The organism is Nesterenkonia sp., assembly GCF_029265375.1.
Taxonomy (GTDB): Bacteria; Actinomycetota; Actinomycetes; order Actinomycetales; family Micrococcaceae; genus Nesterenkonia.
On the sequence record NZ_JAJUJJ010000021.1, the window covers coordinates 1 to 49,633 of the forward strand.

The following is a 49,633-nucleotide window of genomic DNA, read 5'->3' on the forward strand; positions in this document are numbered from 1 at the left end:
ACCTCCTGCTCGGCGGTGATGCCGCGCGGGGGGTCGTAGAAGTGGTTGGCCGGCTCAGCAACGGCCCAGAACATCAGGATGGTGCCGATGCCGGCGGCGAAGAGCATGCCGAACCAGGAGATGTCGCTGTGCTCGGGCTTCTCGTCGTCATCTCCCAGGCGCATGCGCCCGAAGCGGCCCACGGCCATCCAGAGCAGGAAGAGCAGGAAGATGGTGACACCGGAGGTGTAGAACCAGCCGAGGTTCTCGTAGAGCCATCCGGAGCCGGCGCCCCAGAAGTCTCCCATCTGCTGCGGGATCAGCAGGGTGATGATGACGAATGCGGCGATCAGGCCCACCGATACGAAGAAGATGACCGGGCTCGTTCGCAGCTTGAACAGGTCGTGGACCTTCTCGAGCATGAGATTCCTCTCGCGTTCGACACAGGCCTTAGGCGGCCCTGGACGGTGCCCTACCGTATGCCTATGATCAGCCGAAACGCAACAGAAGCCGCCCAATCCCCAGGGACTGGACGGCTTCTGTTCAGCTTGTGATCAGCTACCGGTTACTTGCCGGTGAGCTTCTCCCGGAGTGCGGCGAGAGCCTCGTCGGAGGCCAGGGTGCCGCCGTCCTCCTCCGCCGGCTGGGCGGAGGAGTAGTTGGAGGGAGCGGCCTCGGCGGAGCGGCGGGAACCGCCGCCGGACACCGATGCCTCGGCAGCAGCCTCGGCGTCGGCCTCGATAGCCTTGCGCACCTGCTCCTTGTGGGCCTCCCAGCGCTCCTGAGCGGCGGCGTACTGGGCCTCCCAGGCAGCGCGCTGCTCCTCGTAGCCCTCCATCCACTCGTTGGTCTCGGGATCGAAGCCCTCGGGGTACTTGTAGTTGCCCTCTTCGTCGTACTCGGCATCCATGCCGTACAGGGCCGGGTCGAAGTCCTCGGCGTCGGGGTCCACGCCCTCGTTGGCCTGCTTCAGCGAGAGGCTGATGCGGCGGCGCTCCAGGTCGATGTCGATGACCTTGACGAAGACCTCGTCGCCCACGGAGACGACCTGCTCGGCCAGGTCCACGTGGCGCACGGCCAGCTCGGAGATGTGCACCAGACCCTCGATGCCGTCCTCGACGCGGACGAACGCGCCGAAGGGAACCAGCTTGGTGACCTTGCCGGGTACGATCTGGCCCAGAGCGTGGGTGCGGGCGAAGGTCTGCCACGGGTCTTCCTGGGTGGCCTTCAGGGACAGCGAGACCCGCTCGCGGTCCATGTCCACCTCCAGCACCTCGACGGTGACCTCCTGGCCGACCTCGACGACCTCGTTCGGGTGGTCGATGTGCTTCCAGGACAGCTCGGAGACGTGCACCAGACCGTCGACTCCGCCGAGGTCCACGAAGGCGCCGAAGTTGACGATGGAGGAGACCACTCCGGTGCGGACCTGGCCGCGCTCGAGCTTGTTGAGGAAGGTGGAGCGCACCTCGGACTGGGTCTGCTCCAGCCAGGCGCGGCGGGAGAGCACCACATTGTTGCGGTTCTTGTCGAGCTCAATGATCTTGGCCTCGAGCTCCTGGCCGATGTAGGGGGCCAGGTCGCGGACGCGGCGCATCTCCACCAGGGAGGCCGGCAGGAAGCCGCGCAGCCCGATGTCCAGGATGAGGCCGCCCTTGACGACCTCGATGACAGTGCCGGTGACCACACCGTCCTCATCCTTGATGCGCTCGATGTCGCCCCAGGCGCGCTCGTACTGGGCGCGCTTCTTGGAGAGGATCAGGCGACCTTCCTTATCCTCCTTCTGGAGGACCAGGGCTTCGACCTGATCGCCGACGGCGACGACCTCGTCCGGGTCAACATCATGCTTGATGGACAGCTCGCGGGACGGGATGACGCCTTCGGTCTTGTACCCGATGTCCAGGAGGACCTCGTCGCGGTCGACCTTGACGATGGTGCCTTCGACCATGTCGCCGTCGTTGAAGTACTTCATCGTCTCATCGACGGCAGCGAGGAACTCTTCTTCGGTTCCGATGTCGTTGATGGCGACCTGGGGGGCACCGGGTGCAGTTGCAGTGGTGGTCATGTAGTAGGGGCTCCGATTATGGATAGTTATTCGTAGGGTCAGTGCACGGTCTTGCGCTGCGGCCAAGTCCGGCACTGAGCGGCGGACAAATGTACAGCGCTTGAGCGCACGCGAACTGGTCGCGTACCTTCGAGCGGGATCTGTAGCAGACGTCAGTATCAGCTGCCGCCGGCCCGAATGCCGGACCGGGAAAGCTGCACCAGCTCTGTGCGCAGAACGCGCCAGGTCAGTCTATACTCCCGGACCAACGCGATTCAACCGTGTGCCCGGCCGCAGAGCGGTAACCTGCACCGGCCGGCCTGCGGACTCAGAAGTGAGTGGCGCAGAACGGCGGGGTGGGCAGGTCGAATGTGGCGCTGAGGGCCGACCAGTCGGCGTCCTCGCTGGCGGTGATGCGTCCGGCGTCGCGCAGTGTCAGCACGGAGGCATCGCCCAGGTAGAGCGAGCTGAGGGTTTCGATGTCCATCTGGAAGTGCTGGGGCGTGCTTGCCTCAGCGGCTGCCGGCTGCGAGGCGCTGGTCACCTGCGCCACAGCTCCGGAGACCGAGACCGTGAAGGTGCCGGCGGCGATGCCCAGCGGGTCGGTCAGCTGCAGGCTGAACTCGCCGTCGGCCGACCATTGACGGGACTCAAGCGCGGTGACCGGGTTGAGGATGCGCACCCAGAGCATGTCCTGCAGGCTTGTGATGCGGCAGGCCCGCGGGTTCACCAGAGCCTGCAGGGCCGGGTCCTGGACCGGATAGGAGTGCTGGAAGACGACCCTGTCCACCATGTCCATTTGGCCCAGGTGGCGCAGCAGCTCGATGCGCGACTCCGTGTCCACAGTGATCATGTCCCGCACCGTCATCGTGTGGGGCTGCTGGTCCCATCCCTCGAAGCTGAAGACGGCGTAGCCGCCCAGACTGCCGTCGTCCTTGACATGCACGATCGCCCGCAGTCTGCGGTTCCAGCTGCTGATGTTCTCCGGGTCCCACCGCGCGGTGCCGAGCTTCCAGTAGGTCGGCTGCCGCTCCACCGAACCCCGGGTGGAGGCGTGGAACGCGGCGAAGGTCTGCTTCTGGACGTCTTCGCTCCTGCTGGGGTCCACCGGAATCACCCGGCCGGCGGGCGGGGTGCGGAAGCGGATGCCGTCGGGTGTGGCGGTGGTGTTCAGCTCTACCTTCTGCTCCCGGGTGGCCGGCCCGAAGCCGAAGCGCCCGTAGATGGATCCCTCGGAGACGGTCAGGGCTGCCAGAGGGATATCGTCCGCCACTGCCTGGGCCAACCGGGAGGTCATCATATGGGTGAGGATGCCGCGGCGCCGGAACGCCGGGTTGACGGTGACTCCGGTGATCAGCCGCGCCGGCAGCGGCTCCGCTCCCCCGGCGTTGAGCGTCTTGTCATAGTCGACGAAGGTGCCCACCGGGTAGTCCGGGCCGAAGCCCAGCTGGTGGTAGAACTCGCCCCAGGGCTCCAGTCCGGTGAAGCCGGGGTCGGGGAAGACCCCGAGGAGCTGCTGCTCGTCGGGGGCCAGCGCCTGCAGGAGGCGCTCGAGGTGCTCATCGGAGAACCAGCGGTCGTAGAAGCCCTGCTCCACCGCGCGGGTGTAAGCCGCGCTGGCGGCGTCGGGGGTGCCGTCGGCGTCGAAGCTGCCGCTGACCATCCTGCTGACCAGACCTTCGGCCAACGGTGCTGCGGCAGGAGGCTGCGGGGAGAAGTCGGTGCTCACTCCCTACACCCTATCCCGCACAGCGGCGCCGCGGGAGGTGCGGCTGGGCAGCCAGAGTCAGTGGGCGGCGTCGTGCCAGCTGGTGCCTACGCCCACGTGGACGTCCAGCGGGACGTCGAGGTCCGCCGCGGCGCCCATCTTCTCCACCACCAGGTCCCGGACCTGGTCCTGCTCGCCCGGGGCGACCTCCAGCACCAGCTCGTCGTGCACCTGCAGCAGCATGCGGGAGGACAGCTGGGACTGCGCCAGAGCGGCATCCACATCGATCATGGCGCGCTTGATGATGTCGGCCGCCGATCCCTGGATCGGTGCGTTCAGCGCGGCCCGCTCGGCCATCTGCCGCAGCTGGCGGTTGTCACTGGTCAGATCCGGAAGATACCGCCGTCGCCCGTAGATGGTGGAGGTGTAGCCGTCCTTCTTGGCCTGGGTGACCACATCGCGGAGGTAGTCGCGGACGGCGCCGAAGCGTTCGAAGTACTCGTTCATCAGCTCACGGGCCTCATCCACCCCGATGCCCAGCTGCTTGGAGAGTCCGAAGCTGCTGAGCCCATAGACCAGGCCGTAGCTCATGGCTTTGACCTTGGAGCGCTGCTCGGCGGTCACCTCATCGGTGCCGACGCCGAAGACGCGGGCACCGACGAAGCTGTGCAGGTCCTCGCCGTCGCGGAAGGCCTGAATGAGCGCCTGGTCACCGGAGAGGTGAGCCATGATCCGCATTTCGATCTGTGAGTAGTCTGCGGTCAGCAGGGTCTCGTAGCCCTCGCCGACCACGAAGGCGTCGCGGATCTTGCGGCCGGACTCGGTGCGCACCGGGATGTTTTGCAGGTTCGGGTGCAGGGAGCTCAGCCGGCCGGTGGCGGCTACCGTCTGGGCGTAGGTGGTGTGTATGCGGCCGTCGTCGCCGATGGATTCGATCAGTCCGGTGACGGTTTGGCGCAGCTTGGACGCGTCCCGGTGCTGCATCAGGTGCAGGAGGAATTCGTTCTGCGTCTTGGCCAGCAGGTCCTGCAGCGTCTCCACGTCGGTGGAGTAGCCGGTCTTGTTCTTCCGGACTCCGGCGGTGGGCAGGCCGAGCTCTTCGAACAGCACTGTCTGCAGCTGCTTCGGGGACCCCAGGTTGACCTCGTGACCGACCACCGCGTAGGCGGCTTCGGCGGAGTCGGAGATCATCTTCTCGAACTCGGCGTCCAGGGCCTGGAGTCGCTCGCGGCTGACGGCGATGCCGGTCAGCTCCATCTGCAGCAGGATCTCCGCCAGCGGCAGCTCCATCTCGTAGAGCAGCTGCTCGGCCTTGCGGTCCACCAGCTCGGCGTGCAGCGCTGAGGAGAGACTGTGCAGCAGCATCCCCTGCACCGCGGCGCCGGCAAGGTCCTCCTCGGTGACTCCTGGGATCACGTCCTGTCCGATGAACAGGTCCAGCTGCCCGCCCTCGGCTTCTGCGCCGTCGCGGAATTTCTCTCCGCCGATGTAGTCGCCGGGATCCACCGAGCCGCCCAGGTGCTGGGTGACCAGATCGGCGAATGCGAAGTTTCTGCGGTCCGGCTGCACCAGATAGCCGGAGATGACCGTGTCCTCCACCACTCCGCGCAGCGGCAGGCCCCGCCAGGCGAGGCGCTTGCCGGCGTCCTTATAGTCGTGCAGCAGCTTCGGGGCGCCGGTATCGGCCAGCCACTCCGCCAGGGCGGTCTCCAGCTCCGGCTCAGCCTCTGTGAGCGAGACCACCAGCGCGGTGACCGATTCCTCGGCGGAGGCGTTGGCCGGGACCAGCACCACTGCCAGGGCTTCGGCGGCACGAGCGGCTTCGTCGCGCTTGGCCTTGGTGGACAGGGACTCTCCGGAGCGGTCCAGGCACAGTGTCAGCGCCAGCGGCGAGGTCTCAGCGGCGTCGTCGTCGTTGGTATCCAGCGCCGCCTTGGGGTCATGGGCCTGGAGGAACTCATGCAGATCCGCGGCGGTGGTGGCGATTCTCAGCTGCGGCAGCGCCTCGGTGGGTTCGGCAGCCAGATCGGCCTCGGGGAAGCGGGCAGCGAAGGTTTCGAAGAGCCGGTCGCGGATCTGGTTGAACTGCAGCGCGTCGAACAGCGGCTCGACGGCGTCGCGGTTCGGCGGGGTGAGCACGCATTCTTCCAGGTCCACCGGAAGGTCGAGGTCGCAGACCAGTTTGTTGAGCTCAAGGTTGCGCTGCACATCGCTCAGGGCAGCGCGCAGGTTCTCCCCGGCCTTGCCCTTGATCTCATCAGCGTGTTCGATCACCGCACGGGTGGAGCCGTACTGGCCGATCCACTTCGCCGCGGTCTTCGGGCCGACCTTCGGCACTCCGGGAAGGTTGTCGGCGCTCTCTCCCACCAGGGCGGCGAGGTCGGGGTACTTCTCCGGGGGGACCAGATATTTGGCCTCCACTCCGGCGGGGTCCAGCCGCACGGATTTGGTGACTCCGGAGGTGGGATAGTCCAGGTGAGTGTTCTCGGTGACCAGCTGCAGGGCATCGCGGTCGCCGGAGACGATGAGGGTCTTCCAGCCGGCGGCCTCGGCCCGGGTTACATAGGTGGCGACGATGTCGTCGGCCTCATAGCCCTCCACCGTGACGGCGGGGATGTTCAGCGCGGCGGCCACCTCTTTGATCAGGTCGATCTGCCCGGCGAACTCCGGCGGGCTCTTCTCGCGCCCGCCCTTGTACTCGGTGTAGCTGGTGTGCCGGAAGGTGGGGGTGTCCAGGTCGAAGGCCAGCGCAATGTGTGTGGGCTGCTCCTCCCGAATGAGCTTGAGCAGCATATTGGTGAATCCGTGCACGGCATTGGTGTACTGCCCGGAGGTGGTCTGGAAGCTTTCGGTCGGCAGCGCGTAGAACGCCCGGAACGCCATCGAATGACCATCGACCACCAGCAGCTTATTGCCCTCGTTGCTCACCCCTTCAGCCTACCGTCTTCCATCCCTCCGACGCCGATAAGCTGGAGTCCATGAGTGAAGAGACCACCGCTGAGACCACTGTGCCCACCCCCGCCGCGCCTCCCCTGGGTGAGCCGAGCCCGTTTCCCGACGACGCCGAGCGCCGGGCCCGCCTGATCGCCGCCGGGGTGCCGGAGGACGTGTGGGAGCATATGGGCCCGCACGGGGTGGCCCCGATGGGGCTGCGGCTGGGCATGAAGTACCACGAGATGACCGTGGACAAGGTGGTGGCCACGATGCCGGTGGGTGGCAATGAGCAGAATGTGGGGCTCTTCCACGGCGGTGGTCACCTGGTGCTGGCCGAGACCCTGGGGTCGCTGGCCACAATCCTGCATGTGCGGAGGAACCTGGGATGGGACCGCAATGTGGTGGGCATCGAGCTGGGGGCAACTCATCACCGCTCAGCCACCAGCGGTCTGGTGTGGGCCACCTGCACCCCGATCAACCTGGGCCGCACTCTGGGGGTCCATGAGATTGTGATGCGCGATGACGAGGGCCGCCGGCTCTCCACCGCGCGGATGACGAACATGATCCTCCCCCCGCGCGACTAGGTGGGCCCTTCCCCACCCTGCCGGCCCGGCTCCCTCCCAGCCTGGCCGGTCCCTCCCTGCGTGGTCGGCCCCTCCCTGCGTTACGTGTCGGATGGGCCCAAATTCCCGGCTGAAATGGGCTCATTTGGGCCCTTCCAACACGTAAGTTCCTGGAGAAGACGGACCTGCGCGGGTCAGCGGCTCAGGAAGTGGTGCAGGGCAGCTTCGATCGCCTCGGCGTGCCGCTCGGCGGTGTAGCGCCGGCGCACTATCTGCTGGCCCCGCTCCCCCAGCCGGGCCAGCAGCTCGCGGTCCTGCAGCAGGGTGTGGAGCACCTCACGCAGCGACTCGGCCGATCCGCCATGGAAGTAGCGTCCGCTGACGCCCTCGACGACGGCTTCGATCTCCGGGCTGGAGTCCCGGTGTCCGGACTCGGCCACCACCGGCACCGCGAAGCCCAGCGCCTGGATCACGTTGAGTCCGGCACCGCCCACGGACAGGGCGACGTCGGCCTGGGAGTAGAGTTCGGCGAGCCGCCTGAACTCGTAGACAGCACCTAGGAACTCCGCCTCCACACCGGCTTCGGCGAAGAGCCGCTGCAGCCGGGGCCGCTCGACGCCGTCGCCGACGATCAGCACGCGCGGGGCCGGCTGGTCTTCCGGCCAGTCGCGCAGCGCTTCGGCCAGGATGTCCAGCCGGTGCCGGGTGGTCAGCCTGGAGCAGTAGATCAGCGTGGGGCGGCCGGCCGCGGCGCTTGCCACCTGGGCGCGAGCACGGGCGGCATCGGGAAGGTCGGCTTCTGAGTAGAGACTGTTGTAGACCACCTGGATCTTGCTCTCGGGCACGCCGTAGCTGATGCCGAGTTCCTTGGCGCGGTCTCCGTAGACCATCAGGCCGTCGACCAGGCGGTAGAAGCACAGCCGCAGCTGCCGCTTGGCCCCGCCCTCGGGTCGCTTCCAGCCGTGGCCCCACAGCAGCACGCGCCGGCGTCGCAGGCGGCCGGCGACGGCGGCGGCCCAGGTGGAGACGGTGTAGATCCTGCCTTCAAGCACATAGGCGTCGAAGCCTCCTCGCCAGACGGCGGAGACCTGGCCCTTCTCCCACCACAGCAGTCCGGCGGTGAGGGTCTGCAGTGCGGTGACCTGCTGCAGGGTCCGTGCGGAGGCGGACTGGATGCGGTCGGCCTGCTGCGCCTCGCTGTTGCTGAACCGCCCCACCATCTCCAGGGCCAGGCTGCGGGACTGGCGCAGTCTGCGCACCAGCGGCTCCCGGTAATGGGAGACGGTGGGTTGGATCTGGAATCGGATGCGGGGCCGGCCGGTCATAGCACCACCCTAGAGCGGCAGCAATGGTGTCCCTGGTCAGGAGCGCATCCAGGTCTGCGGAGGGCGGCAGCACCGGAACAAACCGGCGCCGCGGCGGTGGAGGGGGTGACGGGAATCGAACCCGCATAACCAGCTTGGAAGGCTGGGGCTTTAGCCATTAAGCTACACCCCCGCTGCGCGCGAAGCACCTAGGAACTCTACCAACACCAGACCGTTTGCTCCAACTCGGCGCACCGCTGCCCACGGCAGGTACGCTCGTGGGGTGGAGTCTGAGATCGCATCTGCGGCTGAGGAGGCCCGACGCACCGCCGCCGAGCACCGTCTGCGGCTGAGCATCATTGTTCCGGTGTTCAACAACGGAGAGCACCTGCGCACGCGCTCGTTCCCCTCGCTGGCCCGTGCCGAGCACTTCCATCAGATGCACGTGCTGCTCATCGACGACGGCTCCCGCTACGCGGCCACCCGTGAGGCTGTGGCGGAGCTGGCCGCAGGACACCCCAATGTGACCGCATACTTCCGTCCCGAGGGAGGCAGCGGATCGGCGTCGGTGGCGCGGAACACCGGGCTGGCGCTGAGCTTCACCGACTATGTGGGGTTCCTGGATCCCGACGACGAGCTGCTGCCTGGACACTGGAGGCTGACCGAGGCGCTGGATCAGCACCAGGACGCCCAACTGGCCATCGGCAATCAGCAGCGGGTCTTCACTGAGGAGACCGTGGACGTGGACAATCTGCGCCACTACACCCACCGGTGGGTGCGCCCGGGTGTGGCCGAGGCCGGGCCGGAGTCGCTGAGCGCAGCGAAGTTCCGATCCACCAACCTCAGCGCCTGGGTCGGGCGCACCTCCTGGCTGCGCTCCACCGGCATCCAGCAGGTCCCCGGTGCCGCGGGCCAGGATTCGCTGTTCTTCCTGCAGGTCTTCGCCGAAGCCTCCCGGTTCGCCGCGGTGGAGGAGCTGACCTACCGGTATCACGCCGAGGTGCCGGGCTCGATGGTCAACGCCATCGGCGTCGACTACTTCCGCAAGGCCCTGATCCGGGAGCGGGCTCAGCGAAGCTGGTTGGAGCAGTCCGGTCTGCTGGAGGACTTCTGCCGCCTGCGGTTCGAGCACTTCTTCGTCACCTGGTACTTGGACAAGTTTGAGCAGACCCCGTGGCCGGAGCGGGAGGAGGCGGCCGGGCTGCTGCGGGAGATCGCCGCGCTCTACGTCGGAGATCCGCAGCAGCACCGGTGGCGCTTTCCGCAGGCGATGCAGTTCTTCGGCCGCTGGTCGATCCCCTCGGTGGAGGGTCTGCGTCCCTGGGCCGGACAGGTGGCCCGCGCAGCGGGGACCGCAGCCGAACGGGGGGCGCAGGCCGCCCAGCGGATCAGGCGGGCCGCCCGTACTCGTCGCGGCCGGCGCCGGTGAGGCTGCCCAGCATCCCCAGGCCCTCGCACAGGTAATAGTCGTCGGTATAGGTGATCGGCCGCCCGCGCAGCCGCTTGCCAGCCCGGCGCAGTGATCCGTAGCCGCAGCGGGCCAGCCCTTCCGCCGCGGTCCGGACCGCAGCCGGCACAGCCGCGGTGCGCCGACGCAGCTTCATGGCGCGGACGCGCCCTCCCCGCACGGCACGCCGGCGCAGCCACTCTTTGCTGGCGCGCTCGGCAGGCACCTGCTCGGTGACCACCGCCTCGGCGCACCAGAAGAACCGCGCGCCGTCGCGCAGCATCCGCTCAAACAGGTCGGAGTCAGATCCGCCGGCGAAGTTGAAGGTCTCATCGAATCGCCAGCCGCGGCGGGTGAACCATTCGGCCCGGACCAGCGTGTTGTTGGTGGCCAACCGCCGCTGATGCGGCCCGGTCGGAAAGTCGGTGCGCCGCACATAGCCGTACTCAGCGACCCATGCGGGCTCCCCATGAAGAAACTGGGGCAGCACCGGGCCGGAGACCGCGTCGGCACCCGACGATTCGGCGGCGGCCAGCAGAGCGGTGAACCACCCTGGTGTGACCTGCTCGTCGTCGTCGACAAAGATCACCGCCTCAGCCGACTCCGGCACCGCCTCCAGCGAGGCATTGCGGGCCGAAGCGATACCCGGCCGCGGCTCGTGGAGGAACCGTGCCCGCGGATACACCCGCCTGACCACCTCAGCGGCGCTGGGCCGCTCGGCGTTGTCCACCACAATGACCTGGGGCTGCTCCAGGTCTGTGCCTTCGGGCATATCCACCCGCCGCAGCGAGTCCAGTAGCGCGCCCAGCTGCTCCGGTCGGCGGTAGGTGCAGATCAGCACCCACACGTTCTCAGGGCGCATCGTTGCCTCCGCCGGTGAAGGATCCAGGTCCGGCGCCGATCTCCCGGTCGGCCTGCAGCTGCTCAGCGGCCTCGCTCTCCTCCAGATAGGCCATGAACCCGTCCAAGTTCTGGTGCTGCAGGGAGCGCTGCAGCAGCTGCATCTTCTCTTCGTCCGGCAGGATCACCTGCGCCCCGCCGGAAGTCTCGTGGTTCTGGCCCACCGGCATGGTGAACATGTGGATGTCGCTGCTGCGCAGATTGCGCATCTCCATGGCGTAGCCCACCACCGTGTCGGCATCCAAGCTGCCGTCCATACTCATGAACGGGAGGATGGATTCCAGCACGTCCAGGATCCGCTCCGGGTTGGTCAGCGTATCTCCGGAGAGGAAGCGCTCCACAATGGCGCGCAGCACCAGCTGCTGGTTCTCCACCCGCACATGGTCGCCCATGGCGAAGGACTTGCGTTCGCGCACAAATCGCAGCGCATCCGAGCCCTGCAGCCGGATGGTGCCCTCCGGGTAGAAGGCGGGGTTGCGCTGCCCGGCGGAGAAGGACCGGGGATTGTCCACATAGACTCCGCCCAGCGCAGTGGTCAGATCGGAGAAGCCCTCAAAATCGATGGTCACCACATGGTCGATGTGCGTGTAGAGCATCTCCTCCACAGTGTCCACCGCGAGCTCCAGGCCTCCGGCGGAGAAGGCGGAGTTGATCCGGCCCTCGCCGTGGCCGGGCACCTCCACCCACAGGTCGCGCATGATGGACATGACATAGACCCCGGAACGGTCCTCGGGAATGTGGACCAGCATAATCACATCGGAGCGCTCTCCACCCTCGCCGGTGATGGCGCGGTACTCCTGCTCCGTGTCGCCCCGGCTGTCGGAGCCGAGCAGCAGAATATTGGTGGTCCCCTCCGGGGTGCGGTAGGCGGTGTCGTCGTCGAGGTCCTCCAGGCCTTCGATCACGTTCCGGTTGTCCTCGAATGTGCCCTGCAGCCGGCTGAGGTAACCCAGGGAGATCACCACGGCGACGGCGGCCGCCACCGCCACGGCGGCCACAACTATGGCCGCGATCCGGCGACGACGACGGCGCGGCGACGGCGCAGCCGGAGCAGCTTCCGGCACCACTCCCCCGCGCGCCCGCCGGGGGCGGTGCGGATCCATCTGACCCACCGGCGCTCCTTTCAGCTTGTTCCGAGCTCGTAGCGGTCGAGCACCAGAGTGAGGATATCGGCCTCACCCTGCACGCCGATCAGCTCCTCCACGGCGGCGCGCGCCGCCTCCCGCTCGGCTTCCTTCTTGGAGCTGCCGGACCCGGCGCCGTAGACCGCGCCGCCGATGGTCAGCGTCGCGGCGAAGGACTTGTTGTGGTCGGGTCCGGAGTCGGAGATCACGTAGCTGATCTCGCCCAGCCCGCGAGCGGCGGCGATCTCCTGCATTGTGGTCTTCCAGTCCTTGCCGGCGGTCATGGCCTCTTTGTCCGACAGCAGCGGGGTGACCAGGCGCAGCACCAGCTTCCGGGCGGTCTCCGTATTGGTGGAGAGGTAGGCGGCTCCGAAGAGCGCCTCCATGGTGTCCGCCAGGATGGAATCCTTCTCCGCGCCGCGGGTGCGCAGCTCGCCTGCGCCCAACCGGATATGCGGCCCCAGGTTCAGGCTGCGCGCAATCCGCGCCAGCGCGCGGGTGGAGACCAGTGCGGCGCGCAGTTTGGCAAGGTCACCTTCGGGCAGATCCGGGTAGGTGCGGTAGAGGTAGTCGGTCACCGCGAAGCCCAGCACCGAATCCCCAAGGAACTCCAGGCGCTCGTTGGTCTCGGTGCCGTCATTCTCATAGGCGTAGGAGCGGTGGGTCAGGGCAAGACGAAGAGTCTCGGGGGCGATGTGCACCCCGAGACTCTTCAGCAGGTCTTCGGTCTGAGCCAATCCTTACCGGACCGTCAGATCATCAGGCGTCGGCGACTTTGCGGCCCTTGTACTCGTAGAACAGCGGCGTGTCAGCGGAGTCGGTCACCAGCTTGGCCTGGTGCGGACGGCTGTAGACGACACGGCCGTTCTCCACCGTCTTCACCAGGGTCGGCACGGAGGCCTTCCACTGCGAGCGGCGGTGACGGGTGTTGGCGCGGGACTTCTTCCGCTTCGGAACAGCCACGGTGTCTCTCTTCTCTCTCGTTGTCGGACAGTGTCTTCGGTCAGTCTAGGGTCAAGTCTCTCACGAGGGGTCCGGCTCGCCGCCGGGCTCCTCGTTCTCGTTCAGCTCTGCTGCCAGGCCCGCCAGGGCGGCCCAGCGGGGGTCCACCTGCTCGTGGGCGTGCTCCGGATCGTCCTCCAGGCGGAATCCGCACTGAGAGCACAGACCGGGACAGTCCTCACGGCAGACCGGCTGGAACGGAAGGGCCGAGACCATCAGGTCTCGAAGCACCGGCTCGACGTCGACCATGAGGTTCTCGTCCACGGCGAGCGAGTCGCCGTCGTCGTTCTCCCCACCGGTCTCGTCGACCCAGGTGAACAGCTGCATCACGTCTACAGTCAGCGGGTAGCTGATCGCATCCAAGCAGCGGGCGCACTCACCGGTGACCTCCGCGGAGGCCGAGCCGGTCAGCAGCACTCCCTCATGCACAGACTCCAGGCGCACCTGAACATTCAGATCGCTGGCTTCCGGTATTCCGACCAGTACTGTGGCGAAGTCCGCCGGGGTCGGGACTGTGCGGGAGAGTGTCTCCTGAGCGCCGGGTTTTCCCTTGAGCTCCTTGACGTCCACCTGCAGCAGAGTCTTCTGCTGTGGATGTATCACAGCAGACTATCCTACCACGGTGCAGCCGGATCAGCGCATCGCCGTCGGGCCGGCTGCCTCACAGGGTGGTGACGAACTCCTTGAGCCAGCTGCGCAGATCGGGGCCCAGGTCCTCGCGGTCCACCGCCAGGGTCACCACGGCCTTGATGTAGCTGAGCTTATCGCCGGTGTCGTAGCGCCGTCCGCGGAAGATGACTGCGTGCACGCCGCCGCCGTCCTCCGCCGGCCGGGTGGCCATAGCCTGCAGGGCATCGGTGAGCTGGATCTCCCCGCCCTTGCCCGGTGGGGTGCGCTCCAGCTCGTCGAAGATCGCCGGGTGCAGCACGTAGCGGCCGATGATCGCCAGGTTCGACGGCGCCTCCTCCACCGGTGGTTTCTCCACCAGCCGGTGCACCGGCACCACATCCGCGCCGGGCTCCTTGTCCTTCCCTCCGGCGTCGACCACGCCGTATGCCGAAACCTGATCCTCCGGCACTTCCATCACCGCGATCACAGAGCCGCCCAGCTCCTCCTGGGTGGCCAGCATCGTGGTCAGCAGCTCATCGCGAGCGTCAATGAGATCGTCGCCCAGCAGCACGGCGAAGGGCTCGTTGCCGACGTGCTGGCGCCCGCAGAGCACCGCATGTCCCAGGCCCAGCGCCAGGCCCTGGCGCACATAGTGCAGATCACCCAGATTGGTGGCACGCTGCACCGCGGCCAGCTTCTTGGTGTCCCCCTTGTCCTGGAGGGTCGCCTCCAGCACCGGGGCCCGGTCAAAGTGGTCCTCCATGGACCGCTTGTTCTGACCGGTGATCATCAGGATGTCTTCCAGGCCGGCCGCGGAGGCCTCGGCGACCACATACTGGATGGCAGGTTCGTCCACCACCGGCAGCATTTCTTTGGGCATGGCCTTGGTGGCCGGCAGGAACCGCGTGCCCAGCCCGGCAGCAGGGATCACAGCCTTACGAATGGAACTCTTCGCGCTCATAGCGTCACCCTATCGTGTGTGGTCCCGGGCACCGGCATCAGCAAGTCTGCTGTGCACCGCCCTGGGCACGAACTCGGAGACGTCCCCACCCAGGGCGTGAACCTCCTTGACCAGTGTGGAGGACAGGTGGGAGTAGCGTCCGTCGGAGGTCAGGAACACCGTCTCCACTCCCGCCAGGTGCCGGTTCATAGTGGCCATGGAGGTCTCATAGGGCAGATCGTGGGGCCCACGGACGCCCTTGACCACGGCAGAGGCCCCGACCTCCTTGCAGAAGTCTGTCAGCAGCCGCCCGCTGTCCAGGGGCTTCACCGTGACTCCGCGCAGATAGGAGAAGGTCTCCTGGGCCATATCCATGCGCTGCTCCAGGGTGAACAGCGGGGACTTGTGCATATTGGCGGAGACGGCGACGACGATTTCGTCGAACAGGTTCGCCGCGCGGGCGATGATCTCCACGTGGCCGTTGTGCAGCGGGTCAAAGGATCCCGGACAGACTGCTGACTGCATACCTCACACCCTACCTGGCCTGCGGGACGACCGGGTGCGGCGCCGCCCGCCGGAACTTACGTGTCAGATGGGCCCAAACTCAGGCCATTTCGGGGTGAGTTCGGCACTTTCTGACACGTAACTCGGCTGGGCGGCGGGGACTGGCCCACAGTGCCGGGCTGGGGCGACGGGGACCGGCACTCAACGCAGGGCTGGGGCGACGGGTCCGGCGCTCAGCGCCGTGCTGGGCTGCGTCGGCGGGCGGCGCTCTTCCGGCGCTGGTCGACGGATTCGAGGACTTCCAGGAACCGCTGGAACAGCAGCTCGCGGTCGAACTCGGTCCGGGCCAGCTCCAAGGCGGCCTCCGAGGCCTGCTGGACCGAGCCGTCTGAGGCCTCCAAGATGCCTATCAGCTGCTCAGCAGCCTCAGCGGGCAGCCGGGAGAGCCGCCATCCGGCACCGTGGTCGCACAGCACCTCCGGCAGCCAGCCGCCGTGGTTGAACAGCACCGGACGGCCGGCCGCCAGGGCGTCGAAGACCTTGTTGAGCGAGTTGATCTCCAGCGCCGGGCTGTCCACCAGCGTGGAGACGGCGAAATCTGCCGCCGGCAGCATGCGCTCGATCTCGGTGCGCGGAATCTTTCCGGGCAGCACCTGCAGGGGGTCCAGCCCGTAGCTCTGGGCGATCTCCCGGCAGTTCTCGGTATCGGCGCCCTCCCCGTAGGCCACCACCCGGACCGGCTTGCTGCGCCGATGCAGCTCACCGGCCAGGCGAATCAGCCATGGCACGTCATAGGTGACTCCGAAGCTGCCGGCGTAGAACAGCACCGTCTCGTCCGGGCCCCACCCGAGCTGCTGCCGGATCTCCTGGCGCCGCTGCCGGCCGGGTGCAAAATTCTCCACATCCGAGGCATTGGGCACCACAGTGGTCTTGGCCGCCGGCCATACCCGCTTGATGCCCGCCTCCATGCCTGGGGACAGAGCGATGACATGCTCAGCGCTGCGGTAGGCCAGCTTCTCCAGGAACTCGGCAGCGCGGATAGCCTTCCGGTTCTTCAGAAAGCCCAGGGCCACCGGAGCTTCGGGCCACAGATCGCGGACCTCGAAGACGAAGGGCACGCGTCGGGCCCGGGAGGCCACGATGCCGGGCACCGCGGTGGTCAGCGGGGTGGAGGAGGCGAAGACGACGTCGGCCTTCTCCGCGGCGGCGAAATAGCAGGCGCGCGCCATGAAGGAGATGAAGGAGCGCAGCCGCTGCTGGAAGACCATGGCGTTCTCATACGGCACCGCCAGCCGCTGCACGCGCACTCCTTCGAGCACCTCGTCCTTCTTCTCCCGGCCGCCGCAGATGACGGTGACCTCGTGGCCGGCACGTGCCAGCCTCCGGGCGAACTGCCACGGCCGCTGCCAGCCGGGCTCCCAGGGGAAGTTGAAGTGCTGATGGATGTAGACGATGCGCACGAGCGTCAGTCTACGACGGCACAGGTGCCGAAAGTCTGTGGCGTTCCGGAGCGCCAGCTGATCGGTGTCACACCGGTTCGGCCAACCAGATGCGCGTAGAGCCGTAGGTCTTGCTGTGGAAGAGGCGCAGGCCCATCGGCCATACCGGCTCCGGGGCTCTGGCGTCACGTTCGACGACAACGGTGGCGGCTTCGTGCAGCTGAGGAGCTGCCGCGGCGAGCACGGAGCTCAGCTCGGCCTCGCTGAACCGGTAGGGAGGGTCCAGAAAGAGCAGCTCGATCGGCTCGCCGCTGCGGGCGGAGAGGTGTTTGAGCGCATCGGCCTTGTGAACGGTGACCGCTTCGCCGAAGGCGGCGGCGTTCTTCCGCAGGGTGCGCACCGCAGGCTCGGCCCGGTCGACTGCTTCCAGGCTGCGCGCCCCGCGGCTGAGCGCCTCCAGCCCCAGCGCTCCGGAGCCGGCGAAGAGATCCACCACGACGGCGTCGTCGATGGCGTTGTATCCCTCCAGCCGGGAAAACAGGGACTCTTTGACCCGGTCGCTGGTGGGCCTGGTTCCATCGGTGGGCACAGCGGCCAGCCGACGTCCCTTATGGGTGCCTGCGATGATGCGTGCCATAGCTGCCTCTCTGCTGCGGGGCGGGCCTGATTCCGGGCCGGCTCGCGCTAGCTCTGATGGACGTAGTCCTCTGCTCCGGTGTGCTCCAGCCTCCATGCCTCCACCGCGCGCCACAGTGCTGGGGCGCTCTGCCACTGGGGGTCGGAATCGGTGAGCCGGCGGATGTGGGCCGCAGCGACTTCGATGATCTCGGCGTCGTCGACGATCCGCAGCAGCCGCAGTGTGGAGGCTGTTCCGGACTGGGCGGCGCCGAGCACATCGCCTTCCCGCCGTCGCTGCAGGTCCAGCAGCGCCAGCTGCATGCCGTCGGTGTGTTCGGCCACCTCGGTGAGCCGCTGCGCCGAAGGGTGCTCTGTGGGCAGCCGGGTGACCAGCAGGCACTGGTTGGATTCGGTCCTTCCCCGGCCGATGCGTCCGCGCAGCTGGTGCAAGGTGGAGACCCCGAAGGCGTCGGCGTCGAGGATGACCATCAGACTGGCTGCCGGCACATCGACGCCGACTTCGATGACGGTGGTGGCGATCAGCACCTGCAGGTCTCCGGATTCGAAGGCGCCCATCACCTCGGCGGCCTCCGCGGCGGGCATCTGACCGTGCAGGGTGCCGGTGCGCAGCTTGGACAGCGCCGGGTGCTCGGCGAAGTGCCGGGCCAGGGCCTCCACTGATGCGTCATTGGTCAGGTGCTCCACCGCCTGCTCACGGCGGAAGTCCACCCACACCACTTTGCCCTCGGGACGGGCGGTGGTGAAGCTGACGGCCGCGGCATCGTCAGTGAAGCCGAAACGGTCCCGCAGCTGGCGCTGGATCTGCTCCTGGCTACGGTCCTGGGAGCTGATGCGCGGGCAGACCACAAAGACCTGCCGGCCGGCGGAGGCTTCCTCAGCCACGCGCTCCCACACGCGTTCGGACCACCGCGGACCCAGCACTGTGGGCACCACATGGGTTTCGATCCGGCTGCGTCCGGCCGGCAGTCCGTGCAGGACGGTGAGCTCCAGATCCCCGAAGGCCGTCATCGCCACGGAGCGCGGGATGGGGGTGGCCGACATCACCAGCATGTGTGGGGTGGGGGTGTACCGCTCGCGCAGCGCATTGCGCTGGCTGACGCCGAAGCGGTGCTGCTCATCGATGACGACCAGTCCCAGCTGGGCGAACTGCACCTTCTCCCCCAGCACCGCGTGGGTCCCGATGACGATGCCTGCCTCGCAGGAGGCGATGTCCAGCAGCGCCTGGCGCCGCTCGGCGGCGCTGAGCGACCCGGTCAGCAGCGTCAGCTTGACCGGCCCCGGACTGCCGGATTCGGCCAGCAGTCCGGTCCGAGTCTGGTCTGCCAGCGGCCCCAGGGCCTTGCGCAGGGACCGCAGGTGCTGGGCGGCCAGCACCTCGGTGGGAGCCACCAGCACGGCCTGCGCCCCGGCGTCGACCACCTGCAGCATCGCGCGCAGGGCGACCAAGGTCTTGCCGGAGCCCACCTCACCCTGCAGCAGCCGGTTCATCGGATGCTGCCCGGCGAGGTCTGCGGCGATCAGCTCACCGCAGCTGCGCTGACCCTCGGTCAGTTCGAAGGGCAGCTGCGCGTCGAAGGCTTCCAGCAGCCCGCCGGTGCGCGCCGGCGCGGGTACGCCCTGCAGCTCACCGGCCAGTCTGCGGCGGCGCTCCATCAGGCCGTGCAGCAGCAGCGCCTCGGAGAACCGGAAGCGGCGCAGGCCGAGCTCGGGCTGCTCCATAGTGGCCGGACGGTGGACCATCTCATAGGCTTCGCCCAGGCTGGGCAGGCTCTCCTGCTCCGCAACGGCCTCCGGCACCGGGTCCAGCCAGGTGCTGAAGTCCACCTGGTCCAGCACCAGGCGCACACATCGGTGGATGAACATGCTGGTGGTCTTGGCGGTGGCAGGGTAGAGCGGCAGCACCTCTCCGACCTCGGGATCGGTGCTGGCGGGCTCGTCCTGCCCGTGGGGACCGGTCAGCACGTCGAAGCTGGGGTTGGTCAGTGTCGGCTCCCCGCGGAAGATGCGCACTTTGCCCTGGAAGACCGCGACCGCACCTTCGCGCAGCTGGCGCTGGAACTGGCGTCCGCCGAAGAATCCGAGGTTCAGTTCCTCACCGGAGATGTCGCGGACGGTGACATCCAGCACCTCGGTGCGCCGGTTGTGCAGGCGGCGCAGCGACGTCGAGTCCACCCGGGCGATGAACGTGGCGTACTCGCCCTCCCGCAGCCCGCTGAATCCGGTGAGAGCGTTGTGCGGACTGTAGGTGCGCGGGAAGTGATCCAGCAGCTGCTGAACCGTGGTGAACCCCAGGCCCTGCTCGAGGCGTCGGGCAGACCCAGGCTCCAGCACCCGGGTCAAGCTGGTCTCAGGGCGCACCGGCTCCACTGCTGCTGCCTCCTTTCGGCCTCGGACGTTCTCTGCGTGCTCAGTCCCCACCGGTCAGCGGCGTCACCGTGCTGGACTCCAGCTCCCCGGCGCTGCGCACTGCCTGCAGCGCTGCCTCTGCCTGAGCAGTATGCACGTGGATCCGCCACCGATAGGTCTGCTCGGCGTGCCCGGCACCGGCTGCACCGCCGGCTGGCGCGCTGGCCTCTTCGGCCGCCTCCCCCACCGGGCCGATCGGGGTGATGATCACCGACTCGCCCAGCTCATCGATCCGGTGCCGCAGCGAGGCCGCGCCCAACGGGTCCAGCAGCGCAGTGCACATCAGCTCGACCGCATCGGGGTCACCGGCAGGAGGCGCGGGCGAGTGCGGGCGGTCGCCGTCGGAGCAGCCGGGAAGTCCGTCCAGCACGTGGGGGTCCGGGGTCTCCCCGCGGACTGTGGCGCGCAGCGCGTCGAGGATCAGCAGCAGTCCGGCCGCGCCGGAGTCGACCACCTTCGCCTCCCGCAGCACCGGCAGCTGCTGCTCGGTGCGGGTCACCGCATCCCGGGCGACGGCGACCAGTTCCGGCAGGCTCTGCTCCAAGGCGGCGCGGGACTCCAGCTCTGCCGCCGAGGCGGCGAGGGCGCTGGCCTGGTCACGCACTGCGTTGAGCACTGAGAGCATCGTGCCCTCCACTGGCTGGGAGAGCGCTGACCAGGCGCGCAGGCTGGCCCGCTGCAGTCCCCGGCTGAGGGTCTCCACGGTCAGCCGCTGGGTGCCGTGGAGAGGCTCGGCGAACCCGGAGATGAGCACCGCCAGCAGGGTGCCGGAGTTCCCGGAGGCCTCTGCCATCGCCTCGGCGCCGGCACGGGCGAGCATCTCCCCCAGGTCATCGGTGTCGACGTCGTCAGCTGCCCGGCGGCAGGTCCGCACGGTGGCGAGCATATTGGCCCCAGTGTCCGAGTCCGGCACTGGGAACACGTTGAGCTGATTCAGCTGCCCCCGGTGCTCTTCGAGCGCGCTCTGCCCCAGAGCGAACCAGCGTCGCACCGCTGCCGCCCCTTTGACTTTGCCCTTCACTGACGTCAACCCCTCACGCCGTCGTCGATGCTGCGACTTTCGGCCTCCTATTGTTGCAGCAGGCTCGGATCACTCGCTGAGGTAGTCGCTCAGCGTGCCGTCCCGCAGCGCCTGGGAGATCTCCTCCATGGCGGCGGTGTCCTGGTAGAAGATCCACTGGCCGTCGCTGCTGTAGCCGCTTCCGGCATTGGGCAGGGTGGCGAACTGGATGGAGTCCACGGCTCCGCGGGCCTCCCAGGCCAGTCCGGCTGCCGTGCTGGCGTCCAGATCGGGATCGGTGATCAGATGCTCCGCGAAGGTGGCAACCATGTCATTGACGCGCAGCGGATTGGCCAGGGTGGAGGGTGAGGCTGCCTCGCTGATGACACCGCGGATGAATGCCTGCTGGTTCCGGATCCGCTGCAGATCCCCGTCCGGGAAGCTGCGGCGGTGCCTCACGAAGCTCAGGGCCTGCTCGGCGTCCATGCGCTGGGCGCCCGGGTGGAAGGTGTAGCCCTCATTGGTGGTGAAGGACTGCGGGTAGCTGGACTCTACGGTCACTCCGCCCATCGCCTCCACCAGCCCGATGAAGCCCAGCATGTCGACTGCCGCCACATGGTCGATGCGCACATCCAGCAGCTGCTCCACAGTGGCCACGGTCAGCCAGGGCCCCTCGCCGCCGCCCAGCGCCAGCCCGGCATTGACCTTGTGCCAGCCGTATCCGTACGGGATCTCCACCCACAGGTCGCGCGGGATGGAGAGCACCTGCATCGAATCACGGTCCTCCGGAATGTGGACCAGCATCAGAGTGTCGCTGCGGCCGCCTCCGGGCACCCGGGGAAGGTTCTCATTCTCCCCGGAGCCGCCGCCGGTGTCCGATCCCAGCAGCAGGATATTCGTGGCGTCAGTGTCCTCGGGGCGGTCCTCCTCCGGAGGCTTCACCGGGTCCCCGCCGGGGCCGGCGGCGTTGTCGCCCTCGGGGAAGTGGGTGACATTGGAGTTGTAGGCCCGCTGAAGCGAGAACAGGTAGGCACCGGCGAGCACCAGCGCGACGACGAGCAGCAGCACGGCCCCGCCGATGATCCACCGGGTACGACGACGGCGGGCGCGGCGGTTGTCCTCTTCGGGGTCGTAGATGCCGGAGGGGTATGGCCCTCTGTGCCCGGGCGCGGCAGCGGTCATGGTCGTGCTCCTCGATGCAGCAGTGCGTGGCACGCCGATGGCGTGCGAGTGATGATTCCTCCAGAATAAGTCACGTGAGACCAAAACCTGCTCTCGACCGGAGCTTTCGACAGCGAGCCGCCGTCGTGGTCGCCGCGGCCGCCGCGTTCGGGGCGGCCGGATGTGCCGCCACGGCCACAGTGGAGCCGGCTCCGCAGGCCCATGACCCGGTGTGCGCGGACGTGATGCTGACCCTTCCGGAGGAGATCGGCGAGCATTCCCAGCGGCCCACCTCCTCCCAGGGAACGGCCGCGTGGGGGGACCCCGCTGCAGTGGTGCTGCGCTGCGGGGTCGAGCCGATCGGTCCCAGCGAGCATCCGTGCGTCTCGCCGGCCGGGGTGGACTGGGTGTGGATCGAGAACGAGGACCATCTGCAGCTGATCAGCTACGGCCGGGAGCCGACCGTGGAGGTGCTGCTGGACGGCGAGCGGCTGACCGAGGACACCACCATGAATGCTCAGTTCGCGCTGTCCGAGGCGGTGGGCCGGATTGAGCAGACCCGTCGGTGCACCGATCTTCTGGACATCGAGGAGACTGATGAGACGGAGGCCGGGTCCCAGGACTCCTCAGCCGGCTGAGCGGCCGAGGCGGCTCAGAAAAGTGCGTTGGCCAGCTTGCGGCGTGCTGCGGCCACCCGCGGGTCCTGGTCGCCGACAATGCTGAACAGCTCCACCAGGTGTTTGCGCGCGGTCTCCCGGTCATCGTCGGCATGGGTCTGGATGAACCGGATGAGCCGGTTGAAGGCGTCCTCGACATGGCCGCCGAGCACATCCACATCCGCCACATCGGTCTGTGCCTGAACGTCGTCGGGATTCTCTGCCGCCTGCTGGCGCACAGCGGCCACGTCCTTGTCCTGGGTTCGCTGCATCAGCTGCACCTGGGCCAGGCCCAGTTTGGCGTCGGCGTCGTCGGGCCGCTCCTTCAGCGCCTGCTGAAAGGCTTCAGCCGCGCCGGCCAGGTCTCCTGCCTCCAAGGCGTCGTGAGCCTTCTGGTGCAGGGGCGGCAGCTGCTCCTCTTCGCCGTCCTCCCCTCCGGGGCGGGTGGACTGCGGCGGAAGCTTTCCGGTGATGCCGTTCTGCGTGGCCGCCTGGAGGATCTGGGTGACCAGCTGCGGCAGCTGCTCGGCCGGGGCCTGGGAGTCGAATTCTCCCACCGGCTGTCCCCCGAGGAACGCGGTGACCACCGGCATCTGACCGGCCTGCTGGGCCAGCTGCGGCGAGGATGCCGCGTCAAGGGTGGCCAGCAGGATGCGGCCGGACTGGGCGTCCACCGCCTCAGACAGCACGTCGATGAACCGCTGGCTGGTGGCGTCGGAGCCGTGCATGAGCACCAGCACCGGCGCTTGGGCTGAGAGCTGGACGATCTGCTGGATCTGCTGCGGCTGGATGGCCAGCACCCAGGAGTCGCGGCTGCCGCCCTGGGCGGCACCGCTGCGGTTCTCCGTCTGCCCCGCTCCCTGGGACTGTCCGGCCAGGGAGGAGAGGTCGACGGCGCCTCGGCTGTTGACGGTCGGTGTGTTCTCTGAAGGCTGTTCAGTCATCAATCCTCATCGTACCCATCGAACCACTCCGGCGTGTCGATCGAGGCGTCGGCGATGATGTCATTGACGCCCAGCAGCACGATCTGCTCCTCGGAGCCCTCCGGCGGGATCTGCACGACCACAGATTCCAGGGTGGTGATCTCGGTGGGGAAGGTGGTCCAGTCGGTGTCCACCAGCTCCACCACCAGTTCGTGCTCCAGGAAGATGGTGTCGCCGTCGGCCAGCGGCGCCATCTGCATCACCATGTCGAAGGAGCCGGCCACCACTGTGGAGCCGTCGGGCAGCTGCAGCGCCGTGATGTCCTCCTCGCTGAGCTCGGGCTCGGGGAAGTTCACCTCGGTGTCATCGGCAGCCTCGGAGAGCTCTGCGTAGTACTCGTGCAGGCTCTCCACATAGACGCTCTCGGCCATCTGCTGGCCGATCTCGGCCTCGGAGTCGGTGAAGTACTCAGCCATACCGGCCACCGCGTCGGTGGGGGTCACGCCGCCGGTCTCGGCGTCGGGGGCGACCGGGTTGATGCCGCCCTGCTCGGCGGAGAGCGCGGGGAACTCGGTGCCCGGCGCCATCATGGAGGTCTGCACCAGGCGGTAGTTCTCCCGGGGGCTGGACTGCTCCAGCACCAGGATCTGCGGGACCTCGTTATCGGGATGGTCGGTGATCACCAGGGCCTGGCGCGGGAACTCGGTGCTGCTGGTGACGGCGGCCGAGAGCACCTCGCTTCCGATGGGGGCAGGCAGGTCGGCGTCGGCCAACTCGTGGTTGCGGTAGGCCAGCTCCCGGGCGCGCAGTGCATCGCCGGAGACGCGCGATTCGAGCAGCTCGGCATCCTGCTCCTGGTCTGCGGTCTCCACCACCTTGGCAAGATCGTTGAGGATGCGCTCCAGCTGGGAAGCCAGCAGCACAGAGTAGCCCTCGGCGGGCATCTCGCCTTCGACTTCCACGTCCTGCTCACCCTCGGGCTGGCCCTGGTCGGGGTCCGGGGACTCCTCGGGGGACTCCTGCTGGTCAGGCTCAGTCTGCTCCGGAGACTCTTCGGCCTCCTCGGTCTCCTCAGCCTCGGCGGGTTCGGTCTCCTCCGGGGACTCGGTCTCCTCCGGGGATTCCTCGGCCTGCTCCGTCTCGGGGTTCTCGGTCTCCTGCTCGGCATGGGCCGGCCCGGGGGCTCCCACTGCGGAGGCGGCAGCCACGGCCGCCACGGTCAGGGCCGAAAAGCCGCGGCGCCATCCGAAGAGCCGGTCCCTCCAGCTGTGGCGCTGATGGGACTCATCGGCGGGCTCCTCAGTGTGGGGCTGATCGGTGGGAATCACAGATGTGGTCTCCGAATCCTCTTCTGGTGCGGTCTGCTCATCGGGGGCGTCGGAGCCGCTGTGCGGCCCCCGGTCCGGGCCGTCGTCGCCCTCTGGGCCGTCACCGGCGTCCGGGTCGTCGTCGGGGTCCTCATCGCCTGGATCATCACCTGGATCATCACCTTCTGGGTCCTCGTCCCCACGGTCCTCGTCCCCGGCGTCCTGGCCGGCAAAACTCTCGCTCTCAGCGTCCGCCTCCGCTGCGGCGACGTCCTCGGCCTCCGGATCCTCTTGCGCCCACCAGGGTGATCCCTCGGCAGCCCCCTCGCGGCCGGCGGCTTCGCGGCTGTCATTGTCCAGCGTCGCCTCCTGTGCGGCGCGCGTCTCATCCTCCACGGTGGGCGTCGCCGCACCGCCTACCGCGGCTGCGGCCGGGACTGCTGCCTGCTGCCCGGTCTCCGTCTGCAGGGCCTCCGGAGCGCGGCCGTTTCTGGAGCGGGCGCGGTAGTAGAGCCAGAGCGCGGCCAAGATTCCCAGAGCGCCGAGGATCACCAGGGCGATCCCGCCGGCGTGGGAGAAGGGCTGAGGCTGCTCGGCAGTGATCTGCGCCGGCGCCGGCTCCTGACCGTCGCGGAAGATCAGCAGGGCCCAGTCTCCGGAGTCGTCCGGGGCGCTCCACCGGTAGAGGAGGTCGCCCTCAGTGGTCTCACTGGCCACCCACAGGTCCGAGTCGGCCGGGTTGGGCGCTTCCTGCTCGCCGTCGACGTACTCAGCCTCGATGCGCGGCGGCTCATCGCCTTCGCCCTCCACAAACCCGGTGACCCGGTTATAGGCGGCATCTCCGAGCCAGGCCTCGATGTCATAGAGCCTGCCGATCGCCAGGGTGTACTCCCCCTCGGCCTGGATGATGAATTCATCGCGCCCGGCCTCGGAGTCGATGAGCTCCTCAGTGATCACTGTGAAGGGAGCCTCCTGGGCGCCCTCGGTTTCGGCGATGGTCTCCTCAGGTTCGGCGTTGAGCTGACCGATGCCCAGGGCCAGCAGCAGCAGGCCGATGAGACAGGTGATGATGGCAGAGAGGTAGCGCACGTACGAATGTCCTTCGGGATGGAGGCAGGTCGATGTTCAGCGCCCCAGCCTACCGAAGATAACGATCTGGTTACAATTCAGCGTCTATTCAGGTGGCGACCTCTCCGTCGGCCGTCTGGAGCGTCGTGGGGTTCTGCCACAATAGCGGCGTGGGCAAGGGACGCAGCCGCAGGGGCGGGAGCAAATGGCAGCGTGCGCACCGTCCGCTGAGCACCTCCTATCTGGCACCGGGAGGCTTCAGCTCGGGGCTGGTGCGCAGGCGCGACGGCGAGTACCACGTCCGCTATATCCCAGGATCGGCTGCGCAGAAGACGTACACCTGCCCCGGCTGCGGACTGCTCATCGGCGAGGGAACCGCCCATGTGGTGGCCTGGCGCGCCGATGACATCATGGGCGATGCCGCAGCCGCTGCCGAGCGCCGCCACTGGCACAGTCACTGCTGGCGGATCGGCTGACTGCGCGTCCGGACCGGCGAACGGTAGGATCGTCCACTGTGCGATTGGTGATTGCTACCTGTTCGGTGACCTATTCGGGGCGTCTGAATGCCCACCTGACCCAGGCCAAGCGGCTGCTGATGGTCAAAGCCGACGGCGCCGTGCTGATCCACTCCGACGGCGGCTCCTACAAGCCGCTGAACTGGATGTCGCCGCCGGCGACCATGCGCGTCCACGAGCCCGATGCCGAGCAGGCTGAAGCAGGCATCACTGAGGTGTGGACGGTGCAGGCGGATAAGACCGATGACCAGCTGAGGATCCACATCGCCGAGATCCACCACGACTCCACCCATGAGCTGGGCAGCGACCCAGGGCTGGTCAAGGACGGCGTCGAAGCCGACCTCCAGCGCCTGCTGGCTGAGCAGATCGAACGCCTCGGCGAGGGCCACACTCTTATCCGGCGGGAGCATCCCACCCCCATCGGGCCAGTGGACATCCTGGCGAAGGGACCCCAGGGCACCGTGGCGGTGGAGCTGAAGCGCCGCGGGGAGATCGACGGCGTCGAGCAGCTCACCCGGTATCTGGACCTGCTGAACCGAGATCCGCTGCTGGCCCCAGTGACCGGAGTCTTCGCCGCTCAGCAGATCAAACCGCAGGCGCGCACTCTGGCCGAGGACCGCGGCATCCGCTGCGTGGTGCTCGACTATGACGATATGCGCGGGGTCGACGACGCCGCACCGCGCTTGTTCTGAGCCTGCGCTTGTTCTCAGCCAGCGCCGGTTCTCATCCCGCGCCTTTCTGAGCCCGCGTCCGTTCTGAGCCCGCGTCCGTTCTGAACGCCAGGCGGTCAGCACCTCTCATGCCTCCACCACGGCCGCTGCCCCAGACACGACTGCGGCCCCCGGCAAGCACCGGGGGCCGCAGCTGTGTGATGAGAGAGAGGAGAGGCTCAGGCCTCCGAGGTGAGGTCGGCGTCGTCGGCGACGATGGTCACCTTGTCCGAATCCACGGAGAAGAAGCCGCCGGCCACGTGAGCGGTCACGCTGGGGCCCTCCACCGGCTCGATGACCAGTTCGCCCTCGGCCAGCAGCGCCAGCACCGGAGTGTGGCCGGGCAGGATGCCCATATCGCCGTCCACGGTGCGTCCGCGGATGGACTTCGCCTCCCCCGACCACACAGCGTGGTCGGAGGCGACGACCTGAACGTCCAGCGTTGCCATTCGAATCAGCCCTTCTGCATCTCGGCGTACTTGCGCTCGACGTCGTCGAGCCCGCCGATGTTGTAGAACGCCTGCTCGGGCACGTGGTCCAGATCGCCGTTGGCGATGGCGTTGAAGCCCTCGATGGTGTCCTTGATCGGAACCGTGGAGCCCTCCACGCCGGTGAACTGCACCGCGGTGTAGGTGTTCTGCGAGAGGAACTGCTCGATGCGCCGGGCACGGGAGACGATGATCTTGTCCTCTTCGGAGAGCTCGTCCACACCCAGGATCGCGATGATGTCCTGCAGCTCCTTGTTCTTCTGCAGGATCTGCTTCACGCGGGTGGCGCAGTCGTAGTGCTCCTGACCGATGTACTGCGGGTCCAGGATCCGGCTGGTGGAGGTCAGCGGGTCCACCGCAGGGTAGAGACCGCGGGAGGCGATCGCACGGGATAGCTCAGTGGTGGCGTCCAGGTGTGCGAACACATTGGCCGGTGCCGGGTCGGTGTAGTCATCGGCGGGCACGTAGACGGCCTGCATCGAAGTGATGGAGCGGCCGCGGGTGGAGGTGATCCGCTCCTGCAGCACGCCCATCTCATCGGCCAGGTTGGGCTGGTAGCCCACAGCCGAGGGCATCCGGCCCAGCAGGGTCGAGACCTCGGAGCCGGCCTGGGAGAAGCGGAAGATGTTGTCGATGAACAGCAGCACGTCCTGGTCCTGCACATCGCGGAAGTACTCCGCCATGGTCAGGCCGGTCAGCGCCACGCGCAGACGGGTGCCCGGCGGCTCGTCCATCTGGCCGAAGACCAGGGCAGTGTCCTTCAGGACGCCTGCTTCCTCCATCTCCACCCAGAGGTCGTTGCCCTCACGGGTGCGCTCACCGACGCCGGCGAAGACCGAGGTGCCGCCGAAGTTGCGGGCCACACGGGTGATCATCTCCTGGATGAGCACGGTCTTGCCCACACCGGCGCCGCCGAACAGGCCGATCTTGCCGCCCTTGATGTAGGGGGTCAGCAGGTCGATCACCTTGATACCGGTCTCCAGCATCTCGGTAGAGCCCTCCAGAGCCGCGAAGTTCGGCGGCTCGCGGTGGATGGGCCAGCGCTCGGTGACCTCCAGGTCATCGGTGGGCATATCCAGGGTCTCGCCGAGGACGTTGAAGATGTGGCCCTTCACCACATCACCCACCGGCACCGAGATCGGCGCTCCGGTGTCCTGCACGGGCACACCGCGGACCAGGCCGTCGGTGGCCTGCAGCGAGATGCCGCGCACCAGGTTGTCACCGAGGTGCTGGGCGGTCTCGAAGGTGATCCGCTTGGTCTCGCCGCCGATCTCCGCCTCGGCGACCAGCGCGTTGTACATCTCCGGGATGGCATCAGCAGGGAACTCAATGTCCACAACCGGACCGATGACCCGGGCGACACGGCCGGTGGCGCCGGGCTGCACGGCCCCGGCGGGCTGTTCTGCAGTAGTGGCAGTCATCTCTCTCACTTCACTTGATCTTGACGATGTCAATGGGACTTAGGACGAGGCCAGCGCATCTGCACCGGCGATGAGCTCGGTGAGCTCCTGGGTGATCTCCGCCTGGCGGGCGTTGTTCCGCAGCAGGGTGTACTTGCGGATCAGCTCATCGGCGTTGTCTGCGGCGGACTTCATGGCCTTCTGGCGGGCAGCCAGCTCGGAGGCGGAGGCCTCCAGCATCGCCGCAAAGATGCGCGACTCGATGTACTTCGGCAGCAGCGCGTCCAGCACTTTCTCCGGGGAGGGCTCGAACTCGTAGAGCGGCATCGGCTCGGCCTCGGCACCCTCCTCGGCCTCCGTCACTGCCAGGGGAAGCAGCCGGTGGGCCACCGGCTCCTGGGTCACCATGGACTTGAACTGGGTGTAGACCAGGTAGAGCTCGTCCACTCCCCCTTCGGCGGTGGGCTGGACGAACCGGTCCACCAGGGTGCTGCCGATGTCCCGGGCGGTCTCAAACTCAGGGGCATCCGTCTTGCCGGTCCACACCTGGTCGTACTCGCGGCTGCGGAAGTCGTAGAAGGCCTGCGCCTTCCGTCCGTAGAGGTAGGGACGGACTTCCACCCCTGCCTCGGTCAGCCGGCGCACCAGTGACTCGGAGTGCTTGAGCACATTGGTGGAGTAGGCCCCGGCCAGACCGCGGTCGCTGGTCATGATCAGCACAGCGGCCCGCTTGGGCTCAGGGACCGAGTCGGTGAGCACATGCTCCACCCCGTGCTGCGAGGCCACCGCCGAGACCGCACGGGTGATGGCCTCCGCGTAGGGCGATGCCGCCCGCGCACGGTCGCGCGCCTTGCCGATGCGTGAGGTCGCGATCAGCTCCATCGCCTTGAAGATCTTCTTCATCGACGACGTCGATGCGATCTTCTGGCGATAGACCCGAATCTGGGCTCCCATGCTTGTCCTTCCCTCAGTACGGTGAAGCTATCTCCGCTGTGAGCCGCAGCTCACTTCGAGGCGGGGATCTCTTCCTGTGCGATGTCGTCGTCGGAGAGCGCGTCAGCGGACTCATTGCCCACGATGGAGGACGGGCCCTCCGAGTGGAAGTTCCGCTTGAACTCTTCGATGGCCTCGTTCAGCGTGTTGACCGTGTCGTCCTCCAGCTTGCCGGTGGAGGCGATGGCGCCCAGCACATCGGTCTTGCGTCGCAGGTGCTCGATCCACTCGGCCTCGAACCGCTTCACATCGGCAAGCTCGACATCGTCCAGGTGACCCTGGGAGCCGGCCCAGATGGAGACGACCTGCTCCTCCACCGGGTAGGGGCTGTACTGAGCCTGCTTGAGCAGCTCGGTCTGACGCTCACCGCGGGTCAGCTGCTGCCGGGTGGCAGCGTCCAGGTCCGAGGCGAACATGGCGAAGGCCTGCATATCGCGGTACTGCGCCAGGTCCAGCTTCAGCGTGCCGGAGACCTTCTTCAGCGCCTTGGTCTGTGCGGCGCCGCCGACGCGGGAGACGGAGATGCCCACGTCGACTGCGGGACGCTGGTTGGCGTTGAACAGGTCCGACTGCAGGAAGATCTGACCGTCGGTGATGGAGATGACGTTGGTGGGGATGTAGGCCGAGACGTCATTGGCCTTGGTCTCAATGATCGGCAGGCCGGTCATGGAGCCGCCGCCCATGTCATCGGAGAGCTTCGCGCAGCGCTCCAGCAGACGGGAGTGCAGGTAGAAGACATCACCGGGGAACGCCTCGCGGCCCGGCGGGCGGCGCAGCAGCAGGGAGACCGCGCGGTAGGCCTCAGCCTGCTTGGAGAGGTCGTCGAAGATGATCAGCACGTGCTTGCCGTCGTACATCCAGTGCTGGCCCAGTGCGGAGCCGGCGAACGGCGCCAGGTACTTGAAGCCGGCCGGATCCGATGCCGGGGAGGCGACGATGGTGGTGTAGTCCAGCGCACCGTTCTCAGCCAGGGTCTGGCGCACCGAGGCCACCGTGGAGGCCTTCTGGCCCACGGCCACGTAGATGCAGCGCACCTGCTTCTTCTCGTCGCCGGACTCCCAGTTGGCCTTCTGGTTCAGGATGGTGTCGATGGCGATGGCGGTCTTGCCGGTCTGGCGGTCGCCGATGATCAGCTGGCGCTGGCCGCGGCCGATCGGGATCATGGCGTCGATGGCCTTGATGCCGGTCTGCAGCGGCTCCTCCACGGACTTGCGCTGCACCACCGAGGGGGCCTGCAGCTCCAGCGCGCGGCGCCCTTCGGCCTCGATGTCCCCGAGGTCATCGATGGGGTTGCCCAGCGGGTCCACGACGCGGCCGAGGAACTTGTCGCCCACCGGCACGGAGAGGACCTCTCCGGTGCGGGTTACCTCCTGGCCCTCTTCGATGCCGGAGAACTCACCCAGCACCACCACGCCGATTTCGCGGGTGTCCAGGTTCTGGGCCAGGCCCAAGGTTCCGTCCTCGAAGCGAAGAAGTTCGTTCGACATGGCCGAGGGAAGTCCCTCGACTCGTGCGATGCCGTCGGCCGCGGAGATCACGCGTCCCACCTCGGTGCGCTCAGCGCTGCCGGGGTCGTAGGACGCGGCGAACTCATTCAAAGCACTGCGGACGTCGTCGGCGTTGATGGTCAAGTCGGCCATCTGCTGTCCCTGCTCTCCTCTGTCAGTGGCCGCCGCTTCTGCCGCGGCCTGTGGTTCAACGTATCTGTGTGTGAGCCAGCACTGGGCTAGCCGGCAAGTGTCCGCTGCAGGCTGGAGAGCCGGGCGGCGACGGTTCCGTCGACCACTTCGTCTCCGACCTGCACTCGGATGCCGCCGACCACTGAGGGGTCGACGACGACGTCAAGCTTCAGCTCACGCCCGAAGTAGCGGTCCAGGCTGGCGGACAGCTTCTCCCGCGTGGTGCTGTCCAGTTCCTTGGCGGTGGTGACCTGTGCGATCCAGCGCTGCTGGCGGGCGGCCACGGCGGTGGCGAACTTCTCGATCAGCGCCGAGGGGCGCAGCCCCCGCGGCTGGGTCACCGCACGGTCGATCAGCAGCCGGGCCTCTGCGGAGACCGAGGGGCTCAGCCGTGCAGCCAGCCGCTGCTTGGCCTCAGCAGGTGCCTGCCGGTCGGTAAGCGCCCGCTGCAGCTCGTGGGACTCTGCCACTGTGCGGCGGAAGCCCAGCAGCGCGCCCTCGAGCTCCTCCAGGCCCTGCAGTCCCCCGCGTTCAGCCTGGGCGGCTACGACGTCGACCGCGAGGTTCTCCACCGCGTCGCCGAGATCCCGGTCGGAGCTCCAGCGGCGAGAGACGACCGCTTCGAGCATGCCGACCGTTGTCTGCTGGGCCTTGGAGCCGAACAGCGAGCGGACCACTGAGGCCCGCCCCGCCGGCTCCCGCGCCGGATCGGTCAGCGCGCGCCGCAGACCGGCGGAGCCGTCGATCACGTCCAGAGCCGCAAAGAGCTCATCGGCCACGGTCAGGCCCGCCGAGGCGATCTGCTCGGCCAGATCGCTGCGCAGCGAGGCCAGAGATTCGCTGGTCACCGCCGCCATTACTGTGCTGCCCCCTGGGTCTGCTGCTCAGCATCCAGGTCAGCCAGGAAGCGGTCCACCACGCGCTGGGAGCGGGCGTCGTCCTCCAGGGCCTCGCCGATGATCTTGGAGGCCAGGTCGGTGGCCAGGGATCCGACGTCGGTCTTCAGCTGCGCAGCAGCCGCGGCCCGCTCGGCCTGGATCTGAGCCTGTGCCTGCTCGCGGATGCGCGAAGCTTCCGCAGCGGCCTTCTCCTGGGCCTCGGCAACGATCTGCCCGGCCTCGGCCCGTGCCTCGTCCCGGATCCGGGAAGCTTCGGCGCGCGACTCGGCCAGCTGCTTCTGGTACTCCGCCTTGAGCGCCTCGGCCTCGGCCTTGGCCTCCTCGGCCTGGTTGATGCCGCCCTCGATCGCCTCAACGCGGTTCTGGTACGCCTGTTCGAACTTCGGCGCGATCCACTTGATAACGACGAAGAGCAGCACCAGGAAGCCCAGGGCCGCCACAAGGAGCTCCCAGGGATTGGGGGCCAGCGGGTTGGCGTCGCCCTCCGCCGCCTGGATCAGAGATGCGCTGATCATGTGTTCACCCGTTTTCACTAAGTCTGGTGGTCTTCAGAAGAGTGCCGGAACGTCCCGGCCCGGTCATCTGTTCTGCCGGCAGGCAGCTCAGAGGACGAAGGCGAAGACGAGGGCAAGAATGAAGACTGCCTCTGCCAGCGCGAAGCCGAGGATGGCGATGGGCTGCAGCACGCGCTGAGCCTCCGGCTGCCGAGCCACGCCGTTGATGTAGGCGGCGAAGATCAGCCCGATACCGATGGCCGCACCGGTGCCGGCGAGGCCCATGCCGATCATGTTCAGGTTGCCTTCCATATGTTTTCTCTCTTTCTGTTGCGGTCCCGGTGCACCTCACCGGGATGGTCTCTGTGTCTCCGTCCCCGGATGTGTGCCGGGACCGGACGGCTTGTGCTGCTGCGTTCGCAGCGGTTGGTCAGTGTGCCTCGGCCTCGATGGACCCCTGGATATAGATGGCGGTCAGCAGTGCGAAGACGAATGCCTGGAGCACCATCATCACCAGCTCCAGGAAGTACAGCGGAATCGATCCGAGCAGGATGAGTACGCCCAGTCCGGTGTTGGCGATGCCCTCCTGCTGGACGATGAGGTACTCGGCGGCCGATCCGGCAAGCATCACGATGATGTGGCCGGCGAGCATCACGGCCATCAGACGCAGGGAGTGGGTGACCGGCCGGATGATGAAGTTAGACAGGAACTCCAGCGGGACCAGCAGGGGGAGCAGGTACTTCGGCACACCGGAGGGGACGGTCACGAGCTTGAGGTACTTCGCGCCGTGCATCCGGAAGCCCAGCACCACCCAGGTCAGCCAGATCATGCCCGCCATGGCGTAGGCCGGGCCGGCGTGGGAGAAGGTGGGAAGCTGCAGGAACGGTATCGCGCCGAAGATGTTGTTGAACAGCACGAAGAAGAAGACCGTGAACAGCAGCGGCACCCAGGGGCGGAAGTGCTTCTCGCCGAGGATGTCCCGGCCGAGGGTATTGCGCACGAACGCGTAGCCGGATTCGGCGATCCACTGCGTCCGGGAGGGAACCAGAGCCTGCTTGCGGATGGCGAAGGAGAACAGGGCGATGATCAGCAGCACCGCCAGCAGCGCCATCAGCATGTTCTTGCCGAAGCCGGTGCCCCACTCGGCCATCCAGGGGAAGATCTCGGGGAGATGGGTCTCACTGATGGTGGGCGGCTGGAAGCCACCCTCTTCGGCGGCTCTCAGGGCAAGCGATGACAACGCTGGTCCTCTCATCGGTCGTCGAATGAACGAGACCACAGTCTCAGGTTCGGGCGAGGAAAGTCGACGCAGAGTGATTCCCGCCACAGCCTCGCCCACCCTATCAAAGTGCGGATCCGGCCTGCGGCGTCTTCTGCGCCGCCCCCACATTACTACAGCGCGTAGAAAATTGCCGCATCCCCTCCGGGATCAGTCTGCGGGACGCTCCGGCTGGGGCTCGATGGGCAGGCGCATAGAGGCGAAGCTGAAGATCTGGGCGGTCTGCCAGACCACCAGCGTGCCGATCCCTGCGCCGATGGCCCAGCCGGGCTGCAGCCAATCGGCCGGGGGCACCGCCGCGGCCAGCAGCACCAGACCCACCACCTTCACGGCGAAGCCGACCAGGAACAGCCGCATCGTCCAGCCGGGCGCGCGTCGGTCGCTCCAGTCCACCAGTGCCAGTGTGGTGAAGGAGATGACGGCCACTGCGCCACCGCCGAAGGCCGCAGAGCCTGCCGCTGCTGATCCGCCGATCACTGCTGCTGCCCCTGCGGCTGCCAGCAGCGCTGCCGCGCCGCTGGTGGAGGCGATCAGCAGCACCCGCCGCCAGCGCCGGGCCCGGGGAAAGAGCCGCGCGGTGCTCATACGTCCCCGTTGCGGCTGCTGTGCGGCCGGTCAGCAGGACCGGTGCTTTCATCGGTCTGGGGCAGCTGGTCGGCCTCGTCGAGGTCGGCGTCGTGACCGGTGCCGGGCAGCGCACTGGGTTTGAACGCCGCTGCGGGATTGATCCGCCCTATCCACTGCCGCATCCAGGGCCCGAGGGTCAATGCGGTGGCGGCGGCGAAGGCCAGGGCCATGGCGAGCAGCACGGCCTGCCAGGGCAGAAAGTTGAACGAGACCGAGCCGAAGGCGAAGATCGCGGCCCACAGGTACAGCAGCAGCACTGCTTGGGGGTGGGAGTAGCCGGAGTCGATGAGCTTGTGGTGCAGGTGTCCGCGGTCCGGGCTGAAGGGTGAAGTCCGCCGGGCAGCTCGCCTGAGAACCGCGAGGATGAGGTCCAGCAGCGGCAGGATCATCACTGTCAGCGGCAGCAGCACCGGCATATAGGCCGGGATGTTGCGGAAGCGGAAGGTCTCCTGGTGCAGCTCCAGGGAGGCGGTGACGATCAGCGCACCGGCGACCATCACCAGGCCCAGCAGCATCGCTCCGGTGTCGCCCATGAGCACATTGGAGGGGTGGAAGTTGTGCGGCAGGAAGCCCAGGCAGGAGCCGATGAGCACTGCCATCAGCAGGGTGACCAGGTTGGAGGCGTCGAACTCCTGGATCGACAGCGCCAGCATGTAGCTGTAGAGGAAGAAGGCGGACCCGCCGATGGCGGCGACGCCGGCGGCCAGGCCGTCCAGACCGTCGATGAAGTTGAAGGCGTTGATGGTCATCACCACCAGGAACACGGTCAGGAAGCCCTGCAGCAGCGGGCCGCCTACTCCCAGCCAGCCGACCGGCATCACCTCCAGGCGGATGCCGTGCAGCACCAGGATGAGTCCGCAGCTGATCTGGACTGCCAGTTTGATCGCCCAGTGGATGTCCCAGGCGTCGTCGGCCATACCGGTGATCAGGATCAGCGTCATGGCCGTGAGCACCCCGATCACCGGGGTCAGGTCGCTGAAGAGTCCGGACAGGTACGGGATGCCGGCGGCCACGCCGAGTCCGGCCACCATTCCCAGGTAGATGGCCACCCCGCCCCAGCGCGGCTTGACCTCGGTGTGGATGTCCCGGGAGCGGATGGGGGTGTAGATGCCCAGCCTCAGCCCCAGCCGGCGCACCGGTGGGGTGAGCAGATACGTCACCACCGCGGAGACGCTGAGCACTATGAGGAAGTAGACCATATGCCCCTCAGGCCTGCGTTCCGGTCTGCGGCTGGTCCTCGTCCGGGCCGGCTTCGGCGTCGTGGGATTCTGCGCCCTGCTCGGCCTCAGCCTCGCCAGATTCAGTGCCCTGCTCCGCCTCGGCGCCGCGCACCTGCGGCACCACCGCCTGCAGCTCATGCAGCGGGATCGCGCCGTGACGCACCACAGTGGGGACCTCGCCGGTGCAGTCGACGATCGTGGAGGCCTGGTTCTGCCGCCGGTCGCCGTCGTCGAGGTAGATGCTCACCGAATCTGCCAGCATCTGGCGGGCCTCGGCGGCGGTGGTGGCCGCCGGCATCCCAGTGCGGTTGGCGGAGGAGACGGCCATGGGGCCCACAGCGGCCAGCAGCTCCAATGCGGTTTCGTCAGCGGGCATGCGCAGCGCCACGGTGCCGCGGGTCTCCCCCAGGTCCCAGGACAGCGAGGGCTGGGCCTGCAGAATCAGGGTGAGCCCACCGGGCCAGAAGGTCTCGGCCAGGGTGCGGGCGGCCTCGGGGATCTCGACGGCCAGGGCGTCCATGACGGATTGGCGGGCGATCAGCACCGGCGGGGGCACGGTGCGGCTGCGGCCCTTGGCGGCCAGCAGCACGGCCACTGCCTGGGGGCTGAAGGCGTCGACTCCGATGCCGTAGACGGTGTCAGTGGGCAGCACCACCGCTTCGCCCCGCTGCACGGCCTCGCGGGCAGCCTCGATGCCGGCGGCACGCTGCTGGTGGGAGGTTACGTCGATGGTCTCACTCACGCGCTGTATTCTTTCACGCCGGCCCGGAGGCTGATGTCTTCACCGCGCTGGTGGCCCGGGGTCGGCCGCTGAGGTCCTGGTGGGAGGTGACGTCGGCCAGCTGCGGATGGGCCGTACAGATCCGGGCCAGCGCATCGGCCTGCACCTCGGCGTGCTCGAGGATGAACCAGCCGCCGTCCACCAGCACGGCCGCGGCGGTCTCCACTGCGGCTCGCGGCAGCTCAAGCCCGTCGTCTCCCCCGCCGTAGAGCGCCAGCTGCGGGTCGTGCTCTGCGACCTCCACCTCAGTGGGTTCGCTGCCGGGCGGAATATAGGGCGGGTTGGAGATCACGACGTCGAACCCGCCGCTAGGGTCTGCCGCGCCGGTGGGGCTGCTCAGCTCACCGGCGGCGAGCAGGTCGGGCACCTGACGCAGATCCGCCCGGTGGAGAGTGACTGCGGCGGATCCTTCCGGCAGGTTCTGGAAGTTCAGCTCGGCCCATGCAGCCGCCTCAGCGGAGAGCTCCACTGCGTGCACGTCAGCATCGGGATGCTCTGCGGCCACGGCGGCGGCGATGGCTCCTGAGCCGGTGCCCAGGTCGATCACCCGGGGCCGGGTCACTCCGCGGCGGCGCAGCTGCGCCAGCCGGTCCAGGGCGTACTGGACCACCTGTTCGGTCTCCGGGCGGGGGATGAACACCCCGGGCCCCACTCGAAGGCTCAGGGTGCGGAAGGGGGCTTCCCCGGTGAGGTGCTGCAGCGGGATGCGTCGGGCGCGTTCGCTGATCAGCGCCCTCAGCTTCTGCTGGGCGGCTTCCGGAAGCTCAGCTCCGGCTGCGGCGCGGGCCTGCAGCTGACCGCGGCGCATGCCGAGCACATGGCCGGCCAGCAGCTCCGCATCCGCCCGCGGGCTGGAGACCCCGGCTTCGGCCAGCGCCTGGGCAGCGCGGCGCAGCTCGGCGGCGAGTTCTGCCACCTGGCTCAGCCGTTCTGCTCGGCCAGGGCGGCCAGGCGCTCCTGCTCGTCCATCTGGATGCAGGAGTCGATCACCGGGTCCAGCTCCCCGTTCATGACCGCGTCTAAGTTGTAGGCCTTGTAGCCGGTGCGGTGGTCGGCGATCCGGTTCTCCGGGAAGTTGTAGGTCCGGATGCGCTCCGAGCGATCCATCGTGCGCACCTGGGACTTCCGGGCCGCCGCGCTTTCGGCGTCGATCTGCTCCTGCTGGTGGGCCAGCAGCCGGGAGCGCAGCACGCGCATGGCTGCTTCTCTATTCTGCAGCTGGGACTTCTCGTTCTGCATGGCCACCACGATGCCGGTGGGCAGGTGGGTGATGCGCACCGCGGAGTCGGTGGTGTTCACACTCTGGCCGCCGGGCCCTGACGAGCGGTAGACGTCGATCTTCAGATCGTTCTGGCTGATCTCGATCTCTTCGGGCTCGTCGACCTCCGGCAGCACCAGCACGCCGGCCGCAGAGGTGTGGATCCGCCCCTGGGACTCGGTTTCGGGCACGCGCTGGACCCGGTGCACGCCGCCTTCGAACTTCAGGTGCGCATAGACGCCTTCGGCCGGGTCATTGGTGCTGGACTTCACCGCGACCTGCACATCCTTGTATCCGCCCAGGTCCGACGGTGTGGCCGAGAGGATCTCGGTCTTCCAGCCCTTGGATTCGGCGTAACGGGTGTACATGCGCAGCAGGTCCCCGGCGAAGAGCGCGGCTTCGTCCCCGCCGGCTCCGCCTTTGATCTCCAGAATGGCGTTGCGGGCGTCGTTCTCGTCCCGCGGGATGAGCATGCGCAGCAGACGATCGGCGGCCTGATCCAGCGCTTCGCGCAGCTGCGGGACTTCGGCGGCGAATTCGGGGTCCTCGTCGGCGAGCTCTTCAGCGGCTTGGAGATCATCGCCCAGCTGCTTCCAGGTGCGGTGGGCCTCCACCACGCCGTTGAGCTGCGCATACCGGCGGCCCAGCCGCTTGGCCAGGGCCTGGTCGGCGTGGGTCTCCGGCTGGGCCAGCTGGTCCTGCAGCTCACGGTGCTCCTGCAGCAGGGCGTCGACGGAGTCGAACATGCGGGGATTGATGTCGGTGCTCATGCTCTTCCTTGCTCCCCTGAGGATCCACCGGTCACTGGTGCGCCTAATTCCCGCCAGGGCCGGCGGAATTATGCGCAGAACTGACCGCTCAAGGGTGGGGGTGCGGCTCGGGACAGGAAAACCCGGGTCCAGGCGCCGCACTGGGGCGACGCTCGGACCCGGGTCTGCGCTGTTAGTCTCCGTTGCCGCCCAGGGTGGTCTTGGAGATCAGCATGAGGAACTCCGCGTTGGACTGGGTCTCCTTGAGCTTGTTCATCAGCAGCTCCAGGCCCTGCTGCTGGTCCAGTCCGGAGAGGACTCGGCGCAGCTTCCACATGATCTTGACCTCCTCGGGCGAGAGGAGAGCCTCTTCGCGGCGAGTCGAGGAGGCGGTGACGTCCACGGCCGGGAAGATGCGCTTATCGGCCAGGTTCCGGGAGAGCCGCAGCTCCATATTGCCGGTGCCCTTGAACTCTTCGAAGATGACCTCATCCATCTTGGATCCGGTCTCCACCAGCGCAGTGGCCAGGATGGTCAGCGAGCCGCCGTTCTCAATGTTCCGGGCGGCGCCGAAGAACCGCTTGGGCGGGTACAGCGCGGAGGCGTCCACACCGCCGGAGAGGATGCGACCCGATGCCGGCGCGGCCTGGTTGTAGGCCCGGCCCAGGCGGGTCATGGAGTCCAGCAGGACCACCACGTCCTTGCCCAGTTCGACCAGCCGCTTGGCCCGCTCGATCGCCAGCTCGGCCACGGTGGTGTGGTCGTCTGCGGGGCGGTCGAAGGTGGAGGCGATGACCTCACCGTCGACGGTGCGCTGCATATCGGTGACTTCCTCGGGGCGCTCGTCGACCAGCACCATCATCAGGTGCACCTCGGGGTTGTTGGTCTTGATCGCGTTGGCCACCGCCTGCAGGATCATCGTCTTGCCGGCCTTGGGCGGGGAGACGATGAGGCCGCGCTGGCCCTTGCCGATGGGGGCGATCAGGTCGATCACCCGCGGGCCGACGGCCTTGGGGTCGGAGGACTCCAGGCGCAGCCGCTCCTGCGGGTAGAGCGGGGTCAGCTTGCCGAAGTCCACCCGCTCGCTGTTCAGCTCTACGGGCCGGCCGTTGACCTTCTCCACCTTCACCAGGGCGGCGAACTTCTGGCGCTTGTTATTGCGCTGGTTCTCCTGAGGCGCTTTGATGAAGCCGGTGACCACATCGCCCTTGCGCAGGTTGTTCTTCTTCACCTGCTGCAGGGAGACGTAGACGTCGTTCTGACCGGGCAGGTAGCCGGAGGTGCGCACGAAGGCGTAGTTGTCCAGCACGTCGAGGATGCCGGCGATCGGGATCAGCTGATCCTCGTCGGTGACCTCAGTGTCGTCGTGCTCGGGTCCGCGGCTGCGGTTGCGGCGGTTGCGGTCATTGCGGTTGCGCCGCCGGTTGCGGCGGTCGTTGCGGCCTCCGCGGTCGTCGTCGGAGTTGTCCTGCTGGTTATCGCGGTCCTGCTGGTTATCGCGCTGCTTCTGGTCGCCGCCGCTCTGGCCGCCGTCGTTGCGGTCCCCGGAGTCGCGCCCCTGCTGGGAGGAATCCTGGTCCCGGCCGCGGTCGCGGCTGCGGCGGCTGCGGGAGCGGCTCTCACCCTTGGACTGCTCGGAGGAGGCGTCCTCCCCCCGGTTCTGTCCGGGCTCGCTCTGGTCGGCCTGCTGAAGGCCGGCGTCGCCGCCGGTGTCCTGGTCGCCGGAGCCCTTCTCCTGGCCGGATGCGCCGCGGCTGCGGCGTCCGGAGTCCTTCTGCTTCTGCTCGCCGGAGCGGTCTTCGGCGTTGCTCTTCTGCTGTCCGCCCTGCTCCTGTCCGGAGCCGGCGTCGCTGGTCTGGTCGGCTTTGCCGTTCTTCTCGGCCCGGTCGGCCACGGCGCCGCCGCGCTGGTGGGCGGAGATCGCCTCCACCAGGTCGGACTTGCGCATCCGGGAAGAGCCGGGGATGCCCAGCTGGGAGGCTAGCGCCTTCAGCTGAGCCAGCTTCAGGCCGGCAAGTCCGCCGTTGGAGTTCTGGGATGCCTGATCGGCAGTCTGAGCCTGTGCGGTCTCAGTGGTGGTGTCTGTCACGAAGGTTTCCTTCTCCCTCGTCGGGCAGGTCGCGTCAGATGCGACCGACGGTTTTCATGGCAGTCTTTCGCGTCGCGTCAACCTGTGTTGAAAGAATTTCCCAGCGCTGCATGGCGGGCAGTGCATACCCGATGCACGGTTCAGAATCATCAGCCCACAGTGGGAAAGCGCGATGTGCGCGAAAGCTATGCGGCAACAGATTGCGGCTACCGCGGTGCTTCCACTGTAGCACCTGAGGCGGCTATTGGCAGGTTTTGGACGCTGAAGGTGTCGCCGGGGGCACGCGGGGCCGCGAAATCGGCGATGTGCTGGGCCGCTGAGGCCGCGTTCTGCTGCTCAGTGAGCACCAGCACTGCGGGCCCGGCACCGGAGATCACCGCCGCGTGGCCGGCCTGGCGCAGTGAGTCCACCAGCGCCATGGAGGTCGGGAACGCCTCCCTGCGGTATTCCTGGTGCAGGTAGTCCTCGGTGGCCTCCAGCAGCAGGGCCGGCTCTGTGGTCAGCGCGTGCACCAGCAGGGCGGTGCGGGAGGCGTTCTTCGCCGCGGTCTCGTGCGGGACGCTGACCGGCAGCACATCCCGGGCGGCCTGGGTGGACTGGGTGAAGTCCGGCACCGCCACCACTGTGGTCAGCTCCGGATGCGGCCGCAGCGCTGCGGTGCGGTAGAGCGTGTCCGGCCCGGAGCTGGAGGCCCAGGAGACTGCCGCCGAGCCGTGCAGCGCCGGCGCATAGTTGTCCGGATGGCCTTCGATGCGCGAGCCGATCTGCAGCTTCTCCTCATCGCTGAGTCCGCCGGGGATGAGCTGATCGGCGCTGACCACGGCGGTGGCCACTGCTGCGGCGGAGGATCCCAGCCCGCGGGAGTGCGGGATCCGGTTCTGCGCCCGCACGGTGAGATCGGGCAGGCTGTATCCCTTGGCCGCCATGATCTGCTCCACCACGGTGACCACCAGGTGGGAGGCGTCGGTGGGCAGGGTGGCTGCTCCTTCGCCGTCGACGACGACGTCGACCCGCGGCTTCTCCGGGTCCTGCGCCGGCTGAGCGTGGACTTCGATGACATCGCGCAGCTCCAAAGCTAGGCCCAGCGTGTCGTAGCCGGGGCCCAGGTTAGCGCTGGTAGCGGGCACTGTGAGGGTGAACCGGGTCTCTGCCGTGCACGCCGGGCGCAGCGTCCCAGCCGGCTCCCCGGCCGCGTGGTGGGCGGCTAAGCCTTGGCCCAGCTGTCCCAGTGGTGCTCCTGCCATGATCGTCTCTTTCCTTCTGCGGCCTGCCCTGAGAGTCGCGCGCGCCAGAGTCCCAGCGCCCTAGAGTCCCAGTGCGCGGGCTACTGTCTCCACATCCTGCGGCAGCTGGGTGGGGCCGGGCGCGGATCCGTCGGCGCCGCGCAGCTCGGGGTTGTTCACCGCCCAGTCTGGGTCCTTCAATCCGTGCCCGGTGACGGTGATGACCCAGCTGCGGCCCTCAGGCGCCTGTCCTGCGGCGTGCTTCTTCAGCAGCCCAGCCACTCCGGAGGCGGAGGCGGGCTCTACGAAGACACCCTCTTTGGCCGAGAGCCAGCGGTGGGCGGCGAGTATCTCCTCGTCGGTGACTGCCTCGATCAGTCCTGCTGATTCGTCGCGGGCGGCCTCGGCGTACTCCCAGGAGGCGGGGTTGCCGATGCGGATGGCGGTGGCCACCGTCTCCGGCTCGGTGATGGGATGTCCTGCCACGATGGGGGCGGCCCCGGCGGCCTGGAAACCCCACATCACCGGGCGGGAGCTGCTCACGCCGTCGTCGCAGTACTCCTGGTAGCCCTTCCAGTAGGCGGTGATATTGCCTGCATTGCCCACCGGCAGCAGGTGGAAGTCCGGTGCATCGCCCAGGGCGTCGACCACTTCGAAGGCGGCGGTCTTCTGCCCTTCGATGCGGGCCGGGTTGACCGAGTTGACCAGGAACACCGGGTAGTTCTCGGCGAGTTTGCGCGCAATGTCCAGGCAGCCGTCGAAGTTGCCGTCGATCTGGATGATCTCCGCACCGTGGGCCACAGCCTGGGAGAGCTTGCCCATGGAGATCTTGCCGGCTGGGACCAGGACCGCGCAGGTCAGCCCGGCCTGGGTGGCGTAGGCGGCTGCGGAGGCTGAGGTGTTTCCGGTGGAGGCGCAGACCACTGCCTGGGCGCCTTCGGCCACCGCGGCAGTGATGGCCATGGTCATCCCGCGGTCTTTGAAGGAGCCGGTGGGGTTCATGCCCTCGACCTTCAGGTGCACCTCCCCGTTGACCAGGGCGGACAGGGCCGGGGCGTGCACCAGCGGGGTGCCGCCCTCCCCCAGGGTGATCACCCGGGTGGTCTCGTCCACCGGCAGCCGGTCGGCGTATTCGCGGATGACCCCGCGCCACTGGTGAGCCATGACTACTTCTCCACCTCCACGCGCAGCACCGAGTTGACCGTCTTGACCACATCGAGTGCGTGCAGGGCGTCCACGGTCTCCTGCAGGTCCTTCTCCCGGGCCAGGTGGGTGACGATCTGGACCTTCGCCCCGTTGTCGGAGTCCTCCACTTCGCCCTCCGTGGTCACCACTCCGGGCTGGCGCATGGATTCGATGGAGACGTGGTGCTCGGCCAGCACGTGGGCGATCTCGGCGATCACGCCTTCCCGGTCGGCGACGTCCATATCGATGTAGTACTGGGTGGTCGCCTTCTCGATCGGCAGGGCCGGCAGCTGCACTTCGCTGGAGATGGTGGGCGACTCGGCCAGAGGTGCGCGCAGGCGGCGCGCCACGGCCACCAGATCCCCCATGATGGCGCTGGAGGTGGGCCGGCCGCCGGCTCCCTGGCCGTAGAACATCAGCTCTCCGGCGTTCTCGGCGACGACGAAGACGGCGTTGAATGCCCCGCGGACACTGGCCAGCGGGTGGGTCCGCGGCAGCAGTGTGGGGTGTACGCGCAGCACCGCGCCCTCGGTCTGCTTCTCCGCGATGGCTAGCAGTTTGATCACATAGCCGGACATGGCCGCGGCTTCGATGTCCTCCTGGGTGACCTCGGTGATCCCTTCGCAGTGGACATCGTCCAGGCTGTAGGGGGCGTGGAAGGCCAGGGTGCTGAGGATGGCGGCCTTGGCTGCGGCGTCCCGGCCTGCGACGTCGGAGGTGGGGTCTGCTTCGGCGAAGCCCAGGCGCTGGGCTTCGGCCAGGGCGTCGTCGAAGGCCGCCCCGGTGCTGTCCATCTGGTCCAGAATGTAGTTGGTGGTGCCGTTGACGATGCCCATCACCTTCACCACCCGGTCCCCGGAGAGGGACTCTTCGATGGGCCGCAGGATGGGGATGGCACCGCCTACGGAGGCCTCGTAGCGCAGCACTCCCCCGTGCTCGGCGGCCACGGCGTTCAGCTCGGCTCCCCGGGTGGCCAGCAGCGCCTTGTTGCCGGTGACCACAGCGGCGCCGCGGCGCAGGGCACGGTCGATGAGGCCGGCGGCAGGCTCGAGTCCGCCGATGAGCTCCACGATCACATCGGCCTGGTCCACCAGGGCTTCGGCGTCGGTGGTCAGCAGCTCGCCGGGGATTCTCCAGTCGCGAGGGGCCTCTGGGTCGCGCACTGCGACGCCGACCAGGCGCACCGGGGTGCCCACCCGGGCGGAGATCATCTCCCGCTCCTCCACCAGGGTCCGGGCCACCTGGGCCCCCACACTGCCGGCTCCCAGCAGGCCGATGCGGATCGTGTCTTCGGTGCGGGTCATCATCACCTCAATTGAACGTCATGGACCTCGGGTGTCGACGTCGGCAGCGGTCTGCGGCGTCCTAGGGCGCATAGCCGGTGTCGCGGGCCAGCATCTGCTCTTCGGTCTCACGCCGGATGAGCACCTGGACCTGACCGTCTCCGACGGCGACGACGGCGGGCCGGGTCAGGTAGTTGTAATTGCTGGACAGCGAGTGGCAGTAGGCGCCGGTGGCCGGGACGGCGAGGATATCTCCGCGTGTCACAGCCGGTGGCAAGTATACGTTTCGCACCACAATGTCACCGGATTCACAGTGTTTGCCCACTATGCGAGACAGCACGTGCTGCCCGGTGATCCGACGGGACGCCAGCACGGCGGAGTAGTCGGCGTCGTAGAGCACTGGGCGGGGGTTGTCCCCCATGCCGCCGTCGACGGCGACGTAGCGGCGGGTGAGGCCGTCCTCAACCACCACGTCCTTGGTGGTGCCTGCGGTGTAGAGGGTCACACCGGCCGGGCCGACGATGCTGCGGCCTGGTTCGATGCTGATCCGCGGCAGGGGCAGCCGGTGGTCGGCGCAGTGGCGGCGCACTGCTTGGGCCAGCGCCGCGGCGATCTCCTCGGGCGCCCGGGGGTGGTCTGCCTCGGTGTAGGCGATGCCGTGGCCGCCGCCGAGGTCCAGCTCGAAGTCCTCGCCGGCCGGCAGCCGGCTGGAGAGGCTGACGCGCATCTGGGCGGCGAAGGCGATGAGCTTGCCCGCGGCGACCTCGAAGCCGTCGGGCTCGAAGATCTGCGAGCCGATGTGGCAGTGCAGGCCGATCAGCTCCACGCCGGGGGCTGCCGCGGCGCGCTCCACGGCCGTCCAGGCGGGGGACCCCAGATAGGGGTTGTCCCGGTCCTTCCGCTCCCCTGGGACAGGTGTCAGCGACAGCCCGAACTTCTGGTCCTCGTGGGCGGTGGCGATGTATTCGTGGGTGGAGGCGTGGACTCCGGGGGTCAGCCGCAGCATCACCGGGGCGCTGCGTCCCAGGTCCTGGGCGATGGCGGAGATGCGCTCGATCTCCTCCACGGAGTCGGCGATCAGCCGGCCTACGCCCAGTTCGATCGCCCGGGTGAGCTCGGCGTCGGATTTGTTGTTGCCGTGCAGTCCGATGCGATGGGCCGGCACTCCGGCGGCCAGCGCGATGGCCAGCTCCCCACCGCTGGCGGTGTCGATGTTCAGGCCCTCCTCTGCGGCCCAGCGGGCTGCGTGGGTGGAGAGGAAGGCTTTGCCGGCGTAGTAGACCTCCACCTCAGTTCCGGGCTGGTCGCCGTGGGCGGCGAAGGCTTGCCGGAAGGCGTGGACGAATCCGCGGGCGCGGGCCCGGAAGTCGGCCTCGGAGATCACATACAGCGGGGTGCCGTACTCGGCGGCCAGCACGGAGACCCGGACCCCGCCCAGCGTCAGTTCCCCGTCGGCGGTGCGGGCTGTGTAGGCCGGGAAGAGTTCGGCTTCCAAGTCATCGGTGTGTTCCCGGGGGCTCAGCCAGGCCGGCGCCAGCGGGTGTGCAGCTGCGGTCATCTCGGCCCGCCGTCCTACATCTGCTCCGGTGCGGAGACGCCGAGCAGGTCCAGTCCGTTGCGCAGCACCTGGACGGTGGCGTCGTTGAGCCACAGGCGGGTGCGGTTCAGGTCGGTGACCGGCTCCGGCTGGCCGTCTGCGTCCAGGCTGGGGGCGATGCGGCACTTTGCGTACCACCCGTGGTAGGCGGCCGCCAGGTCCTCCAGGTAGCGGGCGACCCGGTGGGGTTCGCGCAGCTCGGCTGAGCGCGCCACCACGGTGGGGAACTTGGCCAGGTGCGCCAGCAGCTCCTCTTCGCGCTCGTGGGTCAGCAGCCCGGCGTCGAAGCCGGTGCGCTCGACCCCCTGAGCTGCGGCGTTGCGGGCGGCGTTGCACGCCCGGGCGTGGGCGTACTGGACGTAGAAGACCGGGTTGTCATTGGTCTTGGCGCGCAGCAGCTCGGGGTCCACGTCCAGCGGCTGGTCGGCCGAGTAGCGGGCCAGTGTGTAGCGCAGCGCGTCGGCGCCGAGCCAGCTGATGAGGTCCTCCAGCAGAATCACATTACCGGCCCGCTTGGACAGGCGTGCGCCCTTGACGCTGATGAGCTGACCGATGATCACCTCAATATTGGCCTGCGGGTCGTCCCCGGCGCAGGCGGCGATAGCTTTGAGCCGTCCGATGTAGCCGTGGTGGTCGGCGCCGAGCAGGTAGATGTTCTCCTCGAACCCGCGCTGCCGCTTGTTCAGGTAGTAGGCGGCGTCGGCAGCGAAGTAGGTGGGTTCACCGTCCGCCTTGATGAGCACCCGGTCCTTGTCGTCGCCGAAGTCGGTGGTGCGCAGCCAGACTGCGCCGTCGCGGTCTTCGATATGCCCCTGTTCGCGCAGGGTGGCCACGGCCTGGTCGATCTTACCCTCAGCGTGCAGGGTGCGTTCGGAGAAGTAGACGTCGAAGGTGATGTGGAAGTCCGCCAGGGTCTGCTGGATCTGCGCCAGCTGGGCCTGGTAGGCGATCTCCCGGACCACCGGCAGGGCCTCCGTGCGGGGCATGGAGCGCAGATCGGGCCGTTCGGCCGCGGCCTGCTCGGCCAGGTCCTGAATGTACTGGCCCGGGTAGCCGCCCTCCGGGGTGGGTTCACCGTGCAGTGCGGCCAGCACCGACTCGGCGAATTTGTTCATCTGGCTGCCGGCGTCGTTGATGTAGTACTCGGTGGTCAGCTGCGCGCCTGAGGCCCGCAGCAGCCGCCCGATGGCATCGCCCAGGGCAGCCATGCGGGTGTGGCCCATATGCAGCGGGCCGGTGGGGTTGGCGGAGACGTACTCTAGGTTGACCGTGCGTCCGCTCAGCGCCTGATTGTGACCGTAGGTGTCACCGGCTTCCACAATGGTGCGGGCGAGCTCTCCTGCGGAGGCGGCGTCGAGGGTGATGTTGATGAAGCCCGGGCCGGCCACGTCCACGGCGGCGATGCCCTCATGGCTGCGCAGCCGCTCGGCCAGGATCTCGGCGAGCTGGCGGGGGTTCATCTGCGCCTGCTTGGCCAGCTGCAGGGCGATATTGGTGGCCCAGTCTCCGTGGTCGCGGCTCTTGGGCCGCTCGACTCGCACCTGGTCAGGGACGGCGTCCAGCACGACGTCGCCGTCGGCTGTTGCCTGGATGAGGGTGGAGTGCACTACCTGGGAGAGTTCTTCTGGAGTCACCCGTACATCCTAAAGGTGATTCTCAAGCGCGAGCACAGCGGCCTGCATCCGCGAGGACAGATGAAGTTTGGCCAGCACGCTGGAGACATGCGTCTTCACCGTCGCCTCCGTGATGAACAGCTCGGCGGCTATCTGGGCGTTGGCCAGCCCGCGGTCCAGGGCGGCCAACACCTCACGCTCCCGCGGGGTCAGCTGCGCCAGGCGCTCGTCACCAGCCGAAGGCCCTGCCGGGGACTGGGGCGGTCCTTGTCTGACGAAGGCATCGAGCACTCTGCGGGTGACCGCGGGCGCGACGACGCCGTCTCCGGCAGAGACCCGCCGGACGGCCTCAATCAGGTCAGCCGGCTCAGCCGACTTCAGCAGGAATCCTGCCGCGCCGGCCCGCAGGGCGCCGAATACCACCTCGTCAAGGTCGAAGGTGGTCAGCATGAGCACCTGGGTCGTCGTCTCGGATACCACCCTCCTCGTTGCCTCGATGCCGTCTGTTCCGGGCATGCGCGCGTCCATCAGCACCACATCGGGCCTCAGGGCGTGGGCCTGCCGGATGGCAGCTTCGCCGTCAGCAGCCTCACCCACCACGCTGATTCCCTCAGCGGTCTCCAGCAGCAGCCTGATGCCTGCGCGGACGCTGGAATGGTCATCAGCCAGCAGCACGGTGATCGGCTCTGCTGGCCCATGGCCCGGTTGCACTGTATTCACTGCCGCCCCTGCTGAACTGGTCCTCTGCTGGGCTGCAGCGGGATCTCTGCCTGCACCCGCCAAGCTCCATTGTGCCCCGCGGCGGTGACGCTTCCTCCTATGCTCCGCGCTCGTTTCTGCATAGCGATGATCCCGGTGCCGGCACCATGCACCTGGGGCTCGCGGGCGGCACCGGATGGTTCGGAGTCCACTGTCAGTGTCAGCCTCCGGGAGGTGCGCTCGAGCCGCACGAGAGCCTTCCGCGCGCCATGCCTGAGAGCATTGGCCAGAGACTCCTGCAGGATACGGGTCACTACACCACGCTCTGTCGGGGTCAGGTGCTCGGGCAGCTCGCCGAAGATCTCCACACTGAGTCCATGGTTCCGGGCATGGGCCAGCACCTGGTCCCATGTCGTATTGGTGAGCAGCTCGGCGGCGCCGTCGTCGCTCTCCTGCCCTTGACTACGCAGAACCTGAACCATCTGGCGCAGCTCGTCCAGAGCGCTGAGGCTGGTCTGGCGGATGGTGTGCAGCGCGTGCCGGTCGCGTTCGGTGTGGGGATCAGCGTTGAGCACGGCGTCGTGGAGTTCCCGCGCCATTCGGCGCCGCTCCTGATCCACCGCGGCGGCTCGCCTTCGCTCTTGCTGGGCAACCAACTCAGCGTGCTGCTCCTGCTCCAGGCGCTGCCGGATCTGGTCCTCGACGTGGCCAGAAGCCCCGCGCTCACCGCTGATGAGACGGCGTCGAGGAAAGCCACGAGCGCAGTCACGAGGACCACGACGCCGGCCAGCACGCGTTCGATCAGCTTCGCCCGGACGGCAGACGCTCGAATCCCATGGTTGTAGATGAGGTCGGTGAAGCAGATCAGGATCCCTACGCTGAAGCCGAAGCTGAGGTCTGCCAGCACAGTGGCTCCGCCCAGCGCCAGCGCCGGGGTGGGTCGGCGGGTCTTGAGCAGCATCACTGCCCCCATCACGGCCAAGGTCACCAGATGCCACCAGGGCCGCGGATCCCACGGGTGCCGCTCCCACCAGGGCAGATCGGTGGGACCGGCCCAGCCCACAAGCACCGCACCGGCAGCGAGTGCAAGGTATGCACCAGTCTGCAGATGCGCGCGATAGTTGCGGTTCACACCGCCATTCGACCACAGTGCTTGCCCCGGATGCCTCCGTCAAAGGATGGAGGCAGGGGTGTGCGC

General features: G+C 67.9%; 45 protein-coding genes and 1 tRNA gene. 5 read left to right on the plus strand and 41 right to left on the minus strand.

The window, feature by feature from the left end:
• From Q1K09_RS09360 to polA, 4 genes are all read right to left on the minus strand, one after another.
• On the minus strand, positions 1–401 hold a 401-nt coding region (locus tag Q1K09_RS09360), incomplete at its 3' end, for a BCCT family transporter (RefSeq protein WP_300345056.1).
• Positions 402–544: 143 nt separating this feature from the next.
• Positions 545–2,041: a 30S ribosomal protein S1 gene (gene rpsA / locus Q1K09_RS09365; protein WP_300345057.1), complete on the minus strand. Its 1,497-nt coding sequence runs from the start codon at positions 2,039–2,041 to the stop codon at positions 545–547.
• A 307-nt stretch (positions 2,042–2,348) separates the two neighbouring features.
• Positions 2,349–3,749: a GNAT family N-acetyltransferase gene (locus Q1K09_RS09370; protein WP_300345060.1), complete on the minus strand. Its 1,401-nt coding sequence runs from the start codon at positions 3,747–3,749 to the stop codon at positions 2,349–2,351.
• A 57-nt stretch (positions 3,750–3,806) separates the two neighbouring features.
• Positions 3,807–6,656, minus strand: coding sequence for a DNA polymerase I (polA, locus tag Q1K09_RS09375; RefSeq protein WP_300345062.1), 2,850 nt, complete (start codon positions 6,654–6,656; stop codon positions 3,807–3,809).
• Positions 6,657–6,706: 50 nt separating this feature from the next.
• Here polA and Q1K09_RS09380 point away from each other — a divergent pair, with 50 nt between their 5' ends.
• Positions 6,707–7,246, plus strand: coding sequence for a hotdog fold thioesterase (locus Q1K09_RS09380; protein ID WP_300345065.1), 540 nt, complete (start codon positions 6,707–6,709; stop codon positions 7,244–7,246).
• Between the two features lie 173 nt (positions 7,247–7,419).
• On the opposite strand, the gene Q1K09_RS09385 is transcribed toward Q1K09_RS09380, so the two are convergent.
• Complete coding sequence (locus Q1K09_RS09385) at positions 7,420–8,550, minus strand: glycosyltransferase family 4 protein (RefSeq protein WP_300345068.1); 1,131 nt, start codon at positions 8,548–8,550, stop codon at positions 7,420–7,422.
• Between the two features lie 97 nt (positions 8,551–8,647).
• A tRNA-Gly gene (locus tag Q1K09_RS09390) sits at positions 8,648–8,722 on the minus strand.
• A 90-nt stretch (positions 8,723–8,812) separates the two neighbouring features.
• Here Q1K09_RS09390 and Q1K09_RS09395 point away from each other — a divergent pair.
• A complete protein-coding gene (locus Q1K09_RS09395; protein WP_300345070.1) occupies positions 8,813–9,958 on the plus strand; it encodes a glycosyltransferase family 2 protein in 1,146 nt (381 codons plus the stop codon).
• Here the strand turns inward: Q1K09_RS09395 and Q1K09_RS09400 are convergent.
• From Q1K09_RS09400 to Q1K09_RS09455, 12 genes are all read right to left on the minus strand, one after another.
• Entirely contained in the window at positions 9,918–10,838 is a 921-nt protein-coding gene (locus Q1K09_RS09400) for a glycosyltransferase family 2 protein (RefSeq protein ID WP_300345073.1), read from the minus strand. The two genes, Q1K09_RS09395 and Q1K09_RS09400, sit on opposite strands and share 41 nt — an antisense overlap.
• Complete coding sequence (locus Q1K09_RS09405; RefSeq protein ID WP_300345146.1) at positions 10,828–11,979, minus strand: LCP family protein; 1,152 nt, start codon at positions 11,977–11,979, stop codon at positions 10,828–10,830. Before Q1K09_RS09405 ends, Q1K09_RS09400 begins: the two co-directional genes overlap by 11 nt.
• A gap of 20 nt (positions 11,980–11,999) precedes the next feature.
• The gene (gene rnc, locus Q1K09_RS09410) at positions 12,000–12,701 is read right to left on the minus strand and encodes a ribonuclease III (RefSeq protein WP_300345076.1); all 702 of its coding nucleotides are present in this window, start codon (positions 12,699–12,701) and stop codon (positions 12,000–12,002) included.
• Between the two features lie 58 nt (positions 12,702–12,759).
• Entirely contained in the window at positions 12,760–12,963 is a 204-nt protein-coding gene (gene rpmF / locus Q1K09_RS09415) for a 50S ribosomal protein L32 (RefSeq protein WP_300345078.1), read from the minus strand.
• A 60-nt stretch (positions 12,964–13,023) separates the two neighbouring features.
• Positions 13,024–13,602, minus strand: coding sequence for a YceD family protein (locus Q1K09_RS09420; RefSeq protein WP_300345148.1), 579 nt, complete (start codon positions 13,600–13,602; stop codon positions 13,024–13,026).
• A gap of 61 nt (positions 13,603–13,663) precedes the next feature.
• Positions 13,664–14,572, minus strand: a complete 909-nt coding sequence (gene galU, locus Q1K09_RS09425; protein WP_300345081.1) for a UTP--glucose-1-phosphate uridylyltransferase GalU — start codon at positions 14,570–14,572, stop codon at positions 13,664–13,666.
• Positions 14,573–14,581: 9 nt separating this feature from the next.
• Positions 14,582–15,076, minus strand: a complete 495-nt coding sequence (gene coaD / locus Q1K09_RS09430; RefSeq protein WP_300345084.1) for a pantetheine-phosphate adenylyltransferase — start codon at positions 15,074–15,076, stop codon at positions 14,582–14,584.
• Between the two features lie 212 nt (positions 15,077–15,288).
• A complete protein-coding gene (locus tag Q1K09_RS09435) occupies positions 15,289–16,515 on the minus strand; it encodes a glycosyltransferase family 4 protein (RefSeq protein WP_300345086.1) in 1,227 nt (408 codons plus the stop codon).
• A 67-nt stretch (positions 16,516–16,582) separates the two neighbouring features.
• A complete protein-coding gene (rsmD, locus tag Q1K09_RS09440; RefSeq protein WP_300345089.1) occupies positions 16,583–17,227 on the minus strand; it encodes a 16S rRNA (guanine(966)-N(2))-methyltransferase RsmD in 645 nt (214 codons plus the stop codon).
• Complete coding sequence (locus Q1K09_RS09445; RefSeq protein ID WP_300345091.1) at positions 17,179–19,491, minus strand: ATP-dependent DNA helicase RecG; 2,313 nt, start codon at positions 19,489–19,491, stop codon at positions 17,179–17,181. The genes rsmD and Q1K09_RS09445 overlap by 49 nt, the downstream gene beginning before the upstream one ends.
• A 49-nt stretch (positions 19,492–19,540) precedes the next feature.
• Positions 19,541–20,530 (minus strand): DAK2 domain-containing protein, encoded by a 990-nt coding sequence (locus tag Q1K09_RS09450; RefSeq protein ID WP_300345094.1) that lies wholly within the window; start codon positions 20,528–20,530, stop codon positions 19,541–19,543.
• Positions 20,531–20,629: 99 nt separating this feature from the next.
• A complete protein-coding gene (locus Q1K09_RS09455; RefSeq protein ID WP_300345096.1) occupies positions 20,630–21,721 on the minus strand; it encodes an LCP family protein in 1,092 nt (363 codons plus the stop codon).
• 74 nt (positions 21,722–21,795) lie between these two features.
• Between Q1K09_RS09455 and Q1K09_RS09460 the strand changes: the two genes are divergently transcribed.
• The gene (locus Q1K09_RS09460; RefSeq protein WP_300345099.1) at positions 21,796–22,338 is read left to right on the plus strand and encodes a DUF3515 domain-containing protein; all 543 of its coding nucleotides are present in this window, start codon (positions 21,796–21,798) and stop codon (positions 22,336–22,338) included.
• A 14-nt stretch (positions 22,339–22,352) separates the two neighbouring features.
• Here Q1K09_RS09460 and Q1K09_RS09465 read toward each other — a convergent pair whose 3' ends face one another.
• Complete coding sequence (locus Q1K09_RS09465) at positions 22,353–23,300, minus strand: tetratricopeptide repeat protein (RefSeq protein WP_300345101.1); 948 nt, start codon at positions 23,298–23,300, stop codon at positions 22,353–22,355.
• Entirely contained in the window at positions 23,300–25,675 is a 2,376-nt protein-coding gene (locus tag Q1K09_RS09470) for a hypothetical protein (protein WP_300345103.1), read from the minus strand. The genes Q1K09_RS09465 and Q1K09_RS09470 overlap by 1 nt, the downstream gene beginning before the upstream one ends.
• Before the next feature lie 92 nt (positions 25,676–25,767).
• Between Q1K09_RS09470 and Q1K09_RS09475 the strand changes: the two genes are divergently transcribed.
• Positions 25,768–26,130 carry a hypothetical protein gene (locus Q1K09_RS09475; protein ID WP_300345105.1) on the plus strand — a complete coding sequence of 121 codons (363 nt, stop codon included), beginning with the start codon at positions 25,768–25,770 and terminating at the stop codon, positions 26,128–26,130.
• Positions 26,131–26,168: 38 nt separating this feature from the next.
• The gene (gene nucS / locus Q1K09_RS09480) at positions 26,169–26,861 is read left to right on the plus strand and encodes an endonuclease NucS (RefSeq protein ID WP_300345107.1); all 693 of its coding nucleotides are present in this window, start codon (positions 26,169–26,171) and stop codon (positions 26,859–26,861) included.
• 197 nt (positions 26,862–27,058) lie between these two features.
• Here the strand turns inward: nucS and Q1K09_RS09485 are convergent, their stop codons facing one another.
• The 21 genes from Q1K09_RS09485 to Q1K09_RS09585 form a co-directional block, all read right to left on the minus strand.
• A complete protein-coding gene (locus Q1K09_RS09485) occupies positions 27,059–27,328 on the minus strand; it encodes a F0F1 ATP synthase subunit epsilon (RefSeq protein ID WP_300345109.1) in 270 nt (89 codons plus the stop codon).
• 5 nt (positions 27,329–27,333) lie between these two features.
• Positions 27,334–28,788 carry a F0F1 ATP synthase subunit beta gene (gene atpD, locus Q1K09_RS09490; RefSeq protein WP_300345111.1) on the minus strand — a complete coding sequence of 485 codons (1,455 nt, stop codon included), beginning with the start codon at positions 28,786–28,788 and terminating at the stop codon, positions 27,334–27,336.
• A 39-nt stretch (positions 28,789–28,827) separates the two neighbouring features.
• Positions 28,828–29,721 carry a F0F1 ATP synthase subunit gamma gene (locus Q1K09_RS09495; protein WP_300345113.1) on the minus strand — a complete coding sequence of 298 codons (894 nt, stop codon included), beginning with the start codon at positions 29,719–29,721 and terminating at the stop codon, positions 28,828–28,830.
• Between the two features lie 50 nt (positions 29,722–29,771).
• The gene (gene atpA / locus Q1K09_RS09500; protein ID WP_300345115.1) at positions 29,772–31,400 is read right to left on the minus strand and encodes a F0F1 ATP synthase subunit alpha; all 1,629 of its coding nucleotides are present in this window, start codon (positions 31,398–31,400) and stop codon (positions 29,772–29,774) included.
• Between the two features lie 86 nt (positions 31,401–31,486).
• Positions 31,487–32,296 (minus strand): F0F1 ATP synthase subunit delta, encoded by an 810-nt coding sequence (locus Q1K09_RS09505; protein WP_300345117.1) that lies wholly within the window; start codon positions 32,294–32,296, stop codon positions 31,487–31,489.
• Positions 32,296–32,853 carry a F0F1 ATP synthase subunit B gene (locus tag Q1K09_RS09510; protein WP_300345119.1) on the minus strand — a complete coding sequence of 186 codons (558 nt, stop codon included), beginning with the start codon at positions 32,851–32,853 and terminating at the stop codon, positions 32,296–32,298. The genes Q1K09_RS09505 and Q1K09_RS09510 overlap by 1 nt, the downstream gene beginning before the upstream one ends.
• Positions 32,854–32,940: 87 nt before the next feature.
• Complete coding sequence (locus Q1K09_RS09515; RefSeq protein ID WP_300345121.1) at positions 32,941–33,144, minus strand: ATP synthase F0 subunit C; 204 nt, start codon at positions 33,142–33,144, stop codon at positions 32,941–32,943.
• Between the two features lie 118 nt (positions 33,145–33,262).
• The gene (gene atpB / locus Q1K09_RS09520) at positions 33,263–34,072 is read right to left on the minus strand and encodes a F0F1 ATP synthase subunit A (protein WP_300345123.1); all 810 of its coding nucleotides are present in this window, start codon (positions 34,070–34,072) and stop codon (positions 33,263–33,265) included.
• 189 nt (positions 34,073–34,261) lie between these two features.
• Entirely contained in the window at positions 34,262–34,696 is a 435-nt protein-coding gene (locus Q1K09_RS09525) for a hypothetical protein (RefSeq protein ID WP_300345125.1), read from the minus strand.
• Positions 34,693–35,937 (minus strand): MraY family glycosyltransferase, encoded by a 1,245-nt coding sequence (locus Q1K09_RS09530; protein WP_300345127.1) that lies wholly within the window; start codon positions 35,935–35,937, stop codon positions 34,693–34,695. The genes Q1K09_RS09525 and Q1K09_RS09530 overlap by 4 nt, the downstream gene beginning before the upstream one ends.
• A 7-nt stretch (positions 35,938–35,944) precedes the next feature.
• Complete coding sequence (locus Q1K09_RS09535) at positions 35,945–36,700, minus strand: L-threonylcarbamoyladenylate synthase (protein ID WP_300345129.1); 756 nt, start codon at positions 36,698–36,700, stop codon at positions 35,945–35,947.
• A 13-nt stretch (positions 36,701–36,713) separates the two neighbouring features.
• Entirely contained in the window at positions 36,714–37,655 is a 942-nt protein-coding gene (prmC, locus tag Q1K09_RS09540; RefSeq protein ID WP_300345130.1) for a peptide chain release factor N(5)-glutamine methyltransferase, read from the minus strand.
• 5 nt (positions 37,656–37,660) lie between these two features.
• Positions 37,661–38,743, minus strand: a complete 1,083-nt coding sequence (gene prfA, locus Q1K09_RS09545) for a peptide chain release factor 1 (protein ID WP_300345150.1) — start codon at positions 38,741–38,743, stop codon at positions 37,661–37,663.
• A gap of 196 nt (positions 38,744–38,939) precedes the next feature.
• Complete coding sequence (gene rho / locus Q1K09_RS09550; RefSeq protein ID WP_300345132.1) at positions 38,940–40,835, minus strand: transcription termination factor Rho; 1,896 nt, start codon at positions 40,833–40,835, stop codon at positions 38,940–38,942.
• 206 nt (positions 40,836–41,041) lie between these two features.
• Positions 41,042–42,079: a homoserine kinase gene (gene thrB / locus Q1K09_RS09555; RefSeq protein WP_300345134.1), complete on the minus strand. Its 1,038-nt coding sequence runs from the start codon at positions 42,077–42,079 to the stop codon at positions 41,042–41,044.
• 60 nt (positions 42,080–42,139) lie between these two features.
• Positions 42,140–43,222, minus strand: a complete 1,083-nt coding sequence (thrC, locus tag Q1K09_RS09560) for a threonine synthase (RefSeq protein WP_300345136.1) — start codon at positions 43,220–43,222, stop codon at positions 42,140–42,142.
• A gap of 2 nt (positions 43,223–43,224) precedes the next feature.
• Positions 43,225–44,547, minus strand: coding sequence for a homoserine dehydrogenase (locus Q1K09_RS09565; RefSeq protein ID WP_300345152.1), 1,323 nt, complete (start codon positions 44,545–44,547; stop codon positions 43,225–43,227).
• A gap of 61 nt (positions 44,548–44,608) precedes the next feature.
• Positions 44,609–46,084 (minus strand): diaminopimelate decarboxylase, encoded by a 1,476-nt coding sequence (lysA, locus tag Q1K09_RS09570; protein WP_300345138.1) that lies wholly within the window; start codon positions 46,082–46,084, stop codon positions 44,609–44,611.
• 14 nt (positions 46,085–46,098) lie between these two features.
• Positions 46,099–47,757: an arginine--tRNA ligase gene (gene argS / locus Q1K09_RS09575; protein WP_300345140.1), complete on the minus strand. Its 1,659-nt coding sequence runs from the start codon at positions 47,755–47,757 to the stop codon at positions 46,099–46,101.
• A gap of 9 nt (positions 47,758–47,766) precedes the next feature.
• Entirely contained in the window at positions 47,767–48,456 is a 690-nt protein-coding gene (locus Q1K09_RS09580) for a response regulator transcription factor (RefSeq protein ID WP_300345142.1), read from the minus strand.
• A complete protein-coding gene (locus Q1K09_RS09585) occupies positions 48,453–49,034 on the minus strand; it encodes a hypothetical protein (RefSeq protein ID WP_300345144.1) in 582 nt (193 codons plus the stop codon). Before Q1K09_RS09585 ends, Q1K09_RS09580 begins: the two co-directional genes overlap by 4 nt.
• Between the last annotated feature and the right edge of the window lie 599 nt (positions 49,035–49,633).

Bases quoted from the DNA above. Each gene is read 5' to 3' on its own strand.
- rpsA (WP_300345057.1), bottom strand. From the start codon at position 2,041: ATGACCACCACTGCAACTGCACCCGGTGCCCCCCAGGTCGCCATCAAC.
- Q1K09_RS09380 (WP_300345065.1), top strand. From the start codon at position 6,707: ATGAGTGAAGAGACCACCGCTGAGACCACTGTGCCCACCCCCGCCGCG.
- Q1K09_RS09385 (WP_300345068.1), bottom strand. From the start codon at position 8,550: ATGACCGGCCGGCCCCGCATCCGATTCCAGATCCAACCCACCGTCTCC.
- Q1K09_RS09400 (WP_300345073.1), bottom strand. From the start codon at position 10,838: ATGCGCCCTGAGAACGTGTGGGTGCTGATCTGCACCTACCGCCGACCG.
- Q1K09_RS09405 (WP_300345146.1), bottom strand. From the start codon at position 11,979: ATGGATCCGCACCGCCCCCGGCGGGCGCGCGGGGGAGTGGTGCCGGAA.
- galU (WP_300345081.1), bottom strand. From the start codon at position 14,572: ATGAGCGCGAAGAGTTCCATTCGTAAGGCTGTGATCCCTGCTGCCGGG.
- coaD (WP_300345084.1), bottom strand. From the start codon at position 15,076: ATGCAGTCAGCAGTCTGTCCGGGATCCTTTGACCCGCTGCACAACGGC.
- rsmD (WP_300345089.1), bottom strand. From the start codon at position 17,227: ATGGAGGCTGGAGCACACCGGAGCAGAGGACTACGTCCATCAGAGCTA.
- Q1K09_RS09455 (WP_300345096.1), bottom strand. From the start codon at position 21,721: ATGACCGCTGCCGCGCCCGGGCACAGAGGGCCATACCCCTCCGGCATC.
- Q1K09_RS09465 (WP_300345101.1), bottom strand. From the start codon at position 23,300: ATGACTGAACAGCCTTCAGAGAACACACCGACCGTCAACAGCCGAGGC.
- Q1K09_RS09485 (WP_300345109.1), bottom strand. From the start codon at position 27,328: ATGGCAACGCTGGACGTTCAGGTCGTCGCCTCCGACCACGCTGTGTGG.
- atpD (WP_300345111.1), bottom strand. From the start codon at position 28,788: ATGACTGCCACTACTGCAGAACAGCCCGCCGGGGCCGTGCAGCCCGGC.
- Q1K09_RS09495 (WP_300345113.1), bottom strand. From the start codon at position 29,721: ATGGGAGCCCAGATTCGGGTCTATCGCCAGAAGATCGCATCGACGTCG.
- atpA (WP_300345115.1), bottom strand. From the start codon at position 31,400: ATGGCCGACTTGACCATCAACGCCGACGACGTCCGCAGTGCTTTGAAT.
- Q1K09_RS09505 (WP_300345117.1), bottom strand. From the start codon at position 32,296: ATGGCGGCGGTGACCAGCGAATCTCTGGCCTCGCTGCGCAGCGATCTG.
- Q1K09_RS09510 (WP_300345119.1), bottom strand. From the start codon at position 32,853: ATGATCAGCGCATCTCTGATCCAGGCGGCGGAGGGCGACGCCAACCCG.
- Q1K09_RS09515 (WP_300345121.1), bottom strand. From the start codon at position 33,144: ATGGAAGGCAACCTGAACATGATCGGCATGGGCCTCGCCGGCACCGGT.
- Q1K09_RS09525 (WP_300345125.1), bottom strand. From the start codon at position 34,696: ATGAGCACCGCGCGGCTCTTTCCCCGGGCCCGGCGCTGGCGGCGGGTG.
- Q1K09_RS09530 (WP_300345127.1), bottom strand. From the start codon at position 35,937: ATGGTCTACTTCCTCATAGTGCTCAGCGTCTCCGCGGTGGTGACGTAT.
- prfA (WP_300345150.1), bottom strand. From the start codon at position 38,743: ATGTTCGACTCCGTCGACGCCCTGCTGCAGGAGCACCGTGAGCTGCAG.
- thrB (WP_300345134.1), bottom strand. From the start codon at position 42,079: ATGGCAGGAGCACCACTGGGACAGCTGGGCCAAGGCTTAGCCGCCCAC.
- thrC (WP_300345136.1), bottom strand. From the start codon at position 43,222: ATGGCTCACCAGTGGCGCGGGGTCATCCGCGAATACGCCGACCGGCTG.
- Q1K09_RS09565 (WP_300345152.1), bottom strand. From the start codon at position 44,547: ATGACCCGCACCGAAGACACGATCCGCATCGGCCTGCTGGGAGCCGGC.
- lysA (WP_300345138.1), bottom strand. From the start codon at position 46,084: ATGACCGCAGCTGCACACCCGCTGGCGCCGGCCTGGCTGAGCCCCCGG.
- Q1K09_RS09585 (WP_300345144.1), bottom strand. From the start codon at position 49,034: ATGGCGCGGGAACTCCACGACGCCGTGCTCAACGCTGATCCCCACACC.